Annotated in this window: 47 protein-coding genes (2 of these 47 running past the window's edge); 31 read left to right on the top strand and 16 right to left on the bottom strand. The window is 67.8% G+C overall.

All coding sequences use genetic code 11. The annotated features are described in order from the left end of the window. Positions 1-785 carry the start of a DEAD/DEAH box helicase gene (locus VPH47_RS18535; RefSeq protein ID WP_368851439.1) on the bottom strand. The gene continues 1,840 nt to the left of window position 1, outside the view, so the window shows 785 of its 2,625 coding nt (coding positions 1-785); it begins with the start codon at positions 783-785; the stop codon falls past the left edge of the window. Between the two features lie 172 nt (positions 786-957). Here VPH47_RS18535 and VPH47_RS18530 point away from each other — a divergent pair, with 172 nt between their 5' ends. The 3 genes from VPH47_RS18530 to VPH47_RS18520 are packed head-to-tail and all read left to right on the top strand — an operon-like array spanning position 958 to position 2,956. After that, entirely contained in the window at positions 958-1,689 is a 732-nt protein-coding gene (locus VPH47_RS18530) for a CoA transferase subunit A (RefSeq protein ID WP_153856249.1), read from the top strand. A gap of 1 nt (position 1,690) precedes the next feature. Then, the gene (locus VPH47_RS18525; protein WP_368851438.1) at positions 1,691-2,323 is read left to right on the top strand and encodes a CoA transferase subunit B; all 633 of its coding nucleotides are present in this window, start codon (positions 1,691-1,693) and stop codon (positions 2,321-2,323) included. Positions 2,324-2,368: 45 nt separating this feature from the next. Next, positions 2,369-2,956 carry an alpha-ketoglutarate-dependent dioxygenase AlkB gene (locus tag VPH47_RS18520; protein ID WP_368851437.1) on the top strand — a complete coding sequence of 196 codons (588 nt, stop codon included), beginning with the start codon at positions 2,369-2,371 and terminating at the stop codon, positions 2,954-2,956. 4 nt (positions 2,957-2,960) lie between these two features. Here VPH47_RS18520 and VPH47_RS18515 read toward each other — a convergent pair whose 3' ends face one another. From VPH47_RS18515 to VPH47_RS18500, 4 genes are read right to left on the bottom strand one after another with little or no spacing between them, the layout of a single operon-like run. Next, a complete protein-coding gene (locus VPH47_RS18515; protein ID WP_134950829.1) occupies positions 2,961-3,602 on the bottom strand; it encodes an ABC-type transport auxiliary lipoprotein family protein in 642 nt (213 codons plus the stop codon). Next, the gene (locus tag VPH47_RS18510; RefSeq protein WP_014035909.1) at positions 3,599-4,525 is read right to left on the bottom strand and encodes an MlaD family protein; all 927 of its coding nucleotides are present in this window, start codon (positions 4,523-4,525) and stop codon (positions 3,599-3,601) included. Before VPH47_RS18510 ends, VPH47_RS18515 begins: the two co-directional genes overlap by 4 nt. A 3-nt stretch (positions 4,526-4,528) precedes the next feature. After that, positions 4,529-5,356 (bottom strand): ABC transporter ATP-binding protein, encoded by an 828-nt coding sequence (locus tag VPH47_RS18505; RefSeq protein WP_197611132.1) that lies wholly within the window; start codon positions 5,354-5,356, stop codon positions 4,529-4,531. A 1-nt stretch (position 5,357) separates the two neighbouring features. Continuing rightward, positions 5,358-6,479 carry an ABC transporter permease gene (locus VPH47_RS18500; RefSeq protein ID WP_285303626.1) on the bottom strand — a complete coding sequence of 374 codons (1,122 nt, stop codon included), beginning with the start codon at positions 6,477-6,479 and terminating at the stop codon, positions 5,358-5,360. Positions 6,480-6,571: 92 nt separating this feature from the next. Here VPH47_RS18500 and VPH47_RS18495 point away from each other — a divergent pair, with 92 nt between their 5' ends. Further along, complete coding sequence (locus VPH47_RS18495; protein WP_094000482.1) at positions 6,572-7,831, top strand: threonine/serine exporter ThrE family protein; 1,260 nt, start codon at positions 6,572-6,574, stop codon at positions 7,829-7,831. A gap of 114 nt (positions 7,832-7,945) precedes the next feature. Here the strand turns inward: VPH47_RS18495 and VPH47_RS18490 are convergent, their stop codons facing one another. From VPH47_RS18490 to VPH47_RS18480, 3 genes are all read right to left on the bottom strand, one after another. Further along, positions 7,946-8,329 carry an H-NS family nucleoid-associated regulatory protein gene (locus VPH47_RS18490; RefSeq protein WP_153856253.1) on the bottom strand — a complete coding sequence of 128 codons (384 nt, stop codon included), beginning with the start codon at positions 8,327-8,329 and terminating at the stop codon, positions 7,946-7,948. Between the two features lie 222 nt (positions 8,330-8,551). Then, positions 8,552-10,255 carry a proline--tRNA ligase gene (locus tag VPH47_RS18485; RefSeq protein WP_368851436.1) on the bottom strand — a complete coding sequence of 568 codons (1,704 nt, stop codon included), beginning with the start codon at positions 10,253-10,255 and terminating at the stop codon, positions 8,552-8,554. A gap of 647 nt (positions 10,256-10,902) precedes the next feature. Then, positions 10,903-11,277 (bottom strand): DUF4124 domain-containing protein, encoded by a 375-nt coding sequence (locus VPH47_RS18480; RefSeq protein ID WP_197611135.1) that lies wholly within the window; start codon positions 11,275-11,277, stop codon positions 10,903-10,905. 80 nt (positions 11,278-11,357) lie between these two features. On the opposite strand from VPH47_RS18480, the gene pssA reads away from it, so the two are divergent. From pssA to rimI, 3 genes are read left to right on the top strand one after another with little or no spacing between them, the layout of a single operon-like run. Beyond that, a complete protein-coding gene (gene pssA / locus VPH47_RS18475; protein WP_088024094.1) occupies positions 11,358-12,134 on the top strand; it encodes a CDP-diacylglycerol--serine O-phosphatidyltransferase in 777 nt (258 codons plus the stop codon). Next, a complete protein-coding gene (locus VPH47_RS18470) occupies positions 12,131-12,640 on the top strand; it encodes a hypothetical protein (protein ID WP_368851435.1) in 510 nt (169 codons plus the stop codon). The genes pssA and VPH47_RS18470 overlap by 4 nt, the downstream gene beginning before the upstream one ends. Then, the gene (gene rimI / locus VPH47_RS18465) at positions 12,637-13,134 is read left to right on the top strand and encodes a ribosomal protein S18-alanine N-acetyltransferase (RefSeq protein ID WP_088024100.1); all 498 of its coding nucleotides are present in this window, start codon (positions 12,637-12,639) and stop codon (positions 13,132-13,134) included. Before VPH47_RS18470 ends, rimI begins: the two co-directional genes overlap by 4 nt. A 142-nt stretch (positions 13,135-13,276) precedes the next feature. Here rimI and VPH47_RS18460 read toward each other — a convergent pair whose 3' ends face one another. The 5 genes from VPH47_RS18460 to VPH47_RS18440 all read right to left on the bottom strand — a co-directional run bounded on the left by VPH47_RS18460 (position 13,277) and on the right by VPH47_RS18440 (position 19,316). Then, positions 13,277-14,098, bottom strand: coding sequence for an EamA family transporter (locus VPH47_RS18460; protein ID WP_107432755.1), 822 nt, complete (start codon positions 14,096-14,098; stop codon positions 13,277-13,279). A 158-nt stretch (positions 14,099-14,256) separates the two neighbouring features. Further along, positions 14,257-17,085 carry a valine--tRNA ligase gene (locus VPH47_RS18455; protein WP_368851434.1) on the bottom strand — a complete coding sequence of 943 codons (2,829 nt, stop codon included), beginning with the start codon at positions 17,083-17,085 and terminating at the stop codon, positions 14,257-14,259. 33 nt (positions 17,086-17,118) lie between these two features. Further along, entirely contained in the window at positions 17,119-17,310 is a 192-nt protein-coding gene (locus VPH47_RS18450; RefSeq protein ID WP_012510005.1) for a YqaE/Pmp3 family membrane protein, read from the bottom strand. A gap of 19 nt (positions 17,311-17,329) precedes the next feature. After that, positions 17,330-17,755 carry a DNA polymerase III subunit chi gene (locus VPH47_RS18445; RefSeq protein WP_049400292.1) on the bottom strand — a complete coding sequence of 142 codons (426 nt, stop codon included), beginning with the start codon at positions 17,753-17,755 and terminating at the stop codon, positions 17,330-17,332. Positions 17,756-17,837: 82 nt separating this feature from the next. After that, entirely contained in the window at positions 17,838-19,316 is a 1,479-nt protein-coding gene (locus VPH47_RS18440) for a leucyl aminopeptidase (protein WP_110710993.1), read from the bottom strand. A gap of 104 nt (positions 19,317-19,420) precedes the next feature. On the opposite strand from VPH47_RS18440, the gene lptF reads away from it, so the two are divergent. The 3 genes from lptF to VPH47_RS18425 are packed head-to-tail and all read left to right on the top strand — an operon-like array spanning position 19,421 to position 22,533. After that, positions 19,421-20,503, top strand: a complete 1,083-nt coding sequence (lptF, locus tag VPH47_RS18435; protein WP_110710994.1) for an LPS export ABC transporter permease LptF — start codon at positions 19,421-19,423, stop codon at positions 20,501-20,503. Continuing rightward, on the top strand, positions 20,500-21,606 hold the full coding sequence (gene lptG / locus VPH47_RS18430; protein ID WP_110710995.1) for an LPS export ABC transporter permease LptG: 1,107 nt from the start codon (positions 20,500-20,502) through the stop codon (positions 21,604-21,606). The genes lptF and lptG overlap by 4 nt, the downstream gene beginning before the upstream one ends. 54 nt (positions 21,607-21,660) lie before the next feature. Further along, positions 21,661-22,533, top strand: coding sequence for a hypothetical protein (locus VPH47_RS18425; protein ID WP_368851432.1), 873 nt, complete (start codon positions 21,661-21,663; stop codon positions 22,531-22,533). 95 nt (positions 22,534-22,628) lie between these two features. Here the strand turns inward: VPH47_RS18425 and VPH47_RS18420 are convergent, their stop codons facing one another. After that, the gene (locus tag VPH47_RS18420) at positions 22,629-23,120 is read right to left on the bottom strand and encodes an RDD family protein (RefSeq protein ID WP_180847386.1); all 492 of its coding nucleotides are present in this window, start codon (positions 23,118-23,120) and stop codon (positions 22,629-22,631) included. Positions 23,121-23,176: 56 nt separating this feature from the next. On the opposite strand from VPH47_RS18420, the gene xerD reads away from it, so the two are divergent. Beyond that, complete coding sequence (xerD, locus tag VPH47_RS18415) at positions 23,177-24,154, top strand: site-specific tyrosine recombinase XerD (RefSeq protein ID WP_110710998.1); 978 nt, start codon at positions 23,177-23,179, stop codon at positions 24,152-24,154. Between the two features lie 100 nt (positions 24,155-24,254). Then, positions 24,255-25,040: a DsbC family protein gene (locus VPH47_RS18410; RefSeq protein WP_049447586.1), complete on the top strand. Its 786-nt coding sequence runs from the start codon at positions 24,255-24,257 to the stop codon at positions 25,038-25,040. Between the two features lie 110 nt (positions 25,041-25,150). Here the strand turns inward: VPH47_RS18410 and VPH47_RS18405 are convergent, their stop codons facing one another. Continuing rightward, entirely contained in the window at positions 25,151-27,250 is a 2,100-nt protein-coding gene (locus tag VPH47_RS18405) for a glycosyl hydrolase family 18 protein (RefSeq protein WP_368851431.1), read from the bottom strand. Positions 27,251-28,155: 905 nt separating this feature from the next. Here VPH47_RS18405 and purL point away from each other — a divergent pair. The 17 genes from purL to pncB all read left to right on the top strand — a co-directional run bounded on the left by purL (position 28,156) and on the right by pncB (position 56,080). Further along, the gene (gene purL / locus VPH47_RS18400; RefSeq protein ID WP_368851430.1) at positions 28,156-32,040 is read left to right on the top strand and encodes a phosphoribosylformylglycinamidine synthase; all 3,885 of its coding nucleotides are present in this window, start codon (positions 28,156-28,158) and stop codon (positions 32,038-32,040) included. 438 nt (positions 32,041-32,478) lie between these two features. Next, on the top strand, positions 32,479-39,660 hold the full coding sequence (locus VPH47_RS18395; RefSeq protein WP_368851429.1) for an ESPR-type extended signal peptide-containing protein: 7,182 nt from the start codon (positions 32,479-32,481) through the stop codon (positions 39,658-39,660). A 157-nt stretch (positions 39,661-39,817) separates the two neighbouring features. Beyond that, a complete protein-coding gene (locus VPH47_RS18390) occupies positions 39,818-41,671 on the top strand; it encodes a S8 family peptidase (RefSeq protein ID WP_180847390.1) in 1,854 nt (617 codons plus the stop codon). Positions 41,672-41,807: 136 nt separating this feature from the next. Continuing rightward, positions 41,808-43,529 (top strand): type II secretion system ATPase GspE, encoded by a 1,722-nt coding sequence (gene gspE / locus VPH47_RS18385; RefSeq protein ID WP_180847391.1) that lies wholly within the window; start codon positions 41,808-41,810, stop codon positions 43,527-43,529. A gap of 24 nt (positions 43,530-43,553) precedes the next feature. Continuing rightward, positions 43,554-44,774 carry a type II secretion system F family protein gene (locus VPH47_RS18380; protein ID WP_153856263.1) on the top strand — a complete coding sequence of 407 codons (1,221 nt, stop codon included), beginning with the start codon at positions 43,554-43,556 and terminating at the stop codon, positions 44,772-44,774. 49 nt (positions 44,775-44,823) lie between these two features. Next, positions 44,824-45,267, top strand: a complete 444-nt coding sequence (gspG, locus tag VPH47_RS18375; protein ID WP_004154150.1) for a type II secretion system major pseudopilin GspG — start codon at positions 44,824-44,826, stop codon at positions 45,265-45,267. A gap of 6 nt (positions 45,268-45,273) precedes the next feature. After that, positions 45,274-45,768, top strand: a complete 495-nt coding sequence (locus VPH47_RS18370; protein ID WP_197611144.1) for a GspH/FimT family pseudopilin — start codon at positions 45,274-45,276, stop codon at positions 45,766-45,768. After that, entirely contained in the window at positions 45,765-46,190 is a 426-nt protein-coding gene (locus VPH47_RS18365; RefSeq protein WP_110711007.1) for a prepilin-type N-terminal cleavage/methylation domain-containing protein, read from the top strand. The genes VPH47_RS18370 and VPH47_RS18365 overlap by 4 nt, the downstream gene beginning before the upstream one ends. After that, positions 46,187-46,819: a type II secretion system protein J gene (locus VPH47_RS18360; RefSeq protein ID WP_125432656.1), complete on the top strand. Its 633-nt coding sequence runs from the start codon at positions 46,187-46,189 to the stop codon at positions 46,817-46,819. The genes VPH47_RS18365 and VPH47_RS18360 overlap by 4 nt, the downstream gene beginning before the upstream one ends. Continuing rightward, positions 46,816-47,679, top strand: a complete 864-nt coding sequence (locus VPH47_RS18355; RefSeq protein WP_164162672.1) for a general secretion pathway protein GspK — start codon at positions 46,816-46,818, stop codon at positions 47,677-47,679. The genes VPH47_RS18360 and VPH47_RS18355 overlap by 4 nt, the downstream gene beginning before the upstream one ends. Next, positions 47,676-48,821, top strand: a complete 1,146-nt coding sequence (locus tag VPH47_RS18350) for a PilN domain-containing protein (protein ID WP_110711010.1) — start codon at positions 47,676-47,678, stop codon at positions 48,819-48,821. Before VPH47_RS18355 ends, VPH47_RS18350 begins: the two co-directional genes overlap by 4 nt. Continuing rightward, complete coding sequence (gene gspM / locus VPH47_RS18345) at positions 48,796-49,515, top strand: type II secretion system protein GspM (RefSeq protein ID WP_368851428.1); 720 nt, start codon at positions 48,796-48,798, stop codon at positions 49,513-49,515. Before VPH47_RS18350 ends, gspM begins: the two co-directional genes overlap by 26 nt. Further along, on the top strand, positions 49,505-50,290 hold the full coding sequence (locus VPH47_RS18340; RefSeq protein WP_368851427.1) for a hypothetical protein: 786 nt from the start codon (positions 49,505-49,507) through the stop codon (positions 50,288-50,290). Before gspM ends, VPH47_RS18340 begins: the two co-directional genes overlap by 11 nt. 9 nt (positions 50,291-50,299) lie before the next feature. Further along, a complete protein-coding gene (gspD, locus tag VPH47_RS18335) occupies positions 50,300-52,501 on the top strand; it encodes a type II secretion system secretin GspD (RefSeq protein WP_153856269.1) in 2,202 nt (733 codons plus the stop codon). A 603-nt stretch (positions 52,502-53,104) separates the two neighbouring features. Beyond that, positions 53,105-53,956, top strand: a complete 852-nt coding sequence (locus VPH47_RS18330) for a glycosyltransferase family 2 protein (RefSeq protein WP_180855263.1) — start codon at positions 53,105-53,107, stop codon at positions 53,954-53,956. After that, entirely contained in the window at positions 53,953-54,792 is an 840-nt protein-coding gene (locus VPH47_RS18325; protein ID WP_180847562.1) for a glycosyltransferase family 2 protein, read from the top strand. Before VPH47_RS18330 ends, VPH47_RS18325 begins: the two co-directional genes overlap by 4 nt. Positions 54,793-54,898: 106 nt before the next feature. After that, entirely contained in the window at positions 54,899-56,080 is a 1,182-nt protein-coding gene (gene pncB, locus VPH47_RS18320) for a nicotinate phosphoribosyltransferase (RefSeq protein ID WP_110711016.1), read from the top strand. Positions 56,081-56,096: 16 nt separating this feature from the next. Here pncB and VPH47_RS18315 read toward each other — a convergent pair whose 3' ends face one another. Beyond that, positions 56,097-56,462 carry a hypothetical protein gene (locus tag VPH47_RS18315; protein ID WP_014645902.1) on the bottom strand — a complete coding sequence of 122 codons (366 nt, stop codon included), beginning with the start codon at positions 56,460-56,462 and terminating at the stop codon, positions 56,097-56,099. Positions 56,463-56,921: 459 nt separating this feature from the next. Here VPH47_RS18315 and VPH47_RS18310 point away from each other — a divergent pair, with 459 nt between their 5' ends. Beyond that, positions 56,922-57,461: a fimbrial protein gene (locus tag VPH47_RS18310; protein WP_094000459.1), complete on the top strand. Its 540-nt coding sequence runs from the start codon at positions 56,922-56,924 to the stop codon at positions 57,459-57,461. An 85-nt stretch (positions 57,462-57,546) separates the two neighbouring features. Continuing rightward, a protein-coding gene (locus tag VPH47_RS18305) for a molecular chaperone (RefSeq protein WP_153856271.1) crosses the window boundary here: on the top strand, positions 57,547-57,671 show its 5' portion. Its footprint extends 604 nt past the window's final position; the window shows 125 of its 729 coding nt (coding positions 1-125); the start codon lies at positions 57,547-57,549; its stop codon lies off the right edge, out of view.

Genomic DNA, 57,671 nt, shown 5'->3' with positions numbered 1-57,671 from the left:
AACCAGCTCCCGTCCGTCGGGTCCGCCTGGATGTCCAGGTCGATCTCATCCACCCGGGTGATGCGATGGCGGAAATCGTCGTCCGTCTCTACCTTCCAGCCCAGGGCCTCCAGCCGCGGCACGTCGTCCAGCAGGAAGCGGGTCCAGTCGAAACTGCGCAGTTCGAACAATGGGCCGGCGCCGTCCAGGACGATGCGTGGCTGTCGCTCACGGTGCAGATGCACGCTGCGCAGTTCATCTTCGCGTCGTGCCTCCTCGTGAAGGTCACGCGGCAGCAGGTAGAGCTGGCCCTGCGGGCCATGCACAAACAACGACGGGTCGTCGAGAAAGCGCACGTGCTCGTCGTACTCGAACGCGATGGTGGCGACGTCCAGCCACTGCGAAGGATCACGCTCGGTGAGCCAGTCGGGACGGTACTCCAGGCTGTGCAGATGGAGGATCGGCGTCATCGCCTGGATCGGCAGGGTTGGCAGCGTCGGATGCGCAGTGGGACGTAGCGGGCCCGAGTCGCCCTCCAGTGACGTGTCCAGTGCAGCCAGCAGGACGGAAGCGACGTGCTCGCAGTGGCCCCCCACCGGGCAGGTGCAGCGACTCTGAAGAGGGCTGTAGGGTGCGCGGGCGCTGGCGTCCAGGTCGATGGCCACCTGCCAGGTTTCCACCTGCGCGGTCAGCAGCGGTGCCCGGTAGTGCAGTTCGTGCACGGTACCTGCGCGTTGCCTGCCTCTTTCCAGTGTCCCGGCATCCAGCCAGCGGGACAGTTCCCCTCCGGTGAATACTACGGCCATGCGTCGTCCTGTCCTCTCCATCTGCGGCACGCGTTGCCAGGGGCACCGCAAGCGGGGAGGGGACATTCTACGGAAAGGCAGCCGCGCATACCGGTTCATGCTGCGGCGCACCCCAGCCGGCAACGGGTGTGCCGCTAGAATGGCAGCATTCTCACCGGGTAGGGCAGTAGAGATGCAGCAATCGACTTCCACCGGCAAGCGCGGCAAGCGCTTCGCCAGTGCGGCGGAGGCCCTGCAAGGGGTGGTCGCCGATGGCCAGACGCTGGCCGTGGGCGGCTTCGGCCTGTGTGGCATTCCCGAGGCACTGATCGCCGCGCTGCGCGACAGTGGCGCCAAGAGCCTGACCGTGATCTCCAATAATGCCGGCGTCGATGGCTTCGGCCTGGGCCAGCTGCTGGAAACCCGGCAGATCAAGAAGATGATTTCGTCCTACGTGGGCGAGAACAAGGAATTCGAGCGCCAGTTCCTGGCCGGCGAGCTGGAGCTGGAATTCAACCCGCAGGGCACCCTGGCCGAGCGCCTGCGTGCCGGCGGCGCGGGTATCCCGGCGTTCTTCACTGCCACTGGCTACGGCACGGTGGTGGCCGAAGGCAAGGAAACCCGCGAGTTCGACGGCAAGCACTACGTGATGGAGACCGCGCTGCGTGCCGATGTCGCGCTGGTCAAGGCGTGGAAGGCCGACGAAGCAGGCAACCTGGTGTTCCGCAAGACCGCGCGCAATTTCAACCCGGCCTGCGCGATGGCCGGCAAGGTCTGCATCGTGGAAGTGGAGGAGGTCGTGCCGGTCGGCGCCATCGATCCGGACCAGGTGCACCTGCCGGGTATCTACGTGCACCGCATCGTGCACAACCCGCATCCTGAAAAGCGTATCGAACAGCGCACCATCCGCGCGGAGGGCAACTGACATGGCGTGGACCCGCGATGAGATGGCGGCACGCGCCGCCCGCGAACTGACCGATGGTGCCTACGTGAACCTGGGCATCGGCCTGCCGACCCTGGTCGCCAACCATATTCCCGAAGGCGTGGATGTGTGGCTGCAGTCGGAGAACGGCCTGCTCGGTATCGGCCCGTTCCCGACCGACGCCGAAGTGGACGCCGACCTGATCAACGCCGGCAAGCAGACCGTCACCGCACGTGCCGGTGCCAGCTACTTCGGCAGCCACGACAGCTTCGCGATGATCCGCGGCGGCCACGTCAACCTGGCCATCCTCGGCGCCATGCAGGTCACCCACAAGGGCGACCTGGCCAACTGGATGGTGCCCGGCAAGATGGTCAAGGGCATGGGCGGCGCGATGGACCTGGTGGCCGGCGTGCAGCGCGTGGTGGTGCTGATGGAGCACACCGCCAAAAACGGCGAACACAAGATCCTGGCCGAATGCACGCTGCCGCTGACCGGCGTGGGCGTGGTCGATCGCATCATCACCGACCTGGCCGTGTTCGATGTCACCGACAACGGCCTGCTGCTGGTGGAAGCCGCACCGGGCGTCAGCGATGACGAATTGAAGGAAAAGACTGGCGTGGTGTTTCAACGCGCTTGATGTCGTGAGGGCGGCCCGGTGCCGCCCTCATCCTGCGGGGTCTCAATGCTGTTCCCCCACGACCTGCCCGATGCCGATGTCCAGCACCTGCCGGGCTGGCTGGCCGCGACCGATGCCGACCGGCTCCTGTCCGCGCTGCAGGCCGAAGTCCCCTGGGAGGTCCATCGCATCCGCATGTTCGGCAACTGGGTGGATTCGCCGCGGCTGAGCTGCTGGATCGGCGATCCGCAGGCGCGCTACCGCTATTCCGGCGCTGAATTCGTGCCGCACCCCTGGCTGCCTTCCCTGCAGAGCATGCGCGAGCGGCTGGAAACCGAGGGCCTGGGCCGCTTCAACAGCGTGCTGCTGAACCGCTATCGCGGCGGCGGTGACTACATGGGCTGGCACAGTGATGACGAACCCGAACTGGGTTCCATGCCGGTGATTGCCTCGCTGAGCCTGGGCGTGGCACGCCGTTTCCTGCTGCGCCGGCACGATGACCCGGCGCGGAAGGCCGAGTATCTGCTCGGCCATGGCGATCTGCTGGTGATGGCCGGTCAGACCCAGCAGTTCTATCAGCACGCGCTGCCGAAGATGACGCGGGTGCAGGGCGAGCGGATCAACCTGACGTTCCGCTGGATCACGCCGCGCTGATCGATCAGCGTGCGACGGTCGGCTGGTCGGCCTGCCCGCTGGTCAGCGTCCAGCCCACCACGTCCTGCGCCAGCTGCTGCAGGCCACGTTCGAAGGCGGCGGTGACGGCCGGAACATCGGTGCTGCCGACCGGCTGCGCCTGACGGAAGGTGCGGTCGGCGACCACGCGCTGGTCGGCGACGTGAATCAGCTTGGCGTTGACCTCGATCACCACCGTCGGCGTGGCCTGTCCCTGGTAATCCGATTCGAAGCGGCGCACGTCGGTGGACAGCTTGTAGTCGGCACGGATGCCGGCGGTGCTGCGGGCGACGCCGCGGATGCGGCCGGAATCCTCGAAGCCGCGCAGCAGCGTGTCCTCGATCATGTCGGTAGCCGGCTGGACCCAGCTGGCGCCCTTGTAGATCTCCATCTGCGACGGCGTCGGCCGCACGTTGATGCGCGGGCTGTCAACCATGCGCGCGGCGCTGGGCTTGGCCAGTACCAGCTGCCAGCTGGCCTGCGGCCATGCCGGGTCCGCCTTCACCTGCACCGAGGGCGAGTACAGCGTCACCGCGGTTTTCTCGCTGCTGCCAAGGATGGAGCAGCCGCCCAGCAGGGGGACCATCGAAGCGGCCAGCAGCAGGCGCGGAAGGGTGGTCGGGCTCATTTGGGTTCGAACTCCTTCGGTGCGTCGCGGCCCAGCAGGTAGCGCGCGGGGTTGTTCTCGAGGCGGTCGCTGACCCGGCGCAGGTCGCGGATCAGGCCGCGCAGCTCGGTCAGCGTCGGACCCAGCTGGCCAAGGCCATCGTTGGCGAAGCTGTTGATCGCGGCGCGGTTCTCGCCAAGGATCGAATCGGCGTTGCCGGCGGCCGAATCAAGCTTGGCCAGGGTGCCGTCGAGCTTGTCGATGATGCCGGGCAGCTGCTGCACCAGGTTCTTGTCGAGGCGCTCGATGGTGCCGTTGGTGGTCTTCAGCGTGGTGTCCAGGCTGCGGGCGGCATCGCGTGCGCTGAGCAGCAGCGCCTGGGTACCCTGGTCACGGTCGGCCAACCCACCGCTGATGGTTTCCAGATTGGCCAGTGTCGCGTTGATCGAAGCCACGTTGCGGTCGCTGAGGATCTGGTCCATGCGCTCGACGATGCGGTTGGCGACGTCGGTGATGTTCTGCAGCGCGGAGGGCGTGGTCGGAATGATCGGTGCCGGGTCCTTGTTGACCGTGGTCAGTGCCGGCGACTGTGGCGTACCCCCGCTGAGCTGGATGATCGACGGGCCGGTCAGGCTGGTGATCGCCAGCTTGGCGCGGGTATCGGTCTTGACCGGCGTGTTGGAGTTCAGGCGGATGCGCGCGACCACCTGGCGCGGGTCGTCCGGTACCAGGTTCAGTTCGGTGATCGAGCCCACCGCGATGCCGTTGTACTGCACCGGGCTGCCCACCGACAGGCCGGTCACCGCTTCGCGGAACACCACGCGGTATTCCTGCCAGGTGCGGTCGGAGGAGTACTTGGCGGCCCACAGGCCGAAGGCCAGCAGGGCCAGGCCGGTGATCAGGGTGAACGCGCCGATCAGCACGTAGTTGGCTTTGGTTTCCATGGCTCAGGCACTCTCGATCTGTTCGCCACGCGCGGCGCGCGCGCGCGGTCCGTGGAAGTATTCCTGGATCCACGGATGATCCAGTTTCTCGATCTCCGGCAGCGGCGCATTGGCCACTACCTTGCGGTCGGCGATCACTGCCACCCGGTCACAGATGGCGTACAACGTGTCCAGATCATGGGTGATCAGGAACACGGTCAGTCCCAGTGCTTCCTGCAGGGTCTTGATCAGGCGGTCGAATGCCGCCGCACCGATCGGATCGAGACCGGCGGTCGGTTCGTCCAGGAACAGCAGCGGCGGATCCAGCGCCAGCGCCCGGGCCAGGCCGGCGCGCTTGCGCATGCCACCGGACAGCTGCGAGGGCAGCTTGTTGATTGCATCGGCGGGCAGGCCAGCCAGCTTCACCTTCAGCAGCGCCAGCTCGTAATGCCAGCGCTCGGGCAGCTCGCGATGGTGCTCCTTCAGTGGCACCTGAACGTTCTCGCCCACGGTCAGCGAGGAGAACAGGGCGCCGTCCTGGAACAGCACGCCGGTGTTGCGCTCGATGTGCAGGCGGCTCTCGGCATCGTCGGCACGCGCGTCGCGGCCGAGCACTTCGATCTGCCCGGCATCGGGCACGCGCAGGCCGAGGATCGAACGCATCAGCACCGATTTGCCGGTACCCGACCCCCCCACCACGCCCAGGATCTCGCCGCGGCGCACGTCCAGGTCCAGGTCCTCATGCACGGTCTGGCTGCCGAACCGATTGACCAGGCCACGCACGCGGATGGCCAGCTCGTGGCCGTTGTCGTCCTGCATGGGAATTTCTTCGGGCGTCGGATGCGTGCTCATGTCACCAGTCCATGTGCATGAACCACAACGCCGCGAAGGCGTCGATGATGATCACCAGCGAGATCGTCTGCACCACGCTGGACGTGGTGCGTTCGCCCACCGACTGCGCCGTGCCTTCGACCTTCAGGCCTTCCAGGCAGCCGATCAGGCCGATCACCAGCGCGAATACCGGCGCCTTGGACAGACCGACCAGCATGTGCCGCACTTCCATCGTGTCGTGCATGCGCGCGATGTACATCTGCGGTGGAATATCCAGATCGAACGCACCCACGGTGATGCCGCCGGCCAGGCCGGCGACCATTGCGATGAAGGTCAGCAGGGGCAGGGTGACCAGCAACGCCAGCAGTCGTGGCAGTACCAGCAGGTCGATCGGATCCAGACCCAGGGTGCGCATCGCATCGATTTCCTCGCGCGCCTTCATCGCGCCGATCTGCGCGGTGAACGCACTGGCAGTGCGGCCGGCCAGCACGATCGCGGTCAGCAGCACGGCGAACTCGCGCAGGAAGGCGATGTTGACCAGTTCGACCACGTAAATCTCGGCGCCGAAATCGCGCAGGATGGTCGAACCGAGGAAGGCGATCACCGCGCCGACCAGATAGGACAGCAGCGCCACCAGCGGTACCGCGTCCAGCCCGACCTGTTCCATCTGGTGCACGGTGGCCGTCATCCGGAAGCGGCGGGGTTCCTTGACCAGGCGCGCGGCCTTGACCAGGTTCTCGCCGAGGAAGCTGCACAGCGCCTTGATGTTGTGGCCGGTGGCATGGACGCTGACGCCCAGCCGCTCCAGCGCGGCCAGCACACCGAAGTCGCGCTTGGGCTTGGGCCGGTCGTCGGCCACTTCCTCGATGGTGCACACCAGCGCCTGGTGATCCGGGCGGAACTTCAGAGCGTCTTCGCCAAGGTCGGCACGGTGGGCTACGCGCAGCACCTGCAGCACGCCGGCCGAATCCATCTTCTCGATGGCGGTGGCATCGATGCCGGTCAGCGTATCGGGAACGCCGCGCAGGACTTCGGCCGCGGCCAGCGCGGTCTTCAGGGTCCAGGTGCCGGACAGGCGGATCACGCCCGGGTCATGGGCATCCTGTTCGAGCTGGGGGGCGTGGTTCGGGGTCACTTGGGCCATTCGGGTCGCAGCATAACCGTTCTGTATTGGGCATCGCGTCGAACTCGGATGAATTTCTCCGGTAAGGCCCAGCCTAGGTAATACTACGGCGCATGTCCGCAGACGCTCACACGATCCCCACGCCCCAGGCCACCTACGCGCAGCGCGTGGCCTTTGTTTCCGAGATCGCCGGACGCCTGCACAGCTATGGCACAACGGCCCAGCGCCTGGAAACGGCGGTGGTGGCACTGGCCCGCCAGCTCGATCTGGATTGTGAACCGTGGTCGAATCCCACCGGTATCATCCTCAGCTTCAGCGACCCGGCGCAGGCAATCGGCTCCAGTGACATCACCCGCGTGATCCGCCTGGCGCCCGGTGAGAACGACCTGCACAAACTCAGCGTGGCCGACCATATCGCCGAGGAAGTGGCCAACGGGCGGATGAGCATCGCCCAGGGCCACACGGCGCTGCGCCAGCTGGACAAGGATCCGGGCCGGCGCGGCAAGCTGCGCACCATCCTCTCGTTCACCCTTGGCGCAGCCGGTGTGGCCGGCATGTGGAAGCTGCCATGGCTGGACATCGCCACCGCCGGCGTCATCGGCCTGATGATCGGCCTGCTTGGCATGGTCACCGACCGTCGCCCGGCCACCCGCGAAGCCGCCGAGGCGCTGGCCGCGCTGCTGGCCGGCATGGTCGCCACCCTGGTGGCGTCCTTCATCGGCGCGCTCAACCTCAACACGGTGATCATCGCCTCGCTGGTGGTGCTGCTGCCCGGCATGTCGCTGACCAATGCGGTCAATGAGCTGGCCAGCCAGCACTGGGTGTCGGGCACCGCGCGCTTTGCCGGTGCGCTGACCACCATCATGAAGCTCAGCGTCGGCGCGATGATCGCGGTGACCCTGGCCGATGTGCTCGGCCTCGATCCGGTGATCCGCGCCACGCGGCCGCAGGGGCCGTGGGTGGAGTGGGGCTCGCTGCTGACCGCGGCGTTTGCCTTCGCGATGCTGTTCAAGGCCAACCGCCGCGATTATCCGTGGGTGATCGCGGCCTCGGTGGCCGGCTATGCGATCTCCAAGTTCGGTGGCCACGCATGGGGCGCACCGGCCGGCATCTTCCTGTCGGCAATGCTGCTGACCGCCGGTGGCAATCTGTTCGGGCGCCTTGTTGGGCGCCCGGGCGCGATCATCCGCCTGCCGGGCATCATCATGATGGTGCCCGGCAGTACCAGCCTGCGCGGCGTGCTGACCCTGGTCCAGCAGCAGGACGTGGGCGCTGGCCAGAGCGTGTTCCTCACCGTACTCAATGTGGTGATGGCGCTGGTGGCTGGCCTGCTGTTCGGCAACCTGCTGATGCCCGCTCGAAAAACTCTGTAGAGCCGACCGAGCCCATGCTCGGCTTCGGGTATGGACAGCCGAGCGTGGGCTCCGCTCTACAAACAAAAAAACGCCGGCTTTCGCCGGCGTTTTTCATTGCATCCCGATTCGGCCTCAGGCCTTCTTGATCAGGAAATCTTCCGGCTTCTTGTTGCCCTTGGCGGTCAACTCGGCCATCCAGCGCGGCTGCTTGCCACGACCGGTCCAGGTTTCCTTCGGGTTGGCCGGGTTACGGTACTTCGGGGCAACCTTGCCCAGCTTGCGGCCGGCGGTCTTCGACGGTGCCTTGGTTGCCGTGGCGACCTTGCGGGTGCGCGGGGCGGGGGCGCCACCGAACAGTTCCTCGATGGTGTAACCCTCGGTCTTGGCCAGCTTGGTCAGCTGGGCCCGGACCTTGGTGATCGGCCGGCGCTTGGCGACGATGGTCTGCTGTTTCTTGGCGGTGCGGATCAGGGCGCCCAGCTCGCGTGCTGACAGGCCGGTCAGGTCAATGCTCATTTACGGTTACTCCGGAAACTAATGTGTGGACGGGACGAGCCAGTCCATGGCGTCGGCGGACAGAATAAAGATGAATTAATCAGAGTACAAATGCAGGCAGGACAAGGCTTGGCGACATGCCGGCCGCATTGCGTCGATTTTGACCGGATTATGTCCGCTGCAATATCGGTTGGTTGGACACAATGCAAAAAAAGACCGGGGCATGCCCCGGTCTTTCTCTGATCACCCCTGCAGGCGCTGCAGCAGGGTGGCCTTGTCCAGATTCTCGGCTTCACTGGCACGACGCGAGCGGTATTCGTAGGTGCCGGCGGCCAGGCCACGCTCGCTCACCACCACGCGGTGCGGGATGCCGATCAGTTCCATGTCGGCGAACATCGCGCCCGGGCGCAGGCCACGGTCGTCGAGTGCCGCGTCCAGGCCGGCATCGCGCAGCTCCTGCAGCAGGCTGGCAGCAGCATCGGCCACGGCGGCGTCGCCCTTCGGGTTGATCACGCACACCACCACCTGCCACGGCGCCATCGCGTCCGGCCAGATGATGCCGGCATCGTCATGGTTCTGTTCGATCGCGGCAGCCACCACGCGCGAAATACCGATGCCGTAGCAGCCCATCGCCATCACCGCCGCCTTGCCGTTCTCGTCCAGCACGGTGGCATCCAGCGCTTCGGCATACTTGCGGCCGAGCTGGAACACGTGGCCGACTTCGATGCCACGGGCGATCTTCAGTTCGCCACCGTCCAGCGCGCGGTCACCGGCACGCACGTTGCGGATGTCGGCCACTTCCGGTTCCGGCAGGTCGCGACCCCAGTTGACGCCGGCCAGGTGGAAACCGGCTTCGTTGGCGCCGACGACGAAATCGGACATTGCCGCCACTTCGCGATCGGCCACCACGCGGATGGCCTTGGCCGGGGCGACCGGGCCGAGGAAGCCCGGCACGCTGCCCAGATGTTCGGCGATTTCCGCCTCGCTGGCGAAGCGCTGTTCGTCCAGGCCGGAAACCTTGGCCAGCTTGATCTCGTTGACTTCATGGTCGCCGCGCACCAGCACCAGCACGAACTGCTGTGCCTCGCCTTCGCCCGCGATCAGCGCCACCGTCTTCACCGTGCGCTGCAGGTCGATGCCGAGCAGGGCCGCGACGTCCTCGCAGGTCTTCTGGGTAGGCGTGTCGACCTTGCGCATCGCTTCACCGGCTGCTGCACGCGGTGCCGGATCGGCGGCAATCGCCGCTTCCATGTTGGCCGCGTAGTCCGAACCGGTGGAGAACACCAGCGCGTCTTCGCCGGAATCGGCGATCACGTGGAATTCCTGCGAGGCATCACCGCCGATCGCGCCGGAGTCGGCCTGCACCATGCGGAAGTCCAGGCCGAGGCGGGTGAAGATACGGCTGTAGGCCGACTTCATGTTCTCGTACTCGCGCACCAGGCACTCATCGTGCAGGTGGAACGAATAGGCGTCCTTCATCAGGAACTCGCGCGAACGCATCACGCCGAAGCGCGGACGGATCTCGTCGCGGAACTTGGTCTGCACCTGGTAGAAGTTGACCGGCAGCTGCTTGTAGCTGGACAGCTCGCTGCGCGCGAAGTCGCAGGCGGCTTCTTCGGCGGTCGGGCTGTAGCAGAACACCTGGTCCTTGCGGTCCTTGATCTTCAGCAGCTGCGGGCCGAACTTCTGCCAGCGGCCGGTCTGCTCCCACAGTTCCTTCGGCTGGATGGTCGGGATCTGGAATTCCACGGCACCCGCACGGTCCATTTCCTCGCGCACGATGCGTTCAACCTTGCGCAGCACGCGCAGGCCCAGCGGCGACCAGGTGTACAGGCCCGATGCCAGCTTGCGGATCATGCCCGCGCGCAGCATCAGCCGGTGGCTGGTCAGCTCGGCGTCGCTGGGGGTTTCCTTGGTGGTGTGCAGGTGGAACTGGGAGAGGCGCATCGTCGGCTTCGGATAACGGCAGAGACGCCTATTCTGCCAGCCCGACCGGGGGGAGGGGTATCGGCAGGGCTGCGCCCTGCACCCGCCTCAAGCAACGTCAACTGCAACAGCAACAGCAAGAATGGGTTTCCTGGGAGATGGCGGGGTGGGTCCGGCGGCAGGGGACGCCGTAAACCCATCCTTGGGGGCTTGGTCGCGGCTTGCTCGTGTGCGCTGTCCTGCGCACACGGCAAGACCAGGGTTGGGCTTCCTGCCCAACCCGCCCGAGGCATGCCTCGGGCCCATGCCGCTCACACCCCTGCCGCCGGACCCACCCCGCCTTCGACAGATTTCCGCGATGGACGATTTATGGGGTCAGATCCGTTTTCCTGCGGAAAACGGATCTGACCCCGGATTCAATTCGAGATCTGACAGATTTCATCCACGCATGGCGTGGATCTACCACCGTCACCGGGAAACTGTCGAAGGCGGGGCGGTGTCGGATTGCGGGGACGCCGTAAACCCGTCCCTGGGGGCTTGGCCGCGGCATCCATGCCGCGGACACCCCGCAATCCGACACCGCCCCGCCAAACCCACAGAAAGCCCAGAGCCGGTTGTTGCCCTTGCTTTTGCCTCTGCGGGTGCAGGGCGCAGCCCTGCCGATACCCTCACTCCGCCGGGCAGTAGGCCTTGATGGCGGCTTCAGCCAATCCCTTCTGTGCGCTGCGCTGCTCCGGGGTCAACGCGGTGTCAGGCTTGCCGTCGCCGTCGGTGTCCTGCATCACCTGGCCGGTGCCCTCCAGCAGCGTCAGGTTGGCGCGGGCCGTGCGGCACTGCTCGGGGACCGGTGCGGCCGGGGTCTCGGTGCTGGCGGCCGGCTGTGGGCTGCGGGCCTGCTCGCGGGTTTCATACTTCCTGCCCGCTGGAGGGGTCTCCGAATACTGGGTCACGCCATTGGCGTCCTTCCATTTATAGACCGGGCCAGCCACGGCGTTGGCACTGGCCAACAGCAGCAGGCATCCAAGGCAGGACAGGGCACGCATGGCGGACTCCACGGAATGGGCGTAGAACGTCGATTGCAGCATTGGCGCCGAGTACTGGCAAGTCGATTAAACTGGATTCCATGGACCCGATCACACCGCCGCCGCGCTCGCGCACGATTTACCTGCTGCCCAACCTGTTCACCACCGCCGGCCTGTTCGCAGGCTTCTACGCGATCATCGCCGCAGCCAACGGGGATTTCGTCAACGCCAGCATCGCCGTGTTCGTGGCGGCGGTGATGGATGGCCTGGACGGGCGCGTGGCGCGCCTGACCGGCACCAGCAGTGAATTCGGCGTGCAGTACGACTCGCTGGCCGACCTGGTCAGCTTCGGCATGGCCCCGGCGCTGGTGATGTACCACTGGTCGCTGTCGTGGCTGAAGTTCGATGACCCGCTGCTCGGCCGCGTCGGCTGGGCCGTCGCCTTCCTGTATGCCGCCTGCGCGGCGCTGCGCCTGGCCCGCTTCAATACCCAGGTCGCCGTGGTCGACAAGCGCTGGTTCGTCGGCCTGGCCAGCCCGGCTGCGGCCGGCCTGATGATGTCCTTCGTCTGGGCCTTTGCCGATGGCAACCTGGGCTGGGACGGCAACCAGCTGCGCTACGTGGCCTTGGCGGTGACGATCGTCGCGGCGCTGCTGATGGTCAGCCGCATTCGCTTCTGGAGCTTCAAGGGCGGTGCCGCCAAGGGCACCCGCTCCGATCGCGTGCCGTTCCTGGTGCTGGCGCTGGTGCCGGTGGCGATCGCGATTGCGGTGATCGACCTGCCGCGCGTGCTGTTTGCGGTCGGCATCCTGTACGCCTTGTCCGGCCCAGTGATGTGGGCCGTGCAGCGCCTGCGCAAGAAGCCCGAGGCCGCGTGAGCCAGGACCTGCCCGTGCTTTGGTCGCCGGCCCAGCAGGCCTGGCTGCAGGCCATGGGCTACACCGTCTACCACGACGGCCAGCTGGCCGCCGAACTGGATGCCGCGCTGCAGCTGAGCGTGGCCGAAGCCGAGGCGGCTGCCGCGCCGCCAGCGGAACCGGCACGGGCAGGCACGGCACCTTCTTCGCGGGAGCCCCGCGCCGAATCGGCTCCGGCAGCGCGCCAGGAACGCGCGGCGCCGCGCCGCGAGACGCCGGTCAGCGCACCGGATACCGCGCCGGCCGCCAGCCGTCCACTGCCGGGCGGCAATGCCCGGCAGCCGGTGGTGCGCCTGCCGGATCGCCTGCAGATCGCCTTGCTGCGCGCATCCGGTTGCAACCCCAATGATCCGGCCACGCAGTCACTGATGGACAGCTGGCCGCTGGACCAGCTGCGCCACGACCCGGCGGCCAAGCGCGCGCTGTGGCCGCAGCTGCGCGCCCTGCGCAAGCGGGGCGCGCCATGAGTGCGGTCAGCCTGCCCGGGCCGGTCAGCCTGCGCGCACTGCGCGAGAGCGACCTCAACGCGGTGATGGCGATCGAAGTGCGCGGCTATCCGTTTCCGTGGACCCGCGGCATCTTCGTCGACTGCCTGCGCGCGGGTTATCCGGGCCTGGCCATGGAACGCGATGGCCAGCTGATCGGCTATGGCGTGCTCAGCATCGCGGCCGACGAGGCGCATGTGCTGAACATCTGCATCGACCCGCTGACGCAGTCGCGGGGGCTGGGGCGCCAGCTGCTGCGCGCGCTGGTGCAGCTGGCCGGCGACCGTGGTGCGCAGCGAGTGTTCCTGGAAGTGCGGCCCTCCAACACGCCCGCGCTGGCGCTGTACCACAGCGAAGGCTTCAACGAGATCGGCCGCCGCCCGCGTTACTACCCGGCCGCACAGGGCCGCGAGGACGCGGTGGTGATGGCGATCGAACTGGTCGATGGCGACCTGCAGGCGATGCCGCCGCTGTAACGGAGAAGGGTTGCCGGCCAGCGGCCGGCACTACCGGTAGCCGGCAACCTGGGGTGGCAGGAATGCGCCGACCAAGGTCGGCTACTACCAAGGCGTGCAATGGCTTGTCCGGTAGGTGTCAACCTTGGTTGGCACGCTTTCCTCACGCCAGCCGCAGTGCCAACACACCGCCGACGATCAACGCCGCCGCCAGCCAGCGTGCACGCGGAATCCGCTCGCGCAGCAGGAACACCGAGATCAGCAACGCGAACAGGATCGACGATTCGCGCAGCGCCGAGACCATGGCCACCGGCGCCTGGGTCATCGACCACAAGGCCATCGCGTAGGACGCCGTGGTGCCGACGCCACCGGCCAGCCCCAGCGGCCAATGCTGGCGTGCATAGGCCAGCACCGCGCCACCGCGGGTGTACAACGCCCACAGCGGCAGCGGAATGCCCGACAGCAGGAACAGCCACAGGGTGTAGCTGAGCGCGCTGCCGGACTGGCGCGCGCCCTGCGCATCGACCAGGGTGTAGGTGGCGATCATCGCCGCAGTCAGCAGCGGCAGCCGCAGCTGGCCGCCACGCGCACCCAGTGCCATGCACAGGATGCCGGTGCTGACCAGCACCACGCCCAACCACGCCGCCGGTGGCAGCTGCTCGCCCAGCAGGGTGCCCGCCAACGCGACCAGGATCGGCGCGCTGCCGCGCATCAGCGGATACGCCAGGCTCATGTCGACCTGCTGGTAGCAGCGGGCGACCAGGCCGTAGTACGTCACCTGCAGCAGCACCGATGCGCCCAGCCACGGCCAGCTGTGCGCGGCCGGGAACGGCAGGAAGGGCAGGGCAGCCGCCGACAGCAGCGCGGCGCTGCCGGTGACCAGCACGGTGCCGAGGAACTTGTCCGGCCCGCGTTTGACGATCGCGTTCCAGCTGGCGTGCAGTGCCGCGGCAGCGAGGACGAGCAGGAAAATGGAAAGCGGCATCCGGTGATGATGCCATGCGGGGCAAATGGAAACGCCGGGCATCGCCCGGCGTTTCCGATTCCGCTTCGGTGGGTGCCAACCTCTCCCGCCGTGGTAGGTGCCAACCTCCCCTGCCGTGGTAGGTGCCAACCTTGGTTGGCACGCACCAGAGCGCGGCGTTACAGCTTCGCGCGCTGCTCGCGCAGGCCGGCCAGCTGGGTGTTCCAGTCGACCAGGCGCACGCGTTCCTGCTCGACCACGGCCGGCGGCACCTTGTCGGTGAACTTGGCCAGCTTGGTCTCGCTCTTTTCCTTTTCGGCTTCGACGCGGGCGATTTCCTTGTCCAGGCGCACGCGCTCGGCATCGAGATCGACCAGGCCTTCCAGCGGCACCAGCAGCTTCAGCTCACCGACGATCGCGGCGGCGGCCGGCGGTGCGCTTTCGCCTTCGGCCAGCCACTGGATGCTGTCCAGCTTCAGCAGGAACGACAGCGAGGCGCTGAAGCGTTCGATGCGCACGCGGTCCTGCTCCAGGCCGGCCTGCAGGCGCAGCGGCACCAGCTTGGACGGGGCCACGTTCAGTTCGCTGCGCACGCGACGCACCGCACTGATCACCGCCTTCAACCATTCCACGTCGGCTTCAGCCTGAGTGAAATCGCCTTCGAACTCGGCGGCGGTCGGGTACGGACGCAGCGACAGCGTGCTCTCGGCCAGGCCCAGGCGCGGGGCCAGCTGCTGCCACAGCTGTTCGGTGATGAACGGCGTGAGCGGGTGCAGCAGGCGCAGCAGCGCTTCCAGCACGTACAGCAGGGTGTGGCGGGTGCTCTCCGCATCAGCCGCGTCGCAGCCGTTCAGTGCCGGCTTGCTCAGTTCCAGGAACCAGTCGCAGAACGCGTTCCAGGCGAACTCGTACAGGCACTGCGCCAGCAGGTCGAAGCGGTAGGCGGCGAAATGGCCCTGCGCTTCGGCGGTGGTAGCGGCCAGGCGCGAGAGGATCCAGCGCTCGGCATCGGTGCGCGGCGTCGGCACGCCGGTGAACGCAGCACCCTCGGTGTTCATCAGCGCGAAGCGGCTGGCGTTCCACAGCTTGTTGCAGAAGTTCTTGTAGCCCTCTGCGCGGTTCATGTCGAACTTGATGTCGCGGCCGTGGGTGGCCAGCGCGGCGATGGTGAAGCGCAGCGCATCGGCACCGTGGGCAGCAATGCCGTCCGGGAATTCCTTGCGGGTGGCCTTCTCGATCTTCTCCACCATCTTCGGCTGCATCAGGCCGCCGGTGCGCTTGGCGACCAGGTCGTCGATGGTGATGCCGTCGATGATATCCAGCGGGTCGAGCACGTTGCCCTTGCTCTTGGACATCTTCTGGCCCTGGCCGTCGCGGATCAGGCCGGTGAAGTAGACGTCCTTGAACGGGATCTTCCCGACCAGGTTGTCGGTGGCCATGATCATGCGCGCCACCCAGAAGAAGATGATGTCGAAGCCGGTGATCAGCACCGACGACGGCAGGTAGCGGTCGAAGCCGCGCTCGGCCATGGCCTGCTCGTTGGGCCAGCCCAGGGTGGAGAACGGCCACAGCTGCGAGGAGAACCAGGTCTCCAGCACGTCGCTTTCCTGGTTCAGCACCACGTCGCTGCCCAGGTTGTGCTTCGCCCGCACTTCCTCTTCGCTGCGACCGACGTAGCAGCTGCCGGTGGCTTCGTCGAACCACGCCGGAATGCGGTGGCCCCACCACAGCTGGCGGCTGATGCACCAGTCCTGGATGTTGTTCATCCAGTGGCGGTAGGTGTTGATCCAGTTCGGCGGCACGAAGGAAATGCTCCCATCCTCGACCAGTTCCAGGCCGCGCTTGGCCAGGTCGTCCATCTTCACGAACCACTGGTCGGTCAGGTACGGCTCGATCACCTGGCCGGTACGGTCGCCGCGCGGCACCTGCAGCTTGTGCGCCTTGGTCTCGACCAGGATGCCCAGGTCTTCCAGCTCGGCCAGCACGGCCTTGCGCGCGGCGTAGCGGTCCAGGCCCTGGAATCGCTCCGGCGCGTTCTCGTTCAGCGCCGCCACCGGGGTGAACAGGTTGATCATCGGCAGGCTGTGGCGCACGCCGACTTCATAGTCGTTGAAATCGTGCGCCGGGGTGACCTTGACCACGCCGGTGCCGAACGCACGATCCACGTAGTCGTCGGCGATCACCGGGACGCGGCGGCCGGTCAGCGGCAGCACCACGCTCTTGCCGATCAGGTGCGCATAGCGCTCGTCTTCCGGGTGCACCATCACCGCGGTATCGCCCAGCAGGGTTTCCGGGCGGGTGGTGGCGACGACCAGGTAGTCGCGGGTTTCGCGCAGGGTTTCCACGCCGTCGGCATCGCGCTCGACGTGCTCGTAGCTCAGGCCCTCATCCAGCGTGTAGGCGATCGACCACAGGAAGCCGTCTTCCTCGGCGCTTTCCACTTCCAGGTCGGAAATGGCGGTCTTCAGCACCGGGTCCCAGTTGACCAGGCGCTGGCCGCGATAGATCAGGCCCTGCTCGTACCAGCGCACGAAGGCCTCGTTGACCGCCGCCGACGGCTGCGGGTCCATGGTGAAGGTGCTACGGGACCAGTCGGCGGAGGTGCCGAGGCGGCGCATCTGGCGTTCGATGGTGTCGCCGGACTGCTGCTTCCACTCCCAGACCTTGCCGATGAAACCTTCGCGGCCCAGCGAATCGCGGGTCTCGCCCTTGCCTTCCAGCGCCAGGTTGCGGCTGACCACCATTTCGGTGGCGATGCCGGCGTGGTCGGTACCGACCTGCCACAGGGTGTCGTAGCCGCGCATGCGGTGGTAGCGCACCAGCGCGTCCATCAGGGTCTGCTGGAAGGCGTGGCCCATGTGCAGGGTGCCGGTCACGTTCGGCGGCGGCAGCAGGATGGTGTACGGCTCGCCCGTGCCGGACGGCTTGAAGTGGCCGGCCTTCTCCCAGGCCTCGTAGAGGTCGGTCTCGAAGGACTTCGGGTCGTAACTGGAGGCGAGTTGGGTCATGCGGGGGAACCGGTAATCAAGGCGGAAGGGAGATCAGCGCGGCCCGAGGGCGCGCCGGATCTTCTGGTCGGTGTGGTACTGGCTGACCGCGTAGGCGGCCCAGATCGCGGCGGGCAGCCAGCCGATCAGGGTGATCTGCAGGATCAGGCAGACGATGCCGGCAAACGGCCGGCCGATGGTGAAGAAGGACAGCCAGGGAAGAATCAGGGCGATCAGCAGGCGCATCAAGGGGTCCTCGCTGGACTTACATGTCGTGCTTGTTCAGGTCGTAACCGGCGGCCTTGTACTGGCGCCAGCGTTCGCGCAGCGGTTCGCGCGCTTCCGGGTCGGCCGGAACCACTTCCAGCACGCGCTCGCACTCGCCCAGCCAGGGTTCATCGCGCAGGTTGATCACCAGCGGGCGCGCCGGTGCCTCGGTGCCGGGCACGGCGATCAGCACCAGGGCTTCTTCCTCATCCATGTCCTCGCCGGCGATCTGGTGCGGGATGTAGGCATCGTTGTCGAACGCCCACAGCAGTTCGTCCAGCTCCTCGGCCTGGGCCTGGTCGCGGGCCAGCACCAGGGTGAACAGCCCGGCGTCGTTGGCCTTGCGTGCCAGCTCGCAGACCAGGCGCAACGGCTCGGTCAGGAAGCGGGGCTTGGCGATCAGGTAGAAGTCGGCGCGGGGCATGGCAGGGTCCGGGTCAGGCAGGGTTCCGGCGGTGCCGGGCGAGGCCCCGGCCGGCGGAGGCCGGCCAGGGTCGGGTACGGCATCAGGCGCGGGCGGTCTGGTCCAGCAGCCACTGGCTCAGCAGGCCGACCGGGCGGCCGGTGGCCATGCCACGCTTGCCTTCATCGCTGGCCACGCCGGCGATGTCCAGGTGCGCCCAGCGCTGGCCTTCGGCAAAGCGCGACAGGAAGCAGCCAGCGGTGATCGCGCCGGCCCAGCGGCCGCCGATGTTGTAGACGTCGGCGAAGGTCGAATCCAGCATCGGCTGGTACTCGTCCCACAGCGGCAGGCGCCAGGCGCGGTCGAACACGTGCTCGCCGGCGGCCAGCAGCTCGTTGGCCAGGTCGTCGTGCTTGCTCATCAGGCCGGCGGTCTGGTGGCCGAGGGCGACCATGCAGGCACCGGTCAGGGTGGCGACGTCGACCAGCGCGGCCGGCTCGAAGCGCTGCGCGTAGGTCAGCGCGTCGCACAGGATCAGGCGGCCTTCGGCGTCGGTGTTGCCCACTTCGATGGTCTTGCCCGACATCGAGGTGATCACGTCGGACGGACGGTAGGCGTTGCCGTCGATGGCGTTCTCCACCGCCGGCACCACCACCACCAGGTTCAGCGGCAGCTTGGCCTTGACCGCAGCGACGAAGGTGCCGATGACGTTGGCGCCACCGCACATGTCGTACTTCATCTCCTCGATGCCGCCCTGGGTCTTCAGGTTGACGCCACCGGTATCGAAGGTGATGCCCTTGCCGACCAGCACGTACGGCTTGGCGTCGCCGCCATTGTTCCACTTCAGCACGACCAGGCGCGGGCGGTTGGCCGAACCACGGGCCACGGCCAGCAGCGAGCCCATGCCCAGTGCTTCCATCTGGTGCTCGTCGAGGATCTCGGCCTCGGCACCGTCGTGCTCGCCGGCGAACTTCACACCCACTTCGGCCAGGTAGGCCGGGGTGCAGTAGTTCGGCGGCAGGTTGCCCAGCTCGCGGGCGAACTCGACGCCGGCGGCGATGGCCTGGCCTTGGGCCAGGGCCTGGGCGTCGTCACCGGCGATGGCCAGCTGGGCCAGGCCGGCGTCCTCGGCCTTCTTCTTGCCCAGGGTGGCGGTGTAGCGGTACGCGGCGTGATCGGCGGCGATCACTGCCTGGCGGATCGCCCAGGCCGCGTCGCGGTCCTTCACCGCCACTTCGGACAGGGTGAACAGTGCGCTGCGGGCAGCACCGGCCTTCAGCGCGCGCACGGCGTCGCCGACGGCCTTCAGGTACTGCGGCACGCCGAAGCGGGCGGCTTCGCCGAGGCCGACCACCAGCACGCGCGGGGCGGTCACGCCCGGCAGGTCGTGCAGCAGGGTGGTCGCGCCGGTCTTGCCGGACAGATCGCCGCGCTGGGCCAGGGCGGCCAGGCGGCCACCACTGGCGGCGTCCAGGGCCTGGGCAGCCGGGGTCAGGGTATGGTCGGCATACGCGCCGACCACCAGGCAATCAACGGTGGCGGCGGCCGGAGCAACGTGGTTCAGGGTGAATTCGAGGGCCATTGAGCAGATTCCATTGGCGAGTCCGTACAATCGCAGGCCGTTTACGCCCAGACAGTAGACTGGGCGGCACCGCGAACGAACCCCAGAGTTTAAACCACCGCCCCATGCTGAAGCTCGACCGATACCTGCTGGGCGATTTCGTCCAGAGTTTCCTGGCTACCCTGATCGTCCTGCTGGTGGTCAGCGTGGGCGGCGTGCTGGTGGACATCCTCGGCAACATCGCCGATGGGCGCCTGCCGGCCAAGCTGCTGTTCTCGCAGCTGGGCCTGCAGTTCATCGCCTACCTGCCGCTGATCCTGCCATTGGCACTGATGCTGGGCCTGCTGCTGGCCATCGCCCGCCTGTACCGCGACTCGGAGATGGCGGTCATCACCGCCATCGGCGTGGGGCCCAAGCGGTTGCTGCGGCCGCTGCTGATGCTGGTGGTGCCGGTGGTGCTGCTGGTCGGCGCCTGCTCGCTGTGGCTGGGCCCGTGGGCCGGCCGGGTGGCCGAGCAGATGATCATCGAGGCCAACCGCAGCGTGCTGATGGCCGGTCTGGAGCCGGGCCGGTTCACGCCGCTGCCCAATGGCGGCGTGGTCTACCTGTCCTCGATCTCGCCCGACGGCACCGAGCTGGGCAAGGTGTTCCTGCAGCGGCAGAAGGACGACCGCCTGGAAGTGGTGTCGGCCAACAGCGGCCGCATGTACTTCGAGGGCACCCGCCAGCGCTTCCTGGAGCTGGACGACGGCCACCAGGTGGAAGGACCGGTGGCCGGCGCGCTGGATTACCGGCTGGCGACCTTCGCCCGCAACGACGTCGCCCTGCCCGATGGCGCGCAGACCCGCACCGAGGACGACCCGGAACTGATGCCGACCCTGAAGCTGATCGGCGATGAACGCCCGCAGGCGCAGGCACAGCTGCACCGCCGCCTGGCGCCGCCGCTGATCGCGCTGGCCTTTGCCCTGCTGACCGTGCCGCTGGGCCGCAGCTCGCCGCGCCAGCAGCGCTACGGCCGCATGATGCTGGCCCTGATGGCCTACATGGTGGGCACCAACCTGATGTTCATCGGCAGTGGCTGGATCGCCAATGGCAGGATTCCGCCCGCGCTGGGCCTGTGGTGGCTGACCCTGCCACTGCTGGCGCTGGCGATCTGGATGTATGCACGTGATGGCCGCCTGGGCCGCCCGAAGGGAGCCCGCGCATGAGGCTGCGCCCGATGCGTTTCGACCTGTACCTGGGCCAGTCGGTGTTCACCACGGTGCTGCTGACCTGGGCGGTGCTGGTCGGCCTGGATGTGGTGATGGCCTTCTCCGGCGAGTTCAAGGACATCGGCAAGAACGGCTACACCCTGGGCCATGCCGCAGCATGGGTGCTGTACACCGTGCCACGCCGCGCCTACACGATGTTCCCCACCGCTGCGGTGATCGGCGCGCTGATGGGCCTCGGCCAGCTGGCCGCGACCTCGGAGCTGACCGCACTGCGTGCGCTGGGCCTGTCGCGCAAGCGCCTGAGCGTATCGGTGGCGATCGCGCTGTCGCTGCTGACTGCGGTGATGGTGCTCAGCGCCGAGACGCTGGGCCCCTGGGGCCAGGACCGTGCCGATGCGCTGAAGGCCAGTGCCAAGTGGGGGCGGGACATTTCCACCACGCGGTACTCGGGCCTGTGGGCACGCGAAGGCGACACCTTCCTCAATGCGCAGAGCGGCGAAGAGCAGCTGGTGGGCGACAAGGGCACGCGCCTGATCCTGCGTGACGTGCGCCTGTACCGCATTGCCGACGACGGCAAGATTGCCTCGTTGACCCATGCCACCACCGCCGAGCACGACAAGGATGGCTGGGTGCTGACCGGGGTCCGCCGCGACACCTTTGGCGAGCGCTCGGCGACCCGCCAGGAAGTGGCGCGCGAACCGTGGAATTCGAAGCTGGATGCGGCTGCATTGGCCACCGGCATCGCCAAGCCGCGCAATCTCAGCCTGGCCGAACTCAGCACCAGCATCACCTATCGCCAGCGCAACGGGCTGGATGCGCGCGATTTCGAGGATGTGTACTGGAGCCGCTGGTTCTACCCGGTGAACGTGCTGGCGCTGTGCCTGGCGGCGGTGCCGTTCGCGTTCGGGTCGCTGCGCAGCGGCGGCATGGGCAAGCGCCTGTTCCTGGGCATCCTGTTCGCGCTGGGCTTCTGGCTGCTGCAGCTGTTCTTCGGCCGCATGGCCGGCGCGTTGAAGTTTGATTACCGCATCGCCTATGCATTGCCGCCGATCGTGATGCTGGCGGTGTCCGGATTGCTGTTCCGGCGCAAGTCGGGTTGATTCCCAGGGAGCCGGGCAAGGCCCGGCTGTTTCCGTTTCACTTCAAGGACGAACATGAGCTTCCAACGCTTTCTGCCGTACATCGCGGCCGTGCTGCTTTCTGCCGGCTGCAGCCGGTCCACCGTCGACTTCGAGATCGACAACCCGACGGATGCACCGCTGACCTTGTCGGTCGACCAGCAGGTGCATACCCTGCCGCCGCACACCTCCATGCCCCTGGTCCTGGAGCCGGGTCAGCACCGGCTGCAGAGCGAGAAGATCGGCAGCGTCCGCATGGTTGTCTACGCCGACGGGATCGGTGGGCTGATCAACCCGGCCATGGCCGAGTACGTGATCGTCACCGAGCAGTACGTCACCAGCAAGACCAATACCGGCAACCTGGCATCGAAGATCGAACTGAACGATGTGGAGATCGAGGGTCCCTACGTGAAGGCGACCGGCTTCTTCATTCCGCGCCGTTGGGACGCAGGACTGAAGGACGAACTGCCTGACACGGTGGTCTCCAGCAGCCCGGATACCTCGTCCGACTACCGGACCAAGCTCTACAACGTGCCCGGTTTCTTCGAATACCTGGATGCCGGGGACGAGCTGAAGGAGGCTTTCGGGCCGGATGGCTACCGGCCGCCGGCAGCATCGGTGGCTTTCACTGCCGCCCAGCTGCCGCCGCTTCCGGCGGCCTATGAGGCCCAGGGCAAACCGATGCGCGAGCTGTACGCGCAGTACCTTGCCGCAACCGACGCAGGCGAGCAGAAGCGCCTGAAGAAGGCCAGCCTGAAACTGTGGCAGGAGTTCGTGAAGACCCGTGCGCAGTTGAGCGCACAGTCGCCGGTGGCCGATGATGTGCAGGCCAATGCGTTTGCGTCCGCCTTCTTCGACCTCTGGACGCAGCCGGCGGTGATCCTGCCGGATCCGGCACCCGCTGGCTGATCGCTGCGTTGATCGTGTAGAGCCGAGCCCATGCTCGGCTATCGAGTGCATCGCGAAACGCAGCCGAGCATGGGCTCGGCTCTACACGTCGTGCATCACCGCTTCGGCATGCGCATCAGGCGGGTGCCGCTGGCGCGGTCGTGCCAGGTCAGGCGGTCGCGGTCGACCCATGCCCACCAGAACCCCAGTCCACCCAGCAGCAGCGACAGCGAGCCCACGGCGAAGCGCAGCCACAGTTGGCCGCGCCGCAGCGGCGCGCCATCCCCTGAGTGCAGTTTCAGCCGCCACGGCCGCATGCCCAGTGTCTGCCCGCCACGGCGCCAGCTGGCCGTGGCGTACCCCCCCGTGATCAGCCAGCACACCGCCCACAGCAGCCACTGCCAGGCACTGAACGGCGCGATGTTCTCGCGCTGCGCGTGGCCGCTGAAGGTGTAGGCGAGGGTGAACAGCGTGCCGGCCAGCATCCACAGCGCCAGTACCGGCAGTGCGTCGTAGACCATCGCCAGCACGCGCCAGACCAACAAGGCACGTGGGCGCGGCGCTTCGGTAGTGGCCGCAGGGGCGGTGTCGGTGACGGGGCGGGACATGCGCCGAGCATACGCAAAGCTGGCCGTGCCCGCAGTGGCCCTCGTATCCTGCACCCATGGCCCTTGTTTCAACCCCCGCCGAACGCCGCCAGCTGGTGCAGCAACTGCCCGAGCTGCGCGCCGACGACAGCGTGCGCATCCAGCGCTTCCTCGATGCGATCTGGGCCGAGAACGGCCTGGCCCGCGCCACCCTCGACAGCTACCGGCGCGACCTGGAAGGGCTTGCGCGCTGGATGGATGGGCGCGACGGTGGCCTGGCCGGCATCGAGCGCCCGGGGCTGTTCGATTACCTGGCCTGGCGCACCCGGCATGGCTGGTCGCCGCGCAGCAATGCGCGCCTGCTGTCGGCGCTGCGCGCGTTCTTCGCCGATGGCGTGCGCCGTGGTGAACGCAGCGAGGACCCCAGTGCACTGCTGGACCCGCCGAAGCTGCCGCGGCTGTTGCCGAAGGCGCTGGCCGAAAGCCAGATCGACGCACTGCTGGCAGCGCCGGACATCGACAGTCCGCTGGGCCTGCGCGATCGCGCCATGCTGGAGCTGATGTATGCCGCCGGCCTGCGCGTGAGCGAGCTGGTGCTGCTGCCGGCCACGGCAGTCAACCTGCGCCAGGGCGTGCTGCGGGTCACGGGCAAGGGCAGCAAGGAGCGGCTGGTGCCGCTGGGCGAGGAATCGCAGCACTGGCTGGAACGCTACCTGCAGCAGTCGCGACCGCAACTGGTCGGCAGGGGCAGGGTGCAGGCACTGGCCGATGGGCAGACGCCGTTGTTCGTCGAGCCGACGCTGCATGCGCTGACCCGGCAGGCCTTCTGGCACCTGGTCAAGCGCCACGCGCAGGTGGCCGGCATCGACCCGGTGCGGATCAGCCCGCATGGCCTGCGCCACAGCTTCGCCACCCACCTGCTCAACCGTGGCGCCGACCTGCGCGCGCTGCAGATGCTGCTCGGCCACAGCTCGCTGTCCACCACTCAGATCTACACCCTGGTGGCGCGCGAGCACCTTCAGAAACTGCACGCCCGCCATCACCCGCGCGGCTGAGCAGCGGCCTGAACCCCGGCCTCGGGCTGTGCGCACCATCGCGGCCGGGTACGGGTGGCTGTGTCAGAATCCGGGGTCTTCTTCTGCTGCGGACCGCTCCATGCTCCGATTTGCCATCGCCGCCGTGTTCGGTGCGCTCAGCCTGACCGCCTGCGCCCAGCCGGCCCCGCCGGCCGCCAAGGCACCCGCCGCGGCGGCGGCCAAGGCCGGCCCGGCCGCCAACGCTTCGGCCGACCAGGCCGTGCGCGCCGCGCTGACCGCGCTGAATCCCGGCTTCCAGGTGGACTACATCGGTGCTGCACCGTTCCCTGGTTTCCGCGAGGTCGTGGTTTCCGGCCAGTTGCTGTACGTGTCCGACGATGGCCGCTACCTGTTCCAGTCGCAGCCCTACGACACCCGCGCCAAGGGCCCGGCCAACAGCGAGGGCCTGCTCGGCTACCGCCGCGACCTGCTGGCCAAGGCCAACCACGGCGACCGCATCGTGTTCGCCGCGCCGAACGCGAAGTACACCATCAGCGTGTTCACCGACATCGAGTGCGGTTACTGCCGCAAGCTGCATCAGGACATCGCAGAGCTCAACCGCAACGGCATCTCGGTCGAGTACCTGGCATTCCCGCGCATGGGCCTGGGCAGCAAGGACTACACCGATATGATCTCGGTCTGGTGTGCAGCGGATCGCCGCCAGGCGCTGACCAACGCCAAGCGCGGTGGCAGTGTGCCGGCCAAGAACTGCACCAACCCGGTGGCGATGCAGTACGCGCTGGGCCAGCAGCTGGGTGTGAATGGCACGCCGGCGATCTTCGCCCCGGACGGCACCCAGCTGGGGGGGTACCTGCCGCCGGCGCAGCTGCGCGCAGCGCTGGAAAAGCTGTCGGCCAAGCGCTGACGCAGAAATGTAGCGTCGAGGCATGCTCGACTGCGGGACCATCAGCCGAGCATGGGCTCGGCGCTACAGATCAGAGGCCGGGGGCGCACAATGCGCCCCCGGCTTTTTGCTTACTTCAGGCCATCACTGACCGCCTTGGTCAGCGTGCCCTGCGCATCGTCACCGCTGAACTCCCAGACGAACGCGCCGCCCAGGCCCTGGGTCTTCACGTAACCCATCTTGCGGGTGATGTTGGCCGGAGTGTCGAAGCTCCACAGCGTGCTGCCGTTGTAGATCCAGGTGGCACCGGCCGTGTTGTCGGTGTAGCCCGGCCACGCCAGGTTCTTCAGCACCTTCCAGTCTTCGATGCCGGCTTCATACGTGCCCGGGGCGGCGCCGGTCGCGGTCTGGTACAGGCCGTTGTTGGCGTTGGTCACACCGGTCCAGCCACGCCCGTAGTAGCCGATGCCCAGGTTGAGCTTGGCGGCGGGCACGCCACGGCTGATGAAGGCCTCGATGGCGTCGTTGCTGTTGTAGAGCTTCTGGTCGCCGGTGGACGGATCATTCGGCGAATCGAACAGCGCCGACTGGTGATTGGTCTTCGCATCCCACGCGCCGTGGAAGTCGTAGGTCATCACGTTGATGTAGTCCAGGTACGGGTGGTACGCGGCCGGATCGGTGACGCGGATCTTGTCGATGCCGGCACCCACCGCCACCGTCAGCAACAGGCCCGGACGCACCGCATCGAGCTGGCGGCGGAACTCGGCCATCAGCGCGGTGAAGTTGGCGTTGTCCTCCGGCTTGCCGCATTCGATGCCACAGGCCACCGGGTACTCCCAGTCGATGTCGATGCCGTCGAATACGCCCAGTGCGGCACCGGCGCCACCGGCACCGTCGGTCACCGGCAGGTTGCCCTTGATGTAGGCGTCGATGCACGAGGCGACGAAGGCCTGGCGGTTTTCCGGACGCGCCGCGCTGGAGAAACCACGCGACCAGGTCCAGCCACCCAGCGAGATCAGCACCTTCATGCCCGGGTACTTGGCCTTGAGCTGCTTGAGCTGGTTCCAGTTACCGCGCAACGGCTGGTCCCAGGTATCGGCGCTGCCGCTGACGCTCTCGGCGGCACTGAAGGCCTTGGTGTAGTCGGCGAAGGCATCGCCACCGGCACCGCTGTTCGGATCCGACGGCTGGGTGATGCCCACTTCGCAACGGTTGTTGCGCACGTTGCCGAACGCGTAGTTGATGTGGGTCAGGCGTGCGGCCGAGCCACTGCTGTCGATGTTCTTGACCCGGTAGTTGCGGCCGTAGATGCCCCACTGGGTGAAGTAACCGATCACCCGCTTGCCGGTGGTGCCGCCGTCGCCGGCCAGCGTAGTGGCGCTGATCTCGGTGCCCTGTGCGGACGCATTGCCGGCGTTGTCGCGGGCACGTACGCGGTAGCGGTAGGTGGTCGACGCGGTCAGGCCGCCATCGACGTAGCTGGCACTGGACGGCGAACCGACCAGGCTGCCGTTGCGGTACACGTCGTAGCCGGCCATGCCGCTGCCACCGGCGTTGTCGGTGGAGGGGCTCCAGCTGAGCGCGATGCTGTTGGCAGTGCGCGTTCCGGCCGCCAGCCCGCCGGGCACGCTCGGCGCGGTGGTATCGCCACCGGCAGCGTTGACGGTGATGGTGATGGTCGCGGTGCTGCTGGTGGCGTTGTTGTTGTCGGTGGCCACCGCACGCAGGGTGTGGCTGCCGGCGCTGGCATTGACCCAGCTGGCCGCATACGGCGCACTGGTGGCCACGCCGAGCGTGCTGCCATCGCGGAAGAACTCGACCTTGGCGACGCTGCCGTCCGGATCACTGGCGTTGGCGGTCACGTTGACCGTGCTGCCGGCGCTGAAGGTGGCGCCGTTGGCCGGCGAGGTCAGGCTGACCACCGGCGGCTGGTTGCTGCCGCTGCCATCGCAGGCACCGAGGTTGGTGTAGTAGGGCGCACCGGCCGGATGGTCCGGCGGCGCGTTCCAGATGTCCTGGTTCGCCCGATAGAGGACGCCCCCTTTCTGCAGGGTATCGCCGGCCCGGTAGATCTTGGCCTGGTCCCACTGGGCCACGCCGGCACAGCTGGCGGCCTGCGCCAGGCCGGGCAGGGCGGCGGTACCGGCGGCCAGGGCAAGCAGCCAGGCCAGGCGGCGGGGACGACAGCTTCGGGTCGAACGTTCGGCACTGCGCACAATCGGGTCGTACATGGGTAAGTCTCCGATCAAAGGGCGCGCGGGCCCCGATGGCGCCGCGCGTGACGCAGGTCCGGGCGTCGCCCGGGAAGGCGACGGAGGGGGCGGACGGGGTACCTGGGAGGCCGGGGAGAGAGTCCGGCACCAGGTAGGGACAACGTTGTCATCAATCGCGTGGTCAATCCGTGAGCAAGCGCATGGTTCGGGGATTCGGGCGAAAGGCGGCGCTGCGCGCGGTCGGCGGCCATCGGCGGAGCCCCCTCGTGGCTGAGGTGAGTCGTTGAAAGCGGGTTTCTGAGGGTTGGCCGGGTGGGTGGGCTGCGCAGGGGACGCTGCAAGTACGTCCATGTAAGCTCGATCGCCGCTTGCTCTTGCGCGCAGTCCTGCACGCGCGGCAAGGCCAGGGTTGGGCGTCCTGCCCAACCCGCCCGAGGCATGCCTCGGGCCCATGCGGCTCACGCCCCTGCGCAGCCCACCCACCCGGCCCCTGACAGGTTCCTGCGCGGTCAGCCACGAAAGGCAGAACAAAAAATCAAAAGCAAAAGCCGGTCGCTGCGCTCTTCAATGCCTGATTTCTGAAATATCCTGGTTGCCGGCCAGTGGCCGGCACTACCGGGGAGCATCCACGCATGGCGTGGATCTACTGCAGATCGCGGAAATCTGTCGAAGGCGGGGTGGGTCCGGTTGCGGGGGCGTGAGCGCCATGGATGGCGCGACCGAGCCTACAAGGACGTATTTACGGCGTCCCCCGCAACCGGACCCACCCCGCCATCCCACGGGAACCCCGCTTTTGCTTTGGCAGTTGCTGTTGCCGTTGCCGTTGCCTCGGCCTCGGCGGGTGCCGGGCGCCGCCCGGCCAAAGCCCACCCCCCGCTTCCGGTACAATGTCGGGCCCGTTTCCCAACTACGGTTCCCCGGACATGATGGTCCTCGAGGGCGCGCCCGCCCTGTCGCCGTTCCGCCGCGAACGTCTTGAATCCCGCCTGCAGTCCATCGCTCCCTCCCTGCGCATCAGCGGTGCCTGGCACGTCTACTTCGTGCAGCCCGAAGGCAGTGCCGCCCCCGACCTGACCACCTTGTGCCGCATCCTCGAAGCTGCGCCGCAGGCCGAGGCCGTGGCCGACGGCGCGGTCAGCCGCATCGTGGTGCCGCGCCTGGGCACGCTGTCGCCGTGGTCGAGCAAGGCCACCGAACTGGTCCGTGGTGCCGGCCAGCCGGTCAGCCGGGTCGAACGTGGCCTGCGCATCGACGTGCAGGGCTGGCCGGCCGATGCCGCCGCCCAGCAGGCGCTGGTCAAGGCGCTGCACGACCCGATGACGCAGTCGGTGCTGGAGACCGTGGAACAGGGCCAGGCGCTGTTCTCGGCGCCGGCCCGGGGTGAACTGGAACGCGTGCCGGTGGACCAGCTGGAGGCCGCCAACCAGCGCCTCGGCCTGGCCATGGCCCAGGACGAGATCGACTACCTGCGCGAACGCTTTACCGCGCTCGGCCGCGCGCCGTCCGACGTCGAGCTGATGATGTTCGCGCAGGCCAATTCCGAGCACTGCCGCCACAAGATCTTCAACGCCAGCTGGACCATCGACGGCCAGGAACAGGACCGTTCGCTGTTCCGGATGATCAAGAACACCCACCAGCAGACCCCGCAGCACACGCTCAGCGCGTACAGCGACAATGCCGCGGTGATCGAAGGCCATCCGGCGTCGCGTTACCGCCCGGATCCGGCCAGCGGCGAATACCGCCGTGAGCCGCAGGTGCCGAGCGCGTTCCAGATCAAGGTGGAAACGCACAACCACCCGACCGCGATCGCACCGTTCCCGGGTGCATCGACCGGCAACGGTGGCGAGATCCGCGACGAAGGCGCGACCGGCCGCGGCGGCAAGCCGAAGGCGGGCCTGTCCGGGTTCTCGGTCTCGCACCTGCGCATTCCGGAACTGCCGCAGCCGTGGGAAGCGCCGCGCGCGCTGAACCCGCGCATGGCACCGGCGCTGGAAATCATGACCGACGGCCCGCTTGGCGGCGCAGCGTTCAACAACGAGTTCGGCCGCCCGAACCTGCTCGGCTACTTCCGCAGCTTCGAGCTGCCGGAAGGTGCCGATCTGGTGCGCGCGTACGACAAGCCGATCATGCTGGCCGGTGGCCTCGGCGCGATCGATCGCGTGCAGGTCGACAAGATCCAGCTGCAGGCCGGTGACGCGGTGATCGTGCTGGGTGGCCCGGCAATGCTGATCGGCCTGGGCGGCGGTGCCGCCAGTTCGGTGGCCTCCGGCGAGAGCGCCGAGGACCTGGACTTCGCCAGCGTGCAGCGCGACAACCCGGAAATGGAACGTCGCTGCCAGGAGGTCATCGACCGCTGCGTGGCGATGGGCGCCAACAACCCGATCAAATTCTTCCACGACGTCGGTGCTGGTGGCCTGTCCAATGCCATCCCGGAACTGCTGCACGACTCCAAGGTCGGCGGTGTCATCGATCTGGGCAAGGTGCCCACCGATGATCCGTCGCTGTCGCCGATGCAGCTGTGGTGCAACGAGTCGCAGGAGCGTTATGTGTTGGGCGTGGCGCAGGAGCGCCTGGCTGAGTTCGCCGCACTGTGTGCCCGCGAGCGCTGCCCGTTCGCCGCGGTTGGCGTGGCGACTGCCGAGGAACACCTGGTGGTGGCCTACGGTGCCGTGCCGGGCCACACCCCGGCCGATGCGCCGATCGATCTGCCGATGGACGTGCTGTTCGGCAAGCCGCCGAAGATGCACCGCGACACCGCGCACCCGCCGGCCCCGCGCTGGCCGGCGCTGAAGACCGGTGGCCTGGACCTGCAGGAAGCGGGCCTGCGCGTGCTCGCGCACCCGACCGTCGCCTCGAAGAACTTCCTGGTGACCATCGGTGACCGCAGCGTCGGCGGCCTGACCGCGCGCGAACAGATGGTCGGCCCGTGGCAGCTGCCGGTGGCCGACGTGGCGATCACCCTGGCCGACTTCGACGGCGTGTCCGGCGAAGCGATGTCGATCGGCGAGCGCACCCCGCTGGCCCTGCTCGACGCCGCTGCGTCGGCACGCATGGCGGTGGGCGAAGCGCTGACCAACCTGTGCGCGGCCCCGGTCGATGCGTTGGATGAAATCAAGCTGTCGGCGAACTGGATGGCCGCGGCCGGCCACCCCGGTGAAGACGCGCTGCTGTACGACGCGGTGAAGGCAGTGGGCATGGAACTGTGCCCGCAGCTGGACATCAGCATCCCGGTGGGCAAGGACTCGCTGTCGATGCAGGCGCAGTGGCACGACCAGGGCGAGGCGCACAAGAGCGTGTCGCCGGTGTCGCTGGTGATCTCGGCGTTCGCGCCGGTGGCCGACGTGCGCCAGCAGCTGACGCCGCTGCTCGACCGCGACGTGGACAGCGAGCTGTGGCTGATCGGCCTCGGCGCCGGCAAGCAGCGCCTGGGCGGTTCGATCCTGGCCCAGGTGCATGCCGACCACGCCGACCTGCCGGCCTTCGCCGGTGCCGCGCCGGACCTGGACGACCCGCAGCGCCTGCGTGGTTTCTTCGAGCTGATCCGCGATGCGCGCCAGTCCGGCCTGCTGCTGGCCTATCACGACCGCAGCGACGGCGGCGCCTTCGCTGCGCTGTGCGAAATGGCCTTCACCTCGCGCCTGGGCCTGGATATCACCCTCGATGCCTGGGGCGATGATCCGTTCCGCAGCCTGTTCAACGAAGAACTGGGCGCGGTGGTGCAGATCGCACGCGAAGACCGTGCGGCCTTCGCCGACCTGGTCGAGCGCCATGCACTGACCGAATGCGCGCAGCGCATCGCCAAGCCGACCACCGCACCGGTGGTGCGCGTGTCGCTGGGTGGCGAGAACCTGGCCGAGTGGCGCTGGGACGCGCTGTTCGACGCCTGGTGGTCGGTCACCCACGCGATGCAGAAGCGCCGCGACAACCCGGCCAACGCGGATGCCGAGCGCGAGGTCGCCCGTGCCTTCAATGCGCCGGGCCTGAAGCCGAAGCTCAGCTTCGACCTCAACGAAGACGTGGCCGCACCGTTCATCAGCACCGGTGCACGCCCGCGCGTGGCGGTGCTGCGCGAGCAGGGCGTCAACGGCCAGATCGAAATGGCCAACGCCTTCGAACGTGCCGGCTTCCGCGCCTTCGACGTGCATATGAGCGACCTGATCGAAGGCCGCGTGGCCCTGCAGGAGTTCACTGGCCTGGTCGCCTGTGGTGGCTTCAGCTATGGCGACGTGCTGGGTGCCGGCCGTGGCTGGGCCACCTCGATCCTGGAGCGCAGCGCACTGCGTGATGCCTTCGCCGCGTTCTTCGCACGCGAAGACAGCTTTGCGCTGGGCGTGTGCAACGGCTGCCAGATGATGAGCCAGCTGAAAAACATCATCCCGGGTGCCGAGCACTGGCCGCAGTTCCGTCGCAACGCCAGCGAGCAGTTCGAAGCCCGCACCGCGCTGCTGGAAGTGGTGGAATCGCCGTCGATCCTGCTGCGTGGCATGGCCGGCTCGCGCCTGCAGGTAGCGGTGGCGCACGGCGAAGGCCAGGCCGTGTTCGACAACGCCGTCGACCAGGCTGCCGCCCGTGTCTCGCTGCGCTACATCGATGGCCACGGCAACGTTGCCAGCCAGTACCCGCTGAATCCGAACGGTTCGCCGGACGGCATCACCGGCCTGACCAGCAGCGACGGCCGCGTCACCATCATGATGCCGCACCCGGAACGCACCCCGCGCGCGCTCAACCTGAGCTGGGCCCCGGCCGAGTGGCAGGGTGATTCGCCGTGGATGCGCATGTTCCGCAACGCGCGGGTATGGTGCGGCTGATCGCACCGCATCGCGCAGGCATCAATGCCATCGCGTATGGAAAAACCCGCCGTTGACCGGCGGGTTTTTCTTTGTGCGCGTGAAATTCCTGTCCTGCCCGCTAGTTACATGGATTTTCAGGCGACAGAAGGTCGTCACGCATACCTAACAAAATCCTTTTATAAACAGGTGAAATAGTGAACTGCTTCACGGCAATAGGATTTGCCGCGTCAAAGTCTTGACGATTTGGAAAGTTGCCGTTAACACTTGAACCCCGTTTCAGAATCATTCATTTCGCAGTAACCGGTTGGCGCACGCGCTCGGTTTTCTGTCTCTGCGCGCCGTTCGGCAATACCCCGCAGTAAATCACGCGAATAAACGCCCCCAGGGGACGTTGGGCCGGAAAGCCCAGCGGTGGCGTTGCTTTGCCCAAAACCAGTCCAATCAGGAGCCGTACCGATGAATCGGATTTATCGCAAGGTCTGGAACAAAGCATTGGGTCAGTTGGTGGTGGCCTCGGAACTGGCCTCCTCCGACAGCAGCAGTGGCGGGGTCGTCGACCAGCGCCGCGATGCGACACAGGCCACGCCCGCACTGCTGGCAGTGGCACTGGGCCTGGCAATGGGGTTGGGCATGAGCGGCAGCGCCGCAGCACAGTCGGTGCAGATCGGCGGCAGCGCCACCTGCGTTGCATTCAGCGGCAAGCTGCTCGAAAAGTGCCTGATCGAAGGCTCGGCCACGGCCAAGGGCAGCAACGCGGTGGCGATCGGCAGCAACAGCAATGCCAGTGCCGCCAACAGCGTTGCGCTGGGCGCTGGCTCCAAGGCCACGCGGGCCAACACCGTGTCCGTCGGCGATGCCGGCAAGGAACGGCAGATCGCCAACGTTGCGGCGGGCACCCAGGCGACCGATGCGGTGAACAAGGCGCAGCTGGACGCGCAGGCGCGCGCCACCCAGGCTGCGCTGGCCGACGTTGCCGCAGATGGCAACCGCTATTTCAAGGCCGATGGCGCAGGCGATGACAGCGACGCGGCGAAGATCGACGGGCAGGGCGCAGTTGCGGCCGGTGCGGGTGCGCAGTCGCTGGCCAACGCCACCACCGCCATCGGCACCCAGGCCATTGCCGCTGGCATCGGCGCCAGCGCGTTCGGCCAGGGTGCTTTGGCGATCGGCGATGCCAGCGTGGTGGTCGGGCAGAGCGCTGCGGCCTTTGGTCTCGGCGACACTGCCGTCGGTGCAAGCGCTACCGCCGCCAGCGAAAACGGCGCGGCCACCGCGCTGGGTGCCTTGTCCGAAGCCACCGCCGATGGCGCCACCGCTGTTGGCGGCGGTGCCGTGGCGATGGGCCCGGGCAGCACCGCGCTCGGTCGTGGCGCCACCGCCGCCAACGAAGCATCGATCGCAGTTGGTGCGTTCAGCACGGCTGTCGGTGAATACAGCACCGCGCTGGGTTCCAACTCCGCCGCGGTTGCCACCGGCAGCGTGGCGCTCGGCGCGGGCTCGCTGGCCGACCGCGTCGATACCGTGTCCGTCGGCGCCGCCGGATACGGCCTGACCCGGCAGATCACCAGCGTGGCCGCCGGCACTGAAGACAACGATGCAGTCAATGTCGGTCAGCTGAAGGGCGTCGCCGCCGTGGCCGATGCCACCGCCAAGCGTTTCCAGGCCAACGGCAGCAGCAACAGCGATGCCGGTGCACTGGCCGAGGGCGACGAGGCGCTGGCGGCCGGCGAGGCCGCCAATGCCATCGGCAACGGCACCACGGCAGTCGGTGGCGGCGCCACCGCCGTCGCGCAGAACGCCACTGCCGTTGGCAACAACGCACTGGCCTCGGGCCAGAACAGTGCCGCGTTCGGCAACAACGCGCAGGCCAATGGCCCGGGCAGCGTTGCCGTGGGTGGCGCTGCGGTGGACGCCGATGGCAACCCGCTGATCACCAGTGGTGGCGTGCCGGTAGAAACCGGCGCCACCAGCGCAGGCGTCGGCGGCACTGCGGTCGGCGCCAGTGCCGAAGCCAGTGGTTTTGCGGCGTCGTCCTACGGCGTTGGCGCCTATGCCGCCGGCGCACAGGCGTCCGCGTTCGGTGCGGTGGCCAATGCCATCGGTGACTACTCCACCGCGCTGGGTACGCAGAGCAACGCGACGGGTACCAGCAGCGTTGCCATCGGTGGCCCGGCTGACCTGATCCCCGGCCTGGGCTTCTTCGTGCAGACCCAGGCCAGTGGCGAAGCCGCGACCGCCGTCGGTGCCGGTGCCATCGCCAGTGGCGACCGTGCCGTGGCCAACGGCAGCCTGAGCGAAGCCTCCGGCACTGAAGCCACGGCCGTTGGCTACTTCGCCTATGCACCGGGCGAGAACGCCAGTGCCCTGGGCGCGCAGACCTGGGCCAGCGGTGCGCAGAGCACTGCCGTGGGCTACTACGCCACTGCGCGCGGCGCAAACAGTGTCGCGCTCGGGGCCAACTCCGAAGCGGTGCGTGCCAACAGCGTGGCGGTGGGCAGTGCCGGCAACGAACGGCAGATCACCAGCGTCGCTGCGGGCAGCGAAGCCACCGATGCGGTGAACAAGGCCCAGCTCGACGCCGTGGCCAGCACTGCCGACACCACCGCGCGTTTCTTCCAGGCGCAGCCGGAGGCGGGCAGCGATGCTGGCGCACTGGCTGATGGCGAAGGCTCCATCGCTGTGGGTTCGTCGAGCAATGCGATCGGCGCCGGCGCCATCGCGCATGGTGCTGCCGCGTCGGCCATCGGCGATGACAGCGTGGCCGTGGGCCGCAACAGCACGGCCACCGGCAATGGCGGTGTCGCCATCGGTGGTCTCGGCCAGGCTTATGACGAATTCAACCAACCCATCATCGGCGCCGACGGCACGGCGCAGCAGGTCGGCACCACCGCCGTGGCCGATGCCACCGCCGTCGGCAGCGGTGCGCAGGCCACCGGGGCTGCCAGCAGCGCCTTCGGCAACGCGGCCAAGGCCAGCGGAGACAACAGCTTCGCCGCAGGCGGCAAGTCGCGCGCCACCGGCAGCTACGCGGTCGCGGTCGGCGACAGTGCCTTCGCCAGCAGTGACGACAGCACCGCCGTCGGCGGCTACAGCTGGGCCACCGCCAGCGGCGCGAGTGCGTTCGGTTCCGGCGCATGGGCGACGGCCACCAATGCCTCGGCATTCGGCAACGCGGCCTGGGCCAGTGGCAGCGGCGCAACATCCATCGGTTACAACAGCTGGGCCAACGGCGCCAGCTCCACAGCGGTCGGCCGTGGTGCCTTCGGCTATGGCGACAACAGCGTGGCGCTGGGCTTCCAGGCGCTGGGCAACAGCATCAACAGCATCGCCATCGGCACCAACACGGTGGCCGGTGGCGAGAGCGCGATCGCGCTGGGTGCCGGCAGCAATGCCAGCGCCAGCAATGCGGTTGCGCTGGGCGCCGGCTCGGTTGCCAACCGTGCGCGCACGGTATCGGTGGGCAGCACTGGCAACGAACGCCAGGTGACCAATGTCGCTGCCGGTACCCAGGCTACCGATGCGGTGAACAAGGCGCAGCTGGATGCCGTGGCAGGCGCAGCAGCCACCACCAGCCGCTTCTTCCAGGCCAGCGGCAACGGCGGTGATGTGGCCGGTGCACTGGTGGACGGTGATAACGCGCTGGCCGCCGGTGATGCAGCCAACGCCATCGGCAACGGGGCCACCGCACTCGGCAGCGGTGCCAACGCGCTGGCCAACAACGCGCAGGCACTGGGCTTCAACGCCCTGGCCAGCGGCGCCAACGCCAGCGCGGTCGGTGCCAACGCACAGGCGACCGGTGAATATGCGACCGCGCAGGGTGCGGAAAGCGAGGCCAGTGGCGAGCAGAGTGCGGCGTTCGGTGCGGCCAGCATCGCGAGCGGCGCAGGCAGCACCGCTACCGGCGTGCTGTCCGAAGCCTCCGGCGAGGAGGCCGTGGCGGTGGGTTACTTCAGCAACGCCAGTGGCAGCGGCGCCACTGCGGTCGGCAGCGAGAGCGTGGCCAGTGGCACCGCGTCGGCAGCGTTCGGCATCGGCGCCGAAGCGACCGGCGGTTACAGCACCGCCATCGGCGGCTACGCGCAGGCCTCGGCGTTCAATGCCACCGCGTTCGGCAACTTCGCCAATGCCTCCGGTTCCAACAGCGTGGCAGTGGGTGGCGATTCGGAAGCCTCCGGTGCCTACAGCACCGCCACCGGCCAGGGCAGCCTGGCCACCGGCACCAACAGCGTCGCCGTCGGTGGCTCGTTGTTCGGTCTGCTGGCCACCGAGGCCTCGGGCAACTACTCCACCGCGGTGGGTGGTGGGGCCTGGTCGGGTGGCATCAACAGCACGGCGTTGGGCAACGCCGCCGAATCGCGCGGTGCCAACAGCGTGGCGCTGGGTGCCGATTCGATCGCGGATCGCGACAACACCGTGTCGGTGGGCGGCGGTGGCAATACCCGTCAGATCACCAACGTGGCCGATGGTACGCAGGGCAATGATGCGGTCAACAAGAATCAGCTCGATGCCGTAGCCGCGGCAGCGCAAAAGACCAGCAGGCAGTTCCAGGCCAGTGGCAATGCGGATGGTGAAACCGGGGCGCTGGTGGAGGGCGACAACGCGCTGGCGGCCGGTGACGCGGCCAACGCGATCGGCAACGGTGCCACCGCGCTCGGCAGCGGTGCCAATGCGCTGGCCGCCAACGCCACCGCCGTGGGCATCGATGCGCTGGCCACCGGCAGCAACGCGGCTGCCCTGGGCAGCACGGCACAGGCCACCGGCGAAGACAGCCTGGCGCTCGGCACCGGCGCCAGCGCCAGTGAACTGGGCGCAAGCGCGGTCGGCGCGCGCGCGCAGGCCAGCGGTGCCTACAGCACGGCCACGGGTACCGAATCCAATGCCAGCGGCACCCAGGCACTGGCCAGCGGCTTCCGCAGTGCCGCGTCCGCCGATGGCACCACCGCTGTCGGCGGCTACGCCGAAGCCAGCGGTCGCCTCGGCACCGCGTTGGGCTACGGCTCGGCAGCCAGTGGTGCCAACACCACTGCAGTAGGCTTCGGTGCCGCTGCGGCCGGTACCGGCGCGGTGGCGGTCGGCCAGTCCAGCGAAGCCAGTGGCGAGGAGAGCGTCGCCATCGGTGGCAGCACCTTCTTCGGCCTGATCCCGTCGCGTGCCAGTGGCACCGGTGCTGCGGCATTCGGTGCGGGCGCGTGGGCCACCGAAGACTACGCCACGGCGATCGGCTGGAATTCGTGGGCGGCGGGCAGCAGTGCCACCGCACTGGGTGCCAATGCCACCGCCAACGGCAGCAACAGCGTCGCGCTCGGCGCCGGCTCCAAGGCCGACCGTGACAACACGGTGGCTGTCGGCAAGGCGGGCGGTGAGCGCCAGGTCACCCATGTCGCAGCCGGTACCGAAGCCACCGATGCGGTGAACAAGGGCCAGCTGGATGCAGTCGCCAGCGTTGCCAACAAGACCAGCCGGCAGTTCCAGGCCAGCGGCAATGCCGATGGCGAGGCCGGTGCTCTGGTGGACGGTGACAACGCACTGGCCGCCGGCAACGCGGCCAATGCGCTCGGCAACGGCGCCACTGCGCTGGGCAGCGGTGCCAACGCCATGGCCGCCAATGCCACGGCCGTGGGCTTCGATGCGCTCGCCACCGGCAACAATGCGGCCGCACTGGGCAACGCGGCGCAGGCTGCTGGTGTCGACAGCGTGGCCGTGGGCAGCGGTGCCAGCGCCAGCGAACTCGGCGCCAGCGCTACCGGTGCCGGTGCCCAGGCCAAGGGCGCCTACAGCACCGCCAGCGGCGCGCAGGCCACGGCCAGCGGCACCCAGTCGCAGGCCAGTGGTTTCCGTGCCAATGCTTCGGCCGATGGCGCTTCGGCGCTGGGCAGCTATGCCGAAGCCAGTGGCCGCCTCGGTACTGCGGTCGGCTATGGCAGCAAGGCCACCGGCGCCAATGCCACCGCGGTAGGTGTCAGTGCCAACGCGTCGGCGGCCGGCAGCATCGCACTGGGCGCAGGCTCGGTGGCCGACCGTGCCAACACCGTGTCGGTGGGCAGCAGCACCAGTGATCGTCAGATCACCCGCGTCGCTGCCGGTACTGAGCGCACCGATGCGGTCAATCGCGGCCAGCTTGATGCGGTCGCCGCAACCGCTGATGGCACGGCGCGTTACGTCAAGGCCACCGGCGCAGGTATCGCCAGCGCCAGCGGCAGTGATGCCGCCGCGATCGGTTCGGCGGCCAGCGCCAGCGGCGCACGCAGCAATGCACTGGGTGCCAATGCGATGGCGATCGGCAATGGTGCACTTGCGCTGGGTACCAGCGCCGGCGCATCCGGTGCCAACTCGGTGGCACTGGGCGCAGGTTCGCGTGCGCTCGATGCCAACGTGGTGTCGGTCGGCGGTGGCAACGGCACCGAGGGTCCGGCCACGCGCCGCATCGTCAATGTGGCCGATGGCCGCATCGCCGCCGGCAGCAGCGACGCCATCACCGGTTCGCAGCTCAACGTCACCAACCAGCGGGTGGGCGCGGTGGAAACCCGCGTGGGCGATTTTGATTCGCGTATCGCCACCGTTGAAACCACGGCGGCCAGTGCGGTCGGCTATGACGACGCCAGCCGTGATCGCCTGACCCTGTCCGGCTTCCAGGGCACCACCATCGACAACGTCGGTGCCGGCAGCATTGCGGCTGGCAGCCGCCAGGCGATCAATGGTGGGCAGCTGTTCCAGTCGCTCAGCGATGCCGCCAGCTTCCTCGGCGGCGGTGCCAGCGTCGGCATGCAGGGTGTATTCGTGGCACCGAACTATGTGATCCAGGGGGCCACCTACAGCAACGTCGGCGATGCGCTGGGCGCGCTGGACCGCAAGGTCAGCGAGATTGACCGCCGTACTGCGGGTGGCACGCGTGCAGGTGCTGCCAGCCTGCGTGCAATGAGTGCCGCGCTGGATGACAGCCCGCTGGCCAGCGTGGCCGATGCTCCGGCAACGGCCGACGCGGCACCGGCCAGCACCGCGCGCGTGCAGGGCACGCCGACCGCCGCCGCAGCGGGTGCCGGCATTCCGGTGGGCACGCCGGCAAACGGCTTCAATGCCGTCGCCATGGGCGAGGGCGCTGTCGCCAGCGGCGCCTCGTCCACTGCCATCGGCCAGGGTGCCAATGCCACCGCTGCGAACGCCGTGGCGCTGGGCCAGGGCTCGGTCGCCGATCGTGCCAACACGGTCTCGGTGGGCAGCGAAGGCAACGAACGCCAGGTCACCAACGTGGCGGCCGGTACCACGGCCACCGATGCGGTCAACAAGGGCCAGCTCGACCGTGGCATGGCCACGGCCAACAGCTACACCGACAGCCGCGTCCAGGCCGTCGCCGACAGCTTCGATGTGTTCAAGGGCGAGATCGACGGACGCCTGCGCCACATGGATCGCCGCATCGACCGTCAGGGTGCGATGAGCGCCGCGATGCTCAATATGGCGACCAGTGCAGCGGGTATCCGCACCCAGAACCGGGTCGGCGTCGGCATTGGTTTCCAGGGCGGCGAGTCAGCGTTGTCGCTGGGTTACCAGCGTGCGATCAGCGATCGCGCCACGGTCACTTTTGGCGGCGCCTTCAGCAGCGACGACAGCTCGGTCGGCGTCGGTGCCGGCTTCGGCTGGTAAGTCACTTCATTGCGCCGGCGGCCACCCACGCCGGCGCTGCACCTGCAATGAGGGCCTGGGGGGAGGTCACGGCAATCCCGGCTGGGCCGGCCGGGAGTCGTCAAGGAATGATGGCCGCAGTGTTGGTTCGAACCATGACCCAGAAGAGGAATTCGACGTGATCAAGAAGCAGAACCTCCGCATCAATGTGCTTGCTGCCGCCGTGCTGTCGATGACGGCCGTCGGTGCCGTCCACGCCGCCGGACTGCCGACCCGCGAACCGGTGCGCCAGGCCAGCACCGCCCAGCCGGGAACCGAGCGCATCATCGTCAAGTACCGTGCCGGTGCTGCCGCCGCCACTGACCGCTCGGCGAAACTGTCCACCGTGCAGTCCGCACTGACCCGTGCCAGCCTCTCCGGTGGCACGTCCCGTGCCAGTACGCTCGGCCCGCAGGTGGTCCGCAGGCTGGCGACCGGTGCCGACCTCATCCGTGTGCAGGGGCGCCTGGCTCCGGCCGAACTGCAGCGCGTACTGAAGGAGCTGCAGGCCGACCCGTCGGTGCAGTACGCCGAAGCCGACGTGAAACTGCGCCGTACCGAACTGCGTGCCGGCGACGTGCAGCCCGCGCTGGTGCCGAACGACCCCTTCTACCAGCAGAACCAGTGGCACCTGCACAATGCGGTGGGTGGCATCAACGCACCGGCTGCATGGGATGTCTCGCAGGGCGAGGGCATCGTGGTAGCGGTGATCGATACCGGTGTCCTGCCGCAGCATCCGGACCTGGTCGGCAACTTGCTGGAAGGCTACGACTTCATCAGTGACGCAGAGACTTCGCGGCGCCCGACCAACGACCGCGTACCGGGCGCGCAGGATTACGGCGACTGGGTCGAGAACGACAACGAGTGCTATGACGGCTCGCTGGCCGAGGAAAGCTCCTGGCACGGCACCCACGTCGCCGGTACGGTGGCAGAGCAGACCAACAACGGTGTCGGCATGGCCGGCGTCGCCTACAAGGCGAAGGTGCTGCCGGTCCGCGTGCTCGGCAAGTGCGGTGGCTACCTGTCCGACATCGCCGATGCCGTGGTGTGGGCGTCCGGCGGTACCGTCGCGGGCATTCCGGCCAACACCAATCCGGCCGAGATCATCAACATGAGCCTGGGCGGCAGTGGCACCTGTGGCAGCGCCTACCAGGACGCCATCAATGGCGCGATCTCGCGTGGCACCACCGTGGTGGTCGCGGCGGGCAATGAAGCCGACAACGCGTCCAAGTACCGTCCGGCCAGCTGCGAAGGCGTGGTGACCGTGGGTGCCACCCGCATCACCGGCGGCATCACCTACTACTCCAACTACGGTACCCGCGTGGACCTGTCCGGTCCGGGTGGTGGTGGCAGCGTCGACGGCAACCCGGGCGGCTACATCTGGCAGACCGGCTCCAACGCGGCGACGACACCGGAATCGGGCACGCCGGGTTACATGGGGCTGGGCGGTACCTCGATGGCCTCGCCGCATGTGGCAGCCGTTGCCGCACTGGTACAGAGCGCGCTGATCGCCAAGGGCAAGGATCCGCTGACCCCGGCCGCGATGCGCACCCTGCTGAAGGAAACGGCGCGTCCGTTCCCGGTGGCCATTCCGGCCGCGACCCCGATCGGTACCGGCATCCTCGACGCCAAGGCCGCGCTGGCCAAGGCACTGGAAGAACCGTGCACTGAGAACTGCGGACCGGTGGCCACGCCGCTGACCAACAAGGCTGCGGTGGGTGGCTTGAACGGTGCTGCCGCCAGTAGCCGCCTGTACAGCTTCGAGGCTGCCGCGGGCAAGCAGCTCAGCGTGATCACCTACGGGGGGACCGGCAACGTCTCGGTCTACCTGGCCAAGGGGCGTGAGCCGAGTGCCACCGACAACGATGCGCGTTCGACCCGCCCGGGTACTTCGGAAACGGTGCGGGTGACGGCACCGACGGCCGGCACCTACTACATCAAGGTGGTGGGCGAGGCGGCTTACAACGGCGTGAGCATCCTTGCCACGCAGTAAGCACGCGCTGTCGTAGTTGAATGGCCGGAGCCCGTCACTGCATGTGACGGGCTTCGTCTTTTTACGAAAGGTGGCGGAGAGGCGGCGTAAATCATGGCTTAACTGCTAAAGTCGAGCCGATTGACAGGAGAGTCATGTGAACGCGCTTGCTGCCACCGCCACTGACGACGCCGAAGGTCGCATCCTGGATGCGCTGCTGGCGCGCGGCCGACTGAAGGAAGGCGATCTGGCACGGGCGCGGCCGCTGCATGCCGAATCCGGCGGCAGCCTGCTCGGCCTGCTGGTGCGGCTGGGACTGGTTTCCGAACGTGACCAGGCGCAGGCCAGCGCCGAGGTGCTGGGCCTGCCGCTGCTGGAAGGCAAGCAGTTGCCGGAGGCACCACCGCAGGGCCTGGCCGAGGGCCTGCCGCTGTCGCTGCGCTTCCTCAAGCAGTTCCATGTCTGCCCGCTGGCGCTGGATGAACAGGGGGTCCGGCTGTGGCTGGCCGATGCCCACGATGCGTATCCGCAGCAGGCCGTGCAGCTGGCACTGGGTGTACCGGTGACACCGGTGCTGGGCATGCGCGCGGAAATTGATGACCTGGTCGAGCGCTGGTTCGGCCAGGGCCGCAGCGCGATGGGCGCGATCGTCGAGACCGCCGATGGCGAGGGCGGTGCAGTCGATGACATCGAGCACCTGCGCGACCTTGCTTCGGAAGCACCGGTGATCCGCCTGGTTAACCTGGTGATCCAGCGTGCAGTGGAGCTGCGCGCTTCGGATATCCATGTCGAACCGTTCGAGAGCCGGTTGAAGGTGCGTTACCGCGTCGACGGCGTGCTGGTGGAAGGCGAAAGCCCACCGGCCAACCTGACCGCGGCGGTGATCAGCCGCATCAAGATCATGGCCCGGCTCAACATCGCCGAGCGCCGCCTGCCGCAGGACGGCCGCATCATGCTGCGTGTGCAGGGCAAGGAGCTGGACCTGCGCGTGAGCACCGTGCCGACCGCGCACGGCGAAAGCGTGGTGATGCGATTGCTGGACCGTGAAACGGTGGTGTTCGACTTCCACCGCCTCGGTTTCACCGACGCCTTCCTGCCGCAGTTCCGCAAGGTGCTGGAGCAGCCGCACGGCATCCTGCTGGTGACCGGCCCGACCGGTTCGGGCAAGACCACCACGCTGTATACCGCACTGAGCCAGCTGAACACCGCCGACGTCAAGATCATCACGGTCGAGGACCCGGTCGAATACCAGATCGAGGGCATCAACCAGATCCAGGCCAAGCCACAGATCGGGCTGGATTTCGCCAACGCGCTGCGCAGCATCGTGCGCCAGGATCCGGACATCATCATGATCGGCGAAATGCGCGACCTGGAAACCGCGCGCATCGCGATCCAGTCGGCGCTGACCGGCCACCTGGTGCTGTCCACCCTGCATACCAACAACGCAGCCGGCGGCATCACCCGCCTGCTCGACATGGGCGTGGAGGACTACCTGCTGACGTCCACCATCAATGGCATCCTCGCCCAGCGCCTGGTGCGCCGGCTGGAGCCGACCCATGCCGAGCGCTATGAAGCCTCGCCGGAAGAGATCGAACGCTTCGAGCTGCGCCGCCTGCAGCCGGAAGGACCGATCCACCTGTATCGCCCGAAGCCTTCCGCGCTGGCGCCGACCGGCTACCTCGGTCGCACCACCATCATGGAATTCCTGGTGATGAACGATGCGCTGCGGCGTGCGGTGATGCGCCGCGATGGCATGGGCGAGATCGAGCGCATCGCCCGTGAAGCCGGCATGCGCACCATGTACGAGGATGGCCTGTCCAAGGCGTTGAGCGGGCAGACCACCATCGAGGAAGTGCTGCGCGTGACCGAGGAAAGCTGATGCGCGCAGGATCCCGGGGCTGACATGCCGACCTACCGTTACAAGGCGCTCAATCCGCACGGCGAGATCTTCGACGGGCAGATGGAAGCCGCAAGCGAGGCCGAACTGGTCGCACGCCTGCAGGACCAGGGCCATCTGCCGATGGAGACCCAGCTCGCCGATGGTGGCGCGATCGGGGGCAGCACTTGGCGCAACCTGCTGCGCCAGCGCCCGCTGCAGGGCGCCGCGCTGCTGCAGTTCACCCAGCAGCTGGCGACCCTGCTCGGTGCCGGCCAGCCGCTGGATCGCGCGCTGTCGATCCTGCTCGGGTTGCCGGAAGACGAACGCTCGCGCCGCGCGATTACCGACATCCGCGACGTGGTGCGCGGTGGCGCGCCGCTGTCGACCGCGCTGGAACGCCAGCACGGCCTGTTCTCCCGCCTGTACGTGAACATGGTGCGTGCCGGTGAAGCCGGCGGCAGCCTGCACGAAACCCTGCAGCGCCTGGCCGACTACCTTGAGCGCAGCCGTGCGCTGCAGGGCAAGGTCATCAACGCGCTGGTCTATCCGGCCATCCTGCTGGTGGTGGTGGGCGGCGCCCTGCTGTTCCTGCTCGGCTATGTGGTGCCGCAGTTCGCGCAGATGTACGAGAGCCTGGACGTGGCGCTGCCGTGGTTCACCAACGCAGTGCTGCAGCTGGGCCTGTTCGTGCGCGACTGGTGGGTGCTGCTGCTGGTGGTGCCGGCGCTGGTGGCGTTGTTCTTCGAACGCAAGGCGCGGCAACCGGCATTCCGGCTGGCGCTGGATGGCTGGCTGCTGCAGCGGCGCGGCATTGGCCGCCTGCTCGGCGAACTGGAAACCGCGCGGCTGGCACGCACGCTGGGCACCCTGCTGCGCAATGGCGTGCCGTTGCTGGGTGCCTTGGGCATCGCCCGCAACGTGCTGGGCAACCGCGCGCTGGCTGCCGATGTGGAAGCCGCCGCGGACGAAGTGAAGAACGGTGCCGGCCTGTCGCTGGCACTGTCACGCGGCAAGCGTTTCCCACGCCTGGCCCTGCAGATGATCCAGGTCGGCGAGGAATCCGGTGCCCTCGATACCATGCTGCTGAAGGCCGCCGACACGTTCGAGCAGGACAGCGCCCGGCGCATCGATCGCCTGCTGGCGGCGATGGTGCCGGCGATCACCCTGGTGCTGGCCTCGGTGGTCGGTGCGGTGATCGTGGCCGTGCTGGTGCCGCTGTACGACCTGACCAATGCCATCGGTTGACGATGGATCCCTACGCAACCCCGACACTCCGCAACTGAAAGGACCGACCATGATTGCTTCCCGTCGACCGATCCGCCTTTCCTTCACCGCCGCGCGCAACCAGTCGGGCATGAGCCTGCTGGAAATCATCATCGTCATCGTGCTGATCGGCGCGGTGCTGACCCTGGTCGCCAGCCGTGTGCTGGGCGGTGCCGACCGCGGCAAGGCCAACATCGCCAAGGCGCAGGTGCAGACCGTCGCCTCCAAGATCGACAACTATCAGATCGACACCGGCAAGCTGCCGGGTTCGCTGAACGACCTGGTGACCGCACCGGCCGGTGTTGGCGGCTGGCTGGGCCCGTATGCCAAGCCGGCCGATCTGAACGACCCGTGGGGCCACGCGCTGGAATACCGTGCGCCGGGCGAAGGCCAGCCGTACGAGCTGGTCAGCCTGGGCAAGGATGGCAAGGCCGGCGGCAGCAGCGTCGACGCCGACATCCGTTACCAGCCGTAAACCCGTATGACGCATTTCCTGCCGCGCCGGCTGCCACGCCCGCGCCTGCACGGCAGGCGCGCGGCAGGCCTGTCGCTGCTGGAAATGCTGCTGGTGATCGCGCTGATCGCTGCGATCGGCCTGATCACCGCCGCAGGGCTGTCGCGCGGCTTCTCTGGCATGCAGCTGCGCAGCGCCGGCAAGGACATCGCCAACCAGCTGCGCATGGTGCGCGCACAGGCGATCGCCCGCGGTGAGCCGCAGCGTTTCGTCATCGAACCGGCAACGCGGCGCTGGGAAGGCGCCAACCAGCGCCACGGCGAGGTGCCGGCACAGCTGCAGGTGCAGTTCGAAGGCGCCGCGCAGCTGGCCACCGCGCCAGGCCAGGGCGTGATCGAGTTCCACCCCGATGGTGGCTCCAGCGGTGGCCGCATCCGGCTGCAGCGTGACGATGCCGAATGGCGCATCGACGTGGGCTGGCTGACCGGTGAGGTCCGCTCCGGCCCCTGGCGGTCGCAATGAAGCGGCGCGCCCGCGGCTTCACCCTGCTGGAAGTGATCATCGCCTTCGCCCTGCTCGGGTTGGCGTTGACCCTGCTGCTGGGGAGTCTTTCAGGTGGCGCGAAACAGGTGCGCGACGCCGAGCTGCGCACGCGTGCGGTGCTGCATGCGCAGTCGCTGCTGGCCGAAGCCGGTGTTGCCTCGCCACTGCAGGTCGGCAGCCAGCAGGGGGACTGGGAACAAGGGCGCTACCACTGGCAGCTGCAGGTGCAGCCGTGGGTGGAGCCACGCGCGAACAATGTGGCGCAGGCACAATCGCAATCACCGGGTGCCCCCTGGTTGGCCGAGCTGCAGCTGCAGGTGCGCTGGGGCGACAGTGAGCGCGAGCAGCTGCGCTGGCGCAGCCTGCGCCTGTTGCCGCCGGACCTGGAGAGCGCGCGATGAAGCGCCGCGCCGCGGGTTTCACTCTGGTTGAAGTGATGCTGGCCACGGTGCTGCTGGCCGGTGGCCTGGCCCTGGCGTTCGCCAGCGTGCGTTCGGCGATGGCGGTCAGCCAGCGCGGCGAGCAGATCGCTGCCGAGAGCGAACGCATGCGCGCAGTGGAGACCTTGCTGCGTCGGCAACTGGCAGGCGCGCTGCGTACGCCACTCGAAGCGCCCGATCCCACCCGCGAGCCGATCTTCTTCCAGGGTGAAGAAAACCGCATGCTGTTCGCCGCCGATCTGCCGGGTTATCTCGGACGGGGGGGATCGTACCTGCATGCACTGCAGGTTGATGGCCGCAGCGGCCAGCAGCGCCTGTTGCTGGACCTGGTGCTGCTGCAGGAAGGCGAGCGCATCGCGGAAAATCCGCCACGCCCGCCAGAAGTGCTGGTGGAGAACCTGAAGTCGGTGCAACTGCGCTATCGCGGCATCGATGCCAGCACCGGCCAGGTGACCGACTGGATGCCGCGCTGGGACGACACCCGGCGCCTGCCGATGCTGGTGGAGATCCAGATCGTGCCGGCCAAGGGGGCGCCCTGGCCGACGCTGGTGGTGGCGCCGCGTGCCGGTGGCAGCGGAGGTGCACGGTGAGCCGGCAACACGGCGCGGCACTGGTACTGGTGCTGTGGCTGATCGCATTGATGACCGCACTGGTCGGTGCGTTCGCGTTGAGCGCCCGTGTCGAGCACCTGCAGCAGCGGGTACTGGATGACGATGCGCGCGGCCAGGAACGTGCGCGCGCGGGTCTGGAGTACGCGCTGACGCGCCTGTCCGCCGATCCGCAGCGGGCGCCGTGGCGCGCTGATGGCCGTACCTACCGCTGGCAGTTCGATGACGCCAGCATCGAGATCAAGGTGCTGGACGAGAACGGCAAGATCAACCTGAACCTGGCCGACGTGACCCTGCTGACCGCCTTCCTCAAGGCGCTGGGCGAAGACGAGGGGGCTGCGCGGCAGCTGGCTGGTGCCATCGTCGATTGGCGTGACGAGGACAGCCTGCTGCAGCCTGGGGGCGGTGCCGAAGCGCCTGACTATGCGGCGGCCGGGTTGCCGTATGGCCCGCGCAACAAGCGTTTCGAGACCCTCGGCGAGCTGCAGCGGGTGCTCGGCATGCGTGGGCCGCTGTACCAGAAGATGCTGCCGCACCTGACCCTGTACAGCCGACAGGCGCGACCCGATCCGCAGTTCGCCAGCGCCGTGGTGTTGACCGCGTTGGGCCTGGACGCGGATACGGTGCTGGCCCAACGTGCCCAGCAGGAGCGTGATGCCGATTCCGCTGCCGGTGCGTCAACCCTTGCCAGCAGCAGTGGCACCTATAGTATCGAGTCCCGTGTCACCGACGGCAGTGGACGCCGGTCGGTGTTGCAGGCAGTGGTACGCAATGGCTCGGGCGGGGTTCCCGGGCGGTCCTACACAGTGCTTCGCTGGGAGCAGGGAATGACAGCAAGATGACGGCTTGGCAGGACAGTCTGCGGCAGGTGCAGGGCCGGATCGGCCCGGGTGCCGGCCGTTTCCTGCGCTGGTGGCGGCAATCGCTGCTGGCCTGGGTGCCGGCTCGTTGGCAGTGGGCGCTGGGCTGGGCACAGGCGCGCCTGCTGCTGCAGCGCGAGGGCGACCAGCTGCAGGTCTGGCGTGAGGCAGGCGAGCGTCGCGAGCCAGTGGCGCGCCTGCCGTGGCCGTTGTCGCCGGCTGAACTGGACCGGGTGCTGGAAGCGCGCCTGCGCAGCCTGCCGCGGCTGTGGCTGCTGCCGGCCAGCGATGTACTGCGTCGCCAGCTGCGGCTGCCCGCGGCGGCCGCCGACCGCCTGCGCGCGGTGGTTGGTTTCGAGATCGATCGGCAGACGCCATTCGAATCCAGCCAGGTCAGCTATGACGTGCGTGAACTCGGCGTGGCCGGCGAAGGCCAGCTGCAGGTCGAACTGGTGGCCTGGCCGTTGCGCCAGCTGGAGGCCTGGCGCAATGACGTGGGCCAGTGGGCCGATGCGCTGGCCGGTGTCGATGCGATCGATGCGCAGGGCAACACGCTGCAGGTGAACCTGCTGCCGCCCGCACAGCGCCAGTTGCGGACCGATCCGATGCGGCGCTGGAACCTGCTGCTGGCGGTGGCCGCCGTGGTGATGCTGGTGCTGGCCGGCCTGCAACTGCTCGACAACCGCCGCGCGGCGGCCGATGAACTGCGTGCACAGGTGGAACGCAGTGCACGCAGTGCGCGCGGCGTGGCCAGCGAACGTGCGCAGCTGCAGGCGCTGATCGATGGTGCGGCGTTCCTGGAAAAGCAGCGCAGCCAGCGCGCCGGGACGGTGGAGATCTGGACCGAGCTGACCCGGCGCCTGCCGGAGGGCACCTACCTGGAAAAGCTGGCCATCGAGAGCAACAACCTGCAGTTGATCGGGCTCAGCCGCGAGGCCTCGCAGCTGGTGCAGCTGCTGCAGGACGCGCCGCAGTGGCGCAAGGTCAACCTGACCGGTGTGCTGCAGGCCGATGGCGCCGCCAGTGGCCGCGACCGCTTCACCATGACCGCTGAGCTGCAGCCGTTGCCAGCAGCGGCCCCGACCCGGGAGGCGGCCGATGCCGATGCCAAGCGCACGCCGTGACCGCTGGCTGGCGCTGGCGCTGCTGCTGGCAGTGCTGGGCCTGGCCTACCTCCTGCTGGTGCACCCGTGGTTCACCCAGCCGTTGCGCGAGATCGATGCCGATGTCGCGGCGCTGCGCGAGCGCGAGTCGCGTGTGCAGGCACAGCTGCAGCAGCAGCCGCAGATCGAACAGCGCCTGCGTGCCACCCGTGAAGCCTTGCAGCAACGGCCGGGCTTCCTGCATGAGGCCACTGCCGAGGCCGCCGCCGCCGCGCTTGGCGCCAAGCTGCAGGATGCGGTGGCGATGGCCAGCCCGGGCAACCGCAGCTGCACCATCAGCAACCGCACGCCGCTCACCGACAACCGGCGCGACGCCGAGTTCGTACGCGTCGCCATGCAGGTGCGCCTGCGCTGTGGCGTGGCCGAACTGGCCACCGTGCTGCACAGCCTGGAAACCGGCAGCCCACGCTTGTTCGTCGACAACCTCAACCTGATCGCGCAGCGCTTCCAGCAGTCGCCGAATGAATCCGGACTCGGCCTGGACGTGTCGTTTGAACTGGCGGGCTATCTGCTGCCGGGCGCCGCTGCCGATGGCGCTGCCCCGGCACCTGCAGCCGAGCCGGGCGCGGCGCCGCAACCGCCATCGACCGCACCAGCACCAGCACCCGCACCGGCTACGCCGCAAGCGGGGCAGGAGGTGGCGGATGAAACTTGAGCAGATCAGCCTGCGCACCGGCTTCCTGCTGGCTCTGGCCGGCTGGGCGGCGGCGGTCTGGCTGGCCACCGGCTTTGGCCTCGGCAGCCAGCTGCCCGGCACCGACGGTGATGCCGACACGGCGCCCTCGCTGCCAGCCCTGCCGCCACTGGCCGCCGAGCGCATGGCCAGCGCCGACAGTTACAGCGCCATCGGCGAACGTCCGCTGTTCGCCGAAGACCGCAAGCCGCGACCGTATCTGCTGGGAGGCAGCGAACCGGCCGCCAGCGCCGCGCTGCGCCTGACCGGCGTGCTGCTGACTGGCGATTTCGGCATGGCCACGTTCACCACCGAACAGAACCGTTCGCTGCGTCTGCGCCTCAATGGCGACGCCGTGGATGGCTGGCAGCTGGTGGGGCTGGCGCCACGCCAGGCCACGGTGATCGGCCCCGGCGGCAGCCAGGTGCTGGAACTGGCCGTGTTCAACGGCCAGGGCGGCGAACCACCGACCGTACTGCGTGGTGCCAACGGTGCGCCGCCCGCAGGTGCGATCGTGGTGCCGCCCCCGGCGGGTGCTCCGCCAGCACCGCCCACGTCCGCAGCAGCTCCGCAGCCGCAGCAGCAGCCGGCTGGCGCCGTGCCTCCGCCCGCCGCTGCCCCGCCTGCCAACAACAACGGCCCCAGCGAAGCGCAGATGCAGGCCATCCGCGAACGCATCCAGGCCCGTCGTCGCCAGCTGCAGCAACAACAGCAGCAACAACCGTCGCCGCCCCCGGGCGATGGCACCAACCGATAGAGTGAATGCATGAGCCTGCGTTTCCTTCCCTGGTCCTTTGCCCTCGCGCTGCTGGTCGGCTGCAGCACCGTGTCCGCGCCGCATGTGCAGCGCAAGGGCAATCTGTCGCCCACTGCCGAGGCCGGCCAAGCGGCCGAAGTCGCCGCTGACGCTGCCCGTGACGCCCAGGGCGCTCCGCAGGCGGTGATCCGACGTGGCACCGGCACCATGATCAACCGCGAAGCGGCCCGCGCGCCGGCACCGGCACTGCATGGCGCCAGCACCGGTGAGGCGACCTTCAATTTCGAAGGCGAGTCGGTGCACGCGGTGGTCAAGGCCATCCTCGGTGACATGCTGGGCCAGAACTACGTGATCGCACCCGGGGTGCAGGGCACGGTCACGCTGGCGACGCCCAAGCCGGTGTCGCCGGCGCAGGCGTTGAACCTGCTGGAAATGGTGCTGGGCTGGAACAACGCCCGCATGGTGTACAGCGGCGGCCGCTACAACATCGTCGCCGCCGATCAGGCGCTGGCCGGTACCGTCGCACCGAGCACGGCGCCGGCTGCCAGCGCGCGCGGTTTCGAAGTACGTGTGATCCCGCTGCAGTTCATCTCCGCCACCGAGATGAAGAAGGTGCTGGAGCCGTATGCGCGGCCCAACGCCATCGTCAACGTCGACAGTGGCCGCAACGTGATCACCCTGGGCGGTACCCGCGCCGAGCTGGAAAACTACATGCGCACCGTCGAGATCTTCGACGTTGACTGGCTTTCGGGCATGTCGGTGGGCGTGTTCCCGATCCAGTCCGGCAAGGCCGAGCAGGTCGCCGCCGACCTGGAAAAAGTGTTCGGCGAGGAGAGCAAGACGCCCAGCGCCGGCATGTTCCGCTTCCTGCCGTTGGAAAATGCCAACGCGGTGCTGGTGATCACCCCGCAGGTGCGTTACCTGGACCAGATCCAGCAGTGGCTGGACCGTATTGATACGGCCGGTGGCAGTGCGCGCCTGTTCTCCTACGAGCTGCGCTACATCAAGGCACGTGACCTGGCCGAGCGCCTCAGCGAAGCGTTCGCCAGCAGTGGCAACCGCGGCGGCTCCAGCCCTGCATCGCTGGCACCGGGTGCAATGCCGTCGCAGCTGGGCAGCGACGGTGATCGTGGCATGGACAGCAACAACAGCAGCAATTTCGGTTCGACGTCGGGCAGTGGTTCCAGTGGCACCGGCAACGGCAGCATGAACCTGCCGCAGCGCCAGTCCGGCAATGTCAGCGTCAGCCTGGAAGTGGAAGGCGATCGCGTGGGCGTGTCGGCGGTGGAGGAAACCAACACCCTGCTGGTGCGTTCGACCCCGCAGGCCTGGCGTTCGATCCGCGAGGTGATCGAGAAGCTGGACGTGATGCCGCTGCAGGTGCATATCGAAGCCCAGGTGGCCGAGGTCGCGCTGGAAGGTGATCTGAAGTACGGCGTGAACTGGTTCTTCGACAACGCTGTGGCCGGACGGGCGCTGACCGGCGCATTGAGTGGCGTGACCCTGCCGGCGGCTGCCGGCGGCTCCTGGAGCAGCTTCGCCGGTGCCGCAACCGCCGGCGAAGGGCTGGGCTGGGCATTCACCGGCCACAATGGCGCAGCGGTGGTAAGCGCGCTGGACAAGGTCACCGACGTACGCCTGCTGCAGACTCCCTCGGTGTTCGTGCGCAACAACGCCGAGGCCACGCTCAACGTAGGCGACAAGGTGCCGATCAACACCACCACGGTGAACACCGGTATCGGCGCCGGCACCTACAGCTCGGTGCAGTACATCGACACCGGCGTGATCCTGAAGGTGCGGCCGCGCGTGACTCGTGATGGCACCGTGTTCCTCGACATCGTGCAGGAAGTGAGCAGTGCCTCCAACGTGCCGGACAATTGCAATCCGACGGAGCGCAACTGCAACCCGCGTATTTCCACCAAGAAGCTGTCGACCGAAGCGGCGGTGCAGAGCGGGGACACCATCATGCTGGCCGGCCTGATCACCGACACGGCCACCGATGGCAGCAGCGGTATTCCTGGCCTGAGCCGGATTCCCGTGGTGGGTGCACTGTTCGGGCAGAAGAGTCGCACCAGCCGTCGTTCGGAGGTGATCGTGCTGCTGACCCCGAGCATCGTGCGCAACGGGCAGGAAGCACGCACCCTGACCGACGAGTACAGCCAGCGCTTCCGCGCGATGGAACCGCTGAACCAGCCGCGCGCGAAGAAGTAAGGGGTTTACGGCCGGGCTGCGCCCGGCACCCGCAGAGGCCAGAGCTGGAGCAACAGCAACAGCAACAGCAACAGCAACAGCGGGTTTACTGAGGGATGGCGGGGCACTGTGGGTTTGCGGGGACGCCGTAAACCCATCCATGGGGGCTTGGTCGCCGCATCCATGCGGCTCACACCCCGCAAACCCACAGTGCCCCGCCTTCGACGGTGTCCTGCTGCTGTTGGTAGGTGTCGACCTTGGTCGACACGCTGGATCCACACCATGCGTGGAAGACGCTCCATCGAAATCGAATATTTCGATATCTGTGAGATCTGAGCCGAGCATGGCTCGGCTCTACAGAAAGCAATGCCCGGCAGATCGCAGGCAACTGTCGAAGGCGGGATGGGTCCGGTTGCGGGGGTGTCCGCGGCATGGATGCCGCGGCCAAGCCCCCATGGACGGGTTTACGGCGTCCCCCGCAACCGGACCCACCCCGCCATCCCCCAGGAACCCAGCCTTTGCTTCGGCTGTTGCTGTTGCTCCGGCCTGAAGCGGGCGCCGGGTGCAACCCGGCCGATACCCTCCCAGTGCTAGGCTGTGGCTACCGACAACCACGGAGGCGGGATGGGGGCGATCGTGTTGTTGCCGCTGTGCGTGGACGATGCTGCACTGGATCGTTGCCTGGCTGCGCTGGATGCCGGCACCGCGCCGGGAACCGCGGTCTGGTTGGCCGACGACGCGCAGACCGGGCCGCGTGCGCAGGCGGTGGTGGAACACTGGTTGGCACATACGCCATTGCAGGCCGAGTACACCCGGCGCGCACGGCCGCTGGGCGAAGTCGCCCACCTCGATGAAATGCTGCGCGCCTGCGATGGCCTCGACGTGGCGGTGCTGGCACCGGACAGCATGCCGGCACCGGGCTGGCTGCAGCAGCTGCAGGATGCCTTTGCCCGCGACGCGGCCATCGCAACCGCAACCCCCTGGTGCAACGCCGGTGAAACCTCCGCCTGGCCGCGCTTGGGCGAAATCAATCCTGAGCCTGAAGATCCGGACCTGCTGGCACAGACCTGCGCGAGCCTGCCAACGCTGCACCCGGAGCTGCCGTCGGCGGTCACCCACGCGGTGCTGGTGCGTGGCAACGCGCGCCGTCGTGCCGGTGGCCTGGATGTGGACAGCTATGCCGGCTGGAACGCGGCGCTGGTCGACCTCAGCCTGCGCATGGCCGGATTGGGTTGGCGCAACGTGCTGTGCGAGACCGCCTTCGTCAGCCGGGCAGGGGAGGCGGTCAGCCGTGACGGCGATCTCGAAGCGCTGGCCGCGCGCTGGCCGGGCTGGGTGCCTCGGTTGGCGGACTTCCTGATGCACGACCCGCTGCACGGGCTGCGCGCCGACCTGCAGCAGCGCATGCGGCAGGCGATAATGCCGAAGGAACAGGGCGACCTGTTCGTCCCGTCCGCGCCGGAGCCACCCGTTTGAATGTTGCCATTGCCGCCATCGTCGTCACCTACCAGAGTGGCAGCACCATCGACGCCTGCCTCTCGCGCCTGCGCCAGGCGCAGGACGTGGCCGAGATCCGGGTGATCGACAATGGCTCGATGGATGGCACGCTGGACATCGTGCAGCGGCATGCCAGCCACGACCCCCGCGTGCGCTTCGTCGGCAATCCGGACAATCCCGGCTTTGCCGCCGCCAACAACCAGGGCGTGGCCGATTCGCACAGCCCGTGGCTGGCCTTCATCAACCCGGATCTGATGGTCGAGCCGGATACGTTGGCTGAACTGCGCCGCCGTGCCGAAGCCTTGGGCGACTGCCTGCTGGGTGTTGAGCAGCTGGACGAGCATGGCCATGCCGACGAGGCGGTGCGCCGTCGTGATCCGGATTTCCTGTTGATGCTGCGTTCGCCCGGGAAGGGCTCGAAGCTGGCGGTACCGCGTGAGCCGCACCTGGCGCTGCAGCGGGTGCCCGCCCTGTCCGGTGCGCTGCTGATGATGCCGCGCGCACTGTTCGAGCGCATCGGCGGCTGGGACGCGGGCTACCGCCTGCACGCCGAGGACCTGGACCTGTGCCGCCGCGCACGCGAGGCCGGCGCGGTGGTGGCGATCGCCAACGACCTGCATGTCACCCACGTGCGCGGTGTCTCCAGCCGTTCGCGGCCGTTCTTCGTTGAATGGCACAAGCACAAGGGCCTGTGGCGCTATTTCCAGAAGTTCGAGGCCAGGCAGCGCTCGCTGCCGGTGCGCGTGGCGGTGTGGGGCGCGATCTGGGCACATGCCCTGATGCTGGTGCCGAGGCTGCTGCGCAGGTCGTTGTAGAGCCGAGCCCACGCTCGGCTCAGGCAACATCCAGCCGAGCGTGGGCTCGGCTCTACGGAAGGTAGGCGCGCCCACGGTTCACTCCGCCGGGCGCATAATCCGCCCCATGCCTATCATCCAGTCCCTGCTCGACACCGATCTGTACAAGTTCACCATGATGCAGGCGGTGCTCCACCAGCACCCCGGCGCCCAGGTGCAGTACCGGTTCAAGTGCCGCACCCCCGGCATCGACCTGGCCCGCTACATCGACCAGATCGACGAAGAGATCGACCACCTGTGCAGCCTGCGCTTCAGTGATGCGGAGCTGGATTACATGCGTGGCCTGCGCTTCGTGAAGCCGGACTTCGCCGATTTCCTCGGCCTGTTCCACCTCGACCGCAAGTACATCCAGCTGCGCGCGTCGAAGACCGTGCCCGGCGAGATCGAACTGGACATCACCGGTCCGTGGCTGCACACCATCCTGTTCGAAGTGCCGCTGCTGGCGATCATCAACGAAGTCTGGTTCCGCAACACCACCACGGCCGACTTCGCCGAAGGCGAGCGCCGCCTGCAGGCCAAGGCCGCGCTGCTGCGCGATACCCCCGGCTTCGAGCAATGCCGCATCGCCGACTATGGCAGCCGTCGCCGCTACTCGCGTGACTGGCACGCCCGTCTGCTGCCGCTGCTGCGCGATGCGCTCGGCCCGCAGCTGGTCGGTACCAGCAACGTGCACTTCGCCCGCCTGTACGGCATGACCCCGCACGGCACCATGGCCCATGAGTACCTGCAGGCGTTCCAGGCACTGGGCCCGCGCCTGCGTGATTCGCAGGTGGCGGCACTGGAGTCGTGGGCGCGCGAGTATCGCGGCGATCTGGGCATCGCGCTGTCCGACGTGGTCGGCCTGGATGCGTTCCTGCGCGACTTCGACATGTACTTCTGCAAGCTGTTCGACGGCGTGCGCCATGACTCCGGCGATCCGTTCGACTGGGGTGACCGCATGCTGGCGCACTTCCAGCAGCGCCGCGTCGATCCGCGCAGCAAGGTGCTGGTGTTCAGCGACGGGCTCGACATCGCCAAGGTGATGCGCCTGTACGACTACTTCAGGGGGCGCTGCCAGGTCGCGTTCGGCGTCGGCACCCATCTGACCAATGATCTGGGCCCGACGCCGCTCAACATCGTCATCAAGATGGTCCGCTGCAACGGCCAGCCGGTGGCCAAGCTCAGCGATTCGCCGGGCAAGAGCATGTGCGACGATCCCGGCTATCTGGCCTATCTGCGCCAGGTGTTCGAGTTGCCGCAGCCGGAGTAATACCGGCCGGCAGGGCTTACAGGTAGTCGACCACGACCAGGTAAGCACCCTGCAGCGGCTGCTGCTTCGAAGCCTGCACGCTGTAGCGCTCGGAGAAAGCGATATCGCCGGCGCGCATCGCGCTGGCCGACACCGACAGCTTCTGGCCCTGACGCTTGCCATCGCGCAGCGTCGCGGCCTGGCCATCGGCCAGTGCCGTCACGGCCACCGTCGAGCCCTTGGCCGACGGCGGGCAGGCCGCCAGGCTCAGCTCACCCTGGGACAGGTTCGTCGTGCAGCCCGGCTCGGCGATACGGCCGCTGAAACGGATGCTGCCGCTGCTGGCCTGGGCCAGTGCACTGACGGACATCAGGGCCACACACAGCAGAATGGAATTCCTCATGACACGTTCTCTGGTTCGGTGTGTCCTAGTTAGCGACAGGTTCGATCCGTCTTTAATAGGACAAATCCGAATCTGCTAGGGCCATCACCAAGAAAGAGTGATGCGCATCAAATAAGGCGATTTCCACCTGAAAAAGGCCTGTTTTCGCGCATGCCGAACGCGCCGCTCAACCCGTCATCCAGGGCCGTTCGCGACCTGATCGCGTCGCCGTCAAATCCTCCATGCCCGTCGGGATCCCATTCTGCCTACCACGTCACATTTAAGGCGTCAATGAATTGGCGTTCAGAAAAATAATGAGACTTTCATCACAGTTGTGCCTATACTTGCGTCACGGATTCAGGGGAAGGTATGTCCGAGTCCGGCCACAGGTGAGACGCAAGGATGGGTCTTGATAGCCCGGCAGTGCTCCTTGCTTCCTCCTCTACTTCTCATCTCTTCAGTAGGGTTAGGTAAAAGCGAATGCACAAGATCAACCTCATTGCCGCTCTGATGCTGGCCGCCGCTCCGCTGGCCGCCAACGCCGCCGACGGCACCATCACCTTCAATGGCAAGGTCACCGACAAGACCTGCACCATCTCGACCCCGGGCGGCAAGGACTTCGCCGTCAACCTGCCGACCGTGTCCAAGAACACCCTGGCCACCGCCGGTGCCGTTGCGGGCCGTACCCCGTTCGCCATCAACCTGACCAAGTGCAGCGCCGGCAACGTCGCGACCTACTTCGAGCCGGGTTCGACCGTCGACTTCAACAGCGGCCGCCTGGTCAACCAGTCCTCGGCCAACGCTGCCACCAACGTGCAGCTGCAGCTGCTGGGTTCGAACAACCAGTTCCTGCCGATCAAGGCTGCCGGCGCTGGCCTGGCCCAGACCAACTCGCAGTGGGTCACCGTCGGCACCGACGGCTCGGCTGATCTGAACTACTACGCTGAGTACTACGCCACTGCCGCCGCCACCCCGGGCGACGTCACCAGCAGCGTCAAGTACACGATCATCTACAACTGATCGTAGCCGTACCCGCACTGGCCGGCGTACGCGCCGGCCAGTGCTCCGCGGCCTCTGGCCACACCCCTCGAGCGTAGTACTTCCGATGAAAGCAATCTTTCCCCGGGCGCTGCTGCTGGCAGCGTTCACGCTGCCCTTCTGCCAGAACGCTCTGGCCGGCGTGGTGGTCAACGGCACGCGAGTGATCTATCCGGCGCAGGCGCGCGAAGT

The sequence above is a fragment of the Stenotrophomonas sp. WED208 genome (assembly GCF_040984485.1).
GTDB classification, from domain to species: Bacteria; Pseudomonadota; Gammaproteobacteria; order Xanthomonadales; family Xanthomonadaceae; genus Stenotrophomonas; species Stenotrophomonas riyadhensis.
The sequence above is the reverse complement of the archived record's forward strand: the minus strand, read 5'-3'. Positions and strand labels throughout refer to the sequence as shown.

What these genes read in the sequence shown, in the direction of transcription:
- VPH47_RS18405 (WP_368851431.1), bottom strand. Translation starts at nt 27,250, where the DNA reads ATGTACGACCCGATTGTGCGCAGTGCCGAACGTTCGACCCGAAGCTGT.
- VPH47_RS18485 (WP_368851436.1), bottom strand. Translation starts at nt 10,255, where the DNA reads ATGCGCCTCTCCCAGTTCCACCTGCACACCACCAAGGAAACCCCCAGC.
- VPH47_RS18370 (WP_197611144.1), top strand. Translation starts at nt 45,274, where the DNA reads ATGACGCATTTCCTGCCGCGCCGGCTGCCACGCCCGCGCCTGCACGGC.
- VPH47_RS18450 (WP_012510005.1), bottom strand. Translation starts at nt 17,310, where the DNA reads ATGCGCCTGCTGATCGCCCTGATTCTTCCCTGGCTGTCCTTCTTCACC.
- VPH47_RS18455 (WP_368851434.1), bottom strand. Translation starts at nt 17,085, where the DNA reads ATGACCCAACTCGCCTCCAGTTACGACCCGAAGTCCTTCGAGACCGAC.
- VPH47_RS18525 (WP_368851438.1), top strand. Translation starts at nt 1,691, where the DNA reads ATGGCGTGGACCCGCGATGAGATGGCGGCACGCGCCGCCCGCGAACTG.
- VPH47_RS18480 (WP_197611135.1), bottom strand. Translation starts at nt 11,277, where the DNA reads ATGCGTGCCCTGTCCTGCCTTGGATGCCTGCTGCTGTTGGCCAGTGCC.
- VPH47_RS18310 (WP_094000459.1), top strand. Translation starts at nt 56,922, where the DNA reads ATGCACAAGATCAACCTCATTGCCGCTCTGATGCTGGCCGCCGCTCCG.
- VPH47_RS18395 (WP_368851429.1), top strand. Translation starts at nt 32,479, where the DNA reads ATGAATCGGATTTATCGCAAGGTCTGGAACAAAGCATTGGGTCAGTTG.
- VPH47_RS18505 (WP_197611132.1), bottom strand. Translation starts at nt 5,356, where the DNA reads ATGAGCACGCATCCGACGCCCGAAGAAATTCCCATGCAGGACGACAAC.
- pncB (WP_110711016.1), top strand. Translation starts at nt 54,899, where the DNA reads ATGCCTATCATCCAGTCCCTGCTCGACACCGATCTGTACAAGTTCACC.
- gspD (WP_153856269.1), top strand. Translation starts at nt 50,300, where the DNA reads ATGAGCCTGCGTTTCCTTCCCTGGTCCTTTGCCCTCGCGCTGCTGGTC.
- VPH47_RS18365 (WP_110711007.1), top strand. Translation starts at nt 45,765, where the DNA reads ATGAAGCGGCGCGCCCGCGGCTTCACCCTGCTGGAAGTGATCATCGCC.
- VPH47_RS18440 (WP_110710993.1), bottom strand. Translation starts at nt 19,316, where the DNA reads ATGGCCCTCGAATTCACCCTGAACCACGTTGCTCCGGCCGCCGCCACC.
- rimI (WP_088024100.1), top strand. Translation starts at nt 12,637, where the DNA reads ATGAGTGCGGTCAGCCTGCCCGGGCCGGTCAGCCTGCGCGCACTGCGC.
- VPH47_RS18410 (WP_049447586.1), top strand. Translation starts at nt 24,255, where the DNA reads ATGCTCCGATTTGCCATCGCCGCCGTGTTCGGTGCGCTCAGCCTGACC.
- VPH47_RS18510 (WP_014035909.1), bottom strand. Translation starts at nt 4,525, where the DNA reads ATGGAAACCAAAGCCAACTACGTGCTGATCGGCGCGTTCACCCTGATC.
- VPH47_RS18350 (WP_110711010.1), top strand. Translation starts at nt 47,676, where the DNA reads ATGACGGCTTGGCAGGACAGTCTGCGGCAGGTGCAGGGCCGGATCGGC.
- VPH47_RS18490 (WP_153856253.1), bottom strand. Translation starts at nt 8,329, where the DNA reads ATGAGCATTGACCTGACCGGCCTGTCAGCACGCGAGCTGGGCGCCCTG.
- pssA (WP_088024094.1), top strand. Translation starts at nt 11,358, where the DNA reads ATGGACCCGATCACACCGCCGCCGCGCTCGCGCACGATTTACCTGCTG.
- VPH47_RS18330 (WP_180855263.1), top strand. Translation starts at nt 53,105, where the DNA reads ATGGGGGCGATCGTGTTGTTGCCGCTGTGCGTGGACGATGCTGCACTG.
- VPH47_RS18495 (WP_094000482.1), top strand. Translation starts at nt 6,572, where the DNA reads ATGTCCGCAGACGCTCACACGATCCCCACGCCCCAGGCCACCTACGCG.
- VPH47_RS18340 (WP_368851427.1), top strand. Translation starts at nt 49,505, where the DNA reads ATGAAACTTGAGCAGATCAGCCTGCGCACCGGCTTCCTGCTGGCTCTG.
- lptG (WP_110710995.1), top strand. Translation starts at nt 20,500, where the DNA reads ATGAGGCTGCGCCCGATGCGTTTCGACCTGTACCTGGGCCAGTCGGTG.
- purL (WP_368851430.1), top strand. Translation starts at nt 28,156, where the DNA reads ATGATGGTCCTCGAGGGCGCGCCCGCCCTGTCGCCGTTCCGCCGCGAA.
- VPH47_RS18420 (WP_180847386.1), bottom strand. Translation starts at nt 23,120, where the DNA reads ATGTCCCGCCCCGTCACCGACACCGCCCCTGCGGCCACTACCGAAGCG.
- VPH47_RS18425 (WP_368851432.1), top strand. Translation starts at nt 21,661, where the DNA reads ATGAGCTTCCAACGCTTTCTGCCGTACATCGCGGCCGTGCTGCTTTCT.
- VPH47_RS18500 (WP_285303626.1), bottom strand. Translation starts at nt 6,479, where the DNA reads ATGGCCCAAGTGACCCCGAACCACGCCCCCCAGCTCGAACAGGATGCC.
- VPH47_RS18315 (WP_014645902.1), bottom strand. Translation starts at nt 56,462, where the DNA reads ATGAGGAATTCCATTCTGCTGTGTGTGGCCCTGATGTCCGTCAGTGCA.
- VPH47_RS18445 (WP_049400292.1), bottom strand. Translation starts at nt 17,755, where the DNA reads ATGCCCCGCGCCGACTTCTACCTGATCGCCAAGCCCCGCTTCCTGACC.
- xerD (WP_110710998.1), top strand. Translation starts at nt 23,177, where the DNA reads ATGGCCCTTGTTTCAACCCCCGCCGAACGCCGCCAGCTGGTGCAGCAA.
- VPH47_RS18360 (WP_125432656.1), top strand. Translation starts at nt 46,187, where the DNA reads ATGAAGCGCCGCGCCGCGGGTTTCACTCTGGTTGAAGTGATGCTGGCC.
- VPH47_RS18460 (WP_107432755.1), bottom strand. Translation starts at nt 14,098, where the DNA reads ATGCCGCTTTCCATTTTCCTGCTCGTCCTCGCTGCCGCGGCACTGCAC.
- gspM (WP_368851428.1), top strand. Translation starts at nt 48,796, where the DNA reads ATGCCGATGCCAAGCGCACGCCGTGACCGCTGGCTGGCGCTGGCGCTG.
- VPH47_RS18530 (WP_153856249.1), top strand. Translation starts at nt 958, where the DNA reads ATGCAGCAATCGACTTCCACCGGCAAGCGCGGCAAGCGCTTCGCCAGT.
- VPH47_RS18515 (WP_134950829.1), bottom strand. Translation starts at nt 3,602, where the DNA reads ATGAGCCCGACCACCCTTCCGCGCCTGCTGCTGGCCGCTTCGATGGTC.
- VPH47_RS18520 (WP_368851437.1), top strand. Translation starts at nt 2,369, where the DNA reads ATGCTGTTCCCCCACGACCTGCCCGATGCCGATGTCCAGCACCTGCCG.
- gspG (WP_004154150.1), top strand. Translation starts at nt 44,824, where the DNA reads ATGATTGCTTCCCGTCGACCGATCCGCCTTTCCTTCACCGCCGCGCGC.
- lptF (WP_110710994.1), top strand. Translation starts at nt 19,421, where the DNA reads ATGCTGAAGCTCGACCGATACCTGCTGGGCGATTTCGTCCAGAGTTTC.
- VPH47_RS18380 (WP_153856263.1), top strand. Translation starts at nt 43,554, where the DNA reads ATGCCGACCTACCGTTACAAGGCGCTCAATCCGCACGGCGAGATCTTC.